This window comes from bacterium (Candidatus Blackallbacteria) CG13_big_fil_rev_8_21_14_2_50_49_14, from assembly GCA_002783405.1.
In the GTDB taxonomy this organism is placed as follows: Bacteria; Cyanobacteriota; Sericytochromatia; order UBA7694; family UBA7694.
On sequence record PFGG01000025.1, the window covers coordinates 1 to 56,736 of the forward strand.

The window sequence follows — 56,736 nt, forward strand, 5'->3', positions numbered from 1 at the left end:
CCTTCAAGTTTTGTGTGTGGACTGTGGTGGGATAACCCTTATGGCGTGCAAATTCATAGCCAGGCCAGGTCTCTTCCAATGCCAACATGATGCGATCACGGGTAACTTTTGCCAAAACAGAAGCGGCTGCAATTGAGAGTGAGAGACTGTCTCCTTTGACAAGGGCTGTTTGGGGGCCCTTCCAGAAGGGAATGGTGCGGTTTCCATCGATCAGACAGGCTTGGATCTGTTCGAGGCTGTTTAAGGCTTTCCACATGGCCAGATAGGTGGCCTGAAGAATATTGAGATGATCGATCAAGGGCGCATTGACAACCCCGATCCCATAATCGAGTGCCAGTTCCTGAATCAGTGGAAAGAGGGCTTCTCTCTTGGCTTCACTGAGTTTTTTCGAATCGTTTAAATCTTTCAGTTTGACGAGTAGCTTGGGCTCAGGGGGGAATATGACGGCTGCTGCCACAACCGGGCCAGCCAAGGGGCCACGCCCAGCTTCATCCACACCAGCTACCAACAGCTTTTGCTGCTGCCAATAGGCTTGCTCATGGGTGAAGTCGGGCATGGTTTGCTTGATCCTATTCAAAGACCCGATCAATGGTCAATTTTTTGATCACCACGGGTTCCATGGGTTTGTCCATGGCATTGGTTTTGACGCGGGCAATATTTTTCACCACATCCATGCCTTCAATCACTTCGCCAAATACACTGTGACGGTTGTCGAGATGCGGAGTGGGCGCTTCTGTAATGAAGAATTGGCTGCCATTGGTATTGGGGCCGGCGTTGGCCATGGAAAGAATGCCCGGTTTGCTGTGTTTCAATTCAGGGTGAAACTCATCTTCAAACTGGTAGCCTGGGCCGCCTGTACCTGTTCCCAGGGGATCGCCCCCTTGGATCATAAACTGAGGGATGACGCGGTGAAAAATCAGTCCATCGTAAAAATGGCTTTTGGTTTTATTGCCTGTTTTGGGATCCGTATATTCTTTCAGCCCTTCAGCCAAGCCTACAAAATTGGCGACGGTTTTAGGAGCCTGTTTGAAGAACAGTCGGATTTTAATCATGCCCATGCTGGTATCAAAATTGGCGGTCATTTCTTTGACCTGTTTTTCGCTGCCTCCATTGAGGACAGCCTGTACATCTGCTGACACGGTAGAGTCTCCTTTGTTTGTTGAATGCTGCTCAGAGGCAGCAGGATCGGATGGTTCGTTTCTGCGCTCTGAACAGCCATTGAGAAATAGAACTGTTCCCAAGGTCAGAGCCAGAGATAATAAACGAATGTGCATCATTGAATTGCCTTTCACAAGCGTCATCGTGATTAGGGGGTGGAACCTATTCAGGATACCACCATCCGTCCACGCAGGGTATTGGGGGTCACATCGAAGATTTTGACCGGAACAATCTGACCCACCAGTCGTTCCATGCCTTCAAAGTGAACAATTTTATTGCCGCGTGAACGACCCTTTAAATTTTTGCGTTCTGCATCGTAGGTTTCAACCATGACTTCTTGGATTTCACCCAGGTGACGTCGGTTTTGTTTCAGGGCAACCTCTCTTACCACCTGGTTGAGATGGTTCAAGCGACGGCTTTTTTCTTCTTCAGAAAGTTGATCCTCAAACCTCGCAGCGGGTGTCTTGGGGCGAGGTGAGTAAGCGGCGGTATTGGCTGTGTCAAAGGCGAAACGACGAACAGATTCGACTGTGTTCAGGAATTGTTCTTCAGTTTCGCCAGGAAAACCGACAATAAAATCTGAAGTTAAGACGATATTGGGGATTTTTGAGCGAATTTTATCGACCAACTCAGCATAAAATTCGACAGTATGGTTACGACGCATTCTTTTCAAGAGTTCATCGTCACCTGCTTGAAGGGGTAAATGTAAGAATTCACAGACCTTGGGCAGTTCTGCCATGGCATCGATCAAATCATCCCGCATATTGATGGGGTGAGAGGTTAAAAAGCGAATGCGTTGAATGCCCTCAATATCATGGATATAGTGCAGGAGTTGGCCCAATGAAGTTCCAGGCTCAAGATCCCAGCCATAGGTATTGATATTTTGACCGAGCAGGGTAATTTCAGTATAGCCTTCAGCAGCCACTTTTCTGATTTCATCGGCAATGGCTTCAGGGGTGCGGCTTTGCTGCTGGCCACGGGTATAGGGCACAATACAGAAAGTACAAAAAGCAGAGCATCCATGCTGAACCGTAATCCAGGCATGGTGCTTGCCTTCACGAATAACAGGAATTTCTTCAGGGTATTCATCTACCTGACGAACAATCGAAACGATTGGGCGTTGGTTCTGTTGGAACTCGTCGAGCAGTTCGGGCAGGCGGTGGTAAGTCTGGGTGCCAAAAACCAGATCGAGGTGTGGTACGCGTTTCAACAGTGCTTCTTTTTCATGTTGGGGAACGCAACCCCCAACGCCTAAAATCAGGTCGGGTTTAGAGCGTTTCAGGGTTTTAAAACGACCCAAGTGACCAATTAAACGGTTGACTGCATTTTCGCGAATGCTGCAGGAATTGATCAAAATCAGGTCTGCATCCTCTGGGCTGTCTGTCCAGGCATAGCCTTTCTGGGCCAAGAGGCCGAGCATTTTTTCAGAGTCAGATTTATTCATCTGACAGCCAAAGGTTTCAATATGTACTTGTTTTGGGGTAAGTGTCGTGGGCATGGGGCACGGATCTCCTTGATTCTACAACAGATTGAATTATAGCCTCCCAATGGGTTCAGAAGCCAGAACATTGAAAGTTCTTGGCGTAAGAGAATTAGATCTGCACTCAGGAGAAATGGATGGGGCAGTGTCTCGTTTTTTGAATTAAAGTTGTGACTTATCCTCACGAAGAATCTTGAGATTTGCAGGCCTGACCTGCCCATCAGGCTTACTCTTGACGCACAGGGGGGGCTACTGTACTCTTGTGAATAGAGTGGTATGATTCCGACCTCATAAATAACGATACTGGTTTTCGTGCTGTGCACAACACTTCCCAAAATTGCTTTTTCTCAGGTCGTGAAGAACCCGTTACGGAATCATGCGTCAAACAAGACAGGAAAAATTGAAGTGTTAAATCTATCCTACGAAGTAAATGTGGCCAATCACCCTTATCTGCTCCAGGAGACTCTGGCTTGCGCCCGTATCTTGAAAGATTCTGGTTGGGACGATTTTAACCAAGCAGCCCTTCAAGACCCGATTCTTCAGGCCTTGAGCCCCTCTACTGCTCAGAGCTATTTGCGTGCCATCCGGCACCGTTTGGAAGATGTTCCCCCCAAACTGATATCATTTCTGGCCAGCGAAGATGAAGGCACAGCCCAATTAACCTTGCTGTATATTCTTTTACATAAAAACCGTTTGCTCCGTGAATTGGTTGAAGAAGCCATTCGTGACTCAGTATTAGATGGCGAACCTGTCGTTTCGAAACAATTGATTGAGAATTTTTTCGAAAGCAAGCGTGAGGCCAGTGCTGTGCTCAAAGAATGGTCAGATACGACTTGGCGGAAATTTTGGGGCAATACGCTTAAAACTTTACAAATTTCAGGGCTTTTGCAAGGCCAAGATCCCGTGAATCTCGTCATGCAGGAGATTCCCACTGAGCTTCAGACTTGGCTCAAAGCGCAGGGCGAAGATGTCTACCTTCAGCTCTTGCTTGATAAAGAGGCCTATTCCTTCGCTTAAATTTTTAACGGGATAAAGCCTGCCCCCATCGCTTGAAAGGTGGGGGCAATTTTTTATTGCACGCTTAGATCTGCAATTCGATCTCATTCTGTGTTTAATTATAAGTGGAATATTAATTTAAACAGAGAATGGAGTGAGCTGCTTGGCGCGCTTAAAAAAGAAAGCAAAAACAACAACTCCTTTTACAGAACGGATCGTTGGCCTGCGTAAGCAAAAGGGATGGACCATGACCGAAATGAGTCGCCAGTTGGGGGTTAGCCCTTCGTATATTTCTTTGCTTGAATCGGGGGATCGCATTCCGTCTCGTCAAATCGTGAAAAATTTGGCAGAAACTCTTTTGGGATCAGAGGATACTTTGGGCATGGATGAAGTATTGATCCTTGCTGGTTTCAGTCCTGAGTTCAGTTCTCCTGCTTGCTTTACTTTGAGCTATCCCAGATTGCTTGAACGGGCCTTGGCGTCAAAGTCTGATCATTTTATTGCCTTTAGCTCTCTGATCAAATACTATCTTGAGCAGGAATTGCTTGATTTGGCACAGCATAGAATTCTCGAAGGTTTGCAGCGGTTCTCTGTGCCTTGGCAGTTGCAGGTCTTATTGGCTTTTCGTGAACTTCAAAAATCAGATTTTACTTCTGCTGAATTGGCGCAAAATCTTGCGATAGAATATTTTCAAATGAGAAAAAATGCAGAAGAAGAGACTCTCGGTTATTTATACCTTTACTTGGCTTATTTTCAGTTTAATGCGATTAAATTTCATATTTTAGAAAATAAAATGGATCTGGGCACCGTTTTAGGCTTGCAGACAGAGATGTATGCGAACTATCAAAAATCGCTTGCCTATTCACAAATGAATATTTTTATCCTGAATGAATATGCCCGTACCCGCTATGAATACGCACTCTTACTGGCACAATCTCAGGGAATTGAAAAATGGGAGCCTGTGATTCAGCTCTATCATCAGGTTATCTCTTCTCCTCAAACGAAACAATTGAACCCTGATTTGCTTGCTGAAGCCTGTTTGAATATGGCTATAGCGGCACAGAATGCTGAAAAATTTGAATTGTCTGAGTTGGTGCTTGGTTTGGGCAGAATATCTCTTCCGAATGCATCCGAATTGCTGATTGCTTTTGTGCGTAATTATGTCATTCAGGCAGAAAAACTAGACAATCCTGAAATCTTAGAAAAATCGCTGTTGTATATAAAGCAATTCATACAAGAAGTTCAAACACCTTCACTGCTTGAACGCAGGCTGAAACAAGAGCCTTGCTTTCACTATTTAATTCGCAATAAATACGAAATTTTAAAGGAAATGGGCTTGAAAATTTAAGGGCACAGAGTTAATCCGTATTTTTAAGCTGATGATCTAACCAATGAACCATCTCCCAGAGCATATGTTCCAGTGACTCTTTGGCTTGATAGCTGTGGCTTTCAAAGGGAAAAAGTACAAGACGCACAGGCTTTCCCAAGCCTTTGAGTGCCTGATACAGACTTTCACTTTGCATGGGATACGTCCCCGAATTATTATCGCTTTGACCATGAATCAAAAGCAGGGGGGCTTGAATTTTATCGGCATGCATCAGCGGTGACATTTGCAAATAGACCTCAGGGGCCTGCCAGAAATTACGTTCTTCTGATTGAAAACCAAAGGGAGTAAGGGTTCGATTATAGGCACCACTGCGGGCAATACCTGTTTTAAAAAGGGAGCTGTGGGCCAATAAGTTCACGGTCATGAACGCTCCATAGGAATGCCCGCCAATCGCCAACCGTTTGGGGTCAGCAATTCCCATGCTGACCACCTTATCTATAGCTGCCTGGGCAGAGGCTACCAATTGTTTTAAATAGGTATCATTGGGTTCTGATGTGCCTTCCCCAATAATGGGCATGGCCGGGTGATCCACCACAGCATAGCCTTGGGTTAAAAAAACCAAAGGCGAAGTGGGCAGAATGCGAATATACGAATAGGGGGAGCCTTTGACCTGGCCTGCGGCTTCAGCGTTTTTAAACTCACGGGGATAGGCCCAAAATACAGTGGGCAATGGCCCCTGTTCTTTGTGATAACCGGGTGGCAAATAGAGAATGGCGTTGAGTTTAACACCATCTGAACGGGTATAGCTGATCATTTCTTTCTGAATCAGGGCCAGCTCAGGCAAAGGGTGTTTCAGGTGGGTAAGAGCCAACTCTTGTTCCCTGTGATGAAGGATATAATTGGGAGGCGTTTGCTGCGTTTCTCTCCGTGTCAGAAACTGCATCTTCTTAGGATCGAGCACACCCACCATTTGTTCGTAGGTGGGAGCCTGTGATTGCCAGAGACGTTTTTTTTCTCCACTGAGTGGATTCCAACTGTCTAAAAAGGGGCGATCTCCTTCAGGGGAGGCCCCTTCGCCACTTAAAAAAACCGATTTTCCATCTGCTGTGGTTTGCAGCAGCATTCCGCCTTGAGGGCTTCTTTCAAGCAAGGGCCAGCCGGGATCAGCATAGCGGTCTTCACTTGAATAATGCGCTATTTTCCGGGCTGCAATGGTTTTACCTGTGCTCAGATGCCAGACTTCCTGTCTGCGCTGAAGATGCCATTTGCTATAGACCAAGGCCAGCGATTCATTTTTCCAAAACACACCGTCAAAACGATCGGGGAGATCCAAGAGGGGACGTGGTGGGCTCTGAAAAGGGGCTTTCCAATCAAATAGGCGATCCCGTATTTGACTGGGGTGACTGGGATCGCCTTGATCCTGAGCTTCAACCCAAAACAAGCTGGCAGGTTGGTCTTCTCGCCATTCAATGCGACGGCGGCCCGTGCGCACGGCATCCCTCGCGATTGGGATTCGATTGGCGAGCGGCAAATCAGCCACTGTCAGCAAGGGGGTTCCTTTGCTATCCCACAGCTCAGTTTTTAGCGGAAAACGCGAGGCAGGAAACAGATAGGAATAGGGACGGTGAATCTGTTTCACCAAAAGCCATTCCCCATTGGGTGATGGCTGAAAGTCAGTATAAAGTGCAGGGCTGCCAATTTTTTCTGCTTTTCCATCCAGTTGAACCCTCCAGAGTTGACCCTTCAGATAATAGTCAAAAAGGTCTTCATCTTGGGGGGACTTGAGCAGATCCTGAAAGGTACGTCCTGGTGCTGCTTTGCCTGTGTTTTCCATGACCAGGGGGCCCTTGGGAAGTTCCCCTTGGCTATTGGGTTGAGAAAGGTTTGAAACAGGGCTTTTACAGAGCAAAGCCTGGGAATTGGGCATCCAAACGCAGGGGGGACCAAAGGTCTTGTTCAGGCTGAGAGGGCTCAGACGCTGGGCCTGGGCTTTGTCAATATTCAAGATCCACAGTTCAACACGATCTTGAAGTGTATGTGTAAAACTTAGAAATTTACTATTTGGCGACCAAATCAGATTGGCGAAATGTCCTTGCTCAGGTAGGCCTTGAACGGGTATTTCTTTGCCATTTTCAAGCTGATGGAGATGGAGCTGGGTATAGACCCAATTGCGACTGGGAGCATAGTTTTCAGGGTTAAAGCGCAAGCCCGCCAGTTTGAGTTCAGGGCCTGCCAAATCTTCGATTTCAGGCCAGGTCTGAAAATCCATGAGGAGATAGCGCTTGCGATCGGGCGAAAGGGAAAACCCAGGTAAAAGGGGGGCATTCAGCAATTTATCCAGAGGAGGCGGAGCCTGTTGGTAAGGTAGTGGATCGGGTGTTGTGGCCATGGCTGGTATGGTAACAGAATTTTGGAGCCAAAGGGCCATTGAGAACAAACAAACTGCAAGGCCGGTTTTCCGTCGCGGATGCCATTTTTTCATATCTGGGTGCTGATGTCCTTCATTTTTTAGAGTATAACATTTCCATAGGATATGCTTTGCTTCCGCTCTGTTTCCTATCAGGTTCAGTCCATTTATTCTCCGGTGAGCCGCCCTGTAAAGGCCGCCCCGGCTTGGCAAGCTGATCAAGTCACTTTATCGGGGCTTACTTCAAGCCCCTGGACACCCGCTATGAAAATTGCGCTGATGTCTGCGCCTGTGGCCGTGGGGGCGGGAATCGGTCTGGCGCGTGGCACGGGAGCCATGGGCGGTGTGATTGGTGGCGCGATTGGGGCCGCTGTTTCTGTCTTTGGATTGTGGTGGGTTATGACGGTAGGCAATCCCTTTGATAGAAATCCAGGCAGCGAACTGCCTCCCCCTCAAGTTCCCAAACCCTGAATTTTTCAGTTTCATTTATCTCATGGAATGACTTTCTGAATGCCCCTTGCGTCGGTAATAATGAGTGTATCAAGACTCTTTGGGTATAATCTTATGAAAAAGTTTGATCGCAAGCTGTGGATGCAGATCCACGGCTATCTCAGTATTTTCTTTCTGCCTCTGGCCTGTCTGTTTGCACTTTCTGGCACACTTTATATGTGGATTGAACCGCAGGAAACTAGCAAACAGACCTTTGAACTCAGTGCTCTGACTCCGATTGCACCTGTGACCCCTGAATTGGTTAAAGATTTAGTGCTGAATGAATTGAAATCTCACAAAATTTCAGCTCCACAGGGAGAGCTGACTCAAAAAGGCAATCGATTTCTTTGGGGAAAAAAATCTGGGGTACAAGTTCAGTATCAGCCTTCTGAAAGCAATCCTCAATCCGCTACGATCAAACTCTCGCAACCTACTTTTTTTGGACGCCTCATGGCCATTCATAAGGGCAAAGGGGGAACGCTTTTGAACAGCTTGACGACCGGATTTGCGATTTTACTTTTGGGATCTTACCTTTCAGGTTTGCTTTTGGCTTTAAAAACAACCTGGATGCAAAAAGCAAGTTTGATCTCCCTGGTAGCGGGTGTGTTTGTTTCAGTGATCGCTTTCATTTGGGGTATTTAGCGAATAAAGTGAAAGATAGGGGGTGAAGAAATGAGATTCAGTCTGAAATTTTTTGTATTTTTAGTCGTTTTGTCTGGGGTTTTGCTTCAAAAACCGGTCAAGGCTGCTTTCTTGGATCCAGAACAGTCACAGACTATTTTTCAGCTCTTCTCCCCTGAGGAACTGCTTTTGCCAGATCTTGCCGAGTACCAGAAAGGCAGTATCACGCTGACGCACGATCTGCGTAAATCAGACAGTATTTTGAAATTTCAATTTTCTAAAGGTGTCAAGCTTGCTGGCTCCTCAAAAAAGCAGATTTTTCACTTTGAAATTGAGCATCATGCGCTTTCACAAGAACATGCTTTGAATGCGCTTTGCCCCAAAGGGCTCAAACGCAGTGATTATCGTCATTCAAGATTGGGGCCCCTGATGCTCTGTTTTACAAATCCTCATAAGCAGAATTCCCTGATTGGGGTGTGGGTTTATCCCTTGCCTGGGAACCTGAATCCCAAGTTCAGTTTGACCTATACGGGTACAAAACAGGATTTATTTCAGGTTTTGGATTCTCTGTGCCCCTATGGAGAACGTCCATGAAAAAACCATGGCTTGGATTGCTGATCGTTATTTTCTGCTTTTTTCCCACCCGCGTTGATTCAGTCGGTTTGCGTAAGCTCTATTCGACCTATTATCCACCCGATAAAATGGCAAGAATCTCTGCAGAGGGTTTTAAAATGACGGGTAGCCAACTGGTCTGGCTGCCTAAAAAACAGAAGCCCACGCTCACTTTTATTTATCATAAGGCGGTTCCGTTTTATGAGCAGGATATTACCCTGCATTTTTCTTCAACGGTTACCCATCATTCTGAAAGCCGTGTGGTCAAGAAGAATTTTCACTGCCAAAAAGATCAGAAAGAGGAAGCCTTTCTGCATCCCAAATTTGGAGCCTATGTCCTGTGTTCTCACGATCTTTATGCGAAAGCCTTTCCGACAGCTCGCAACCAAACCCCGATTAAATACAAGACCGCATCAGTCTTCCCCCGCGAGGGAAACCGCCTGCCCCATATAACGTTTCAATTGCACGGATTTGAGCAGGATATCCAGACTCTCATGCATTCAATTGAAACCTTGGATGAAAGGCCTTAAAGATCCAAAGGCACCAATTCAAAATGATCTTTGCCGTCACGCATTTGGAAACCCGCTGCCTGAATCAAATCGCGCAGACGATCTGATTCTGCCCAGTTTTTGTTTTGGCGTGCCTCCCAGCGTTGGTTGGCTAAAACCTGGATATTTTCGGGTATTTCGATGTTTAATTCAGGGAAATCGGTAAAATCAAGTAAGTCCAAGCTCAAAATGCTGTCAATTTCGCGGATCAAATCCAATTTATGAGCATCGCCCATTTCTTTATCTTGAACCAAATCCCAGAGCAAACCGATCACTTTCGGAGCATTCAAATCATCGCACAGGGCATTCAAGATCTGTTCCCGAAAATCTGCAAGGCGCTCTGGCGCACGCTGATCCTGGGCATGCAAATGGGATATCAGGCGTTTCAGTTTATAATAGGCAGTCTGGGCGGATTTCAGAATTTCCTGTGAAAAAGTCAGAAAATGGCGGTAATGACTGGTCAGGCAGAGATAGCGGTAGGCTCGGGGAGAAAAGCCAGCGTCTATTAGTGTTTTTAAGGTCACAAAATTACCTACGGATTTGCCCATGCGCTGGTTTTGATCCAAAACCAGAAATTCACCATGCAGCCAATAATTGACAAAGGGTTGATGGGTTGCGCCTTCAGCCTGGGCAATCTCGTTGGTATGGTGAACGGGAATATGATCGGTTCCGCCGGTATGAATATCAATCGTAGCACCCAGTTCAGCGAAGATCATGGCGGTGCATTCCAGGTGCCAACCTGGAAAACCTTTTCCCCAGGGGCTTTCCCACTCCATTTGTCGTTGTGCGTCCTTGGGGCTGAATTTCCAGAGCGCAAAATCTGTTTTGTTGCGCTTGCCTTCGGTATCGATACGGGCGCCTTCCTGTAGGCCTTCAACATCCAAGCGGGCCATTTTTCCGTAATCTGGAAAACGTGCAGTATCGTAATAGACCCCGTCTTCAAGAACATAGGTCAGCCCCCCGTTTTCAAGGTCTTTGACCAATTGAATCTGCTCTGGAATATAGTCGGTGGCATAGGTAAAACGGGTAGGGAAGGCGATGTTCAAGGCTGCGATGTCATGTTTAAAGGCCTCTGCATAATAGCGAGAGATGTCCCAGGCGCTTTTGCCCTCTGCCGCTGCTGCTTTTTCGATTTTATCGTCACCGGCATCAGCATCTGAGGTTAAATGACCAACATCTGTAAAATTCATGATTTGTGTGACTTCATAGCCTAAAAACCCGAGCAGCTTTTTGAGCAGATCTGGAAAAATATAGCTGCGCAGATTGCCAATATGCGCGTAATTATAGACGGTGGGTCCGCAGGTATACATTTTGACTTGCCCTGCTTGAAGGGGAGTAAAGATTTCTTTTTCGCGGTGAAGGGTATTGAAAAGTTTTACTTTAGGCAAGGTCATGAGGGTGTCCTGTTCAAATACATGAGATTCAGTCCATTATACCTGAGGCTGTGCTTTTCAGGGTTGATTCCCGCCTTTGAGCCGGTTATGATGAGGGCATGGCAAAAACTACATATAAAATCATATTCTCATTGGCTTGTGGCGGACTTCTGCTGGCTCTGAAAAATCTCCCTCAGAAAAGAATCAAACCTGAGGGGCGTTGGGTCATGATTACAGGGGCCTCAACGGGTATCGGCCGGATTTTGGCTGAAACTTTGGCACAAAAGGGTTTCCAAATCATTGCGACTGTCAGAAAAGAACAGGATGCCGAAAGTCTGCAGTCAGTTTCAGCGGCCATACACCCGATCCTCATGGACGTGGCTGAATCTGACAGTATTGCCATGGCTTTGCCAGAAGTAGCAGTGCTTTTAGCAGGGCAACCGCTTTATGCCTTGATCAACAATGCCGGCATCGGGGTTGTGGGCCCAGTCGAAATGATTGCTCGGGAAGCCCTGCGAAAACAATTCGAGGTCAATGTCTTTGGCTTGATTGAAACCACACAAACTTTTTTGCCCCTCATGGCAACGCAAGGCAAAGTGATTCAAATTTCTTCTGTCGCGGGGCAAACCACGATTCCCTTTGCCGGTGCCTATTCAGCTTCAAAGCATGCTGTGGAAGCACTTTCTGATGCTTTACGCAGGGAGTGGCAGGTGGTGGGCAAGAAGCTTGAACTGGTTGTGGTTCAGCCCGGTACGATTGAAACGCCCATCTGGGAAAAAACCCAGACCTCTTTTGATCCTGAAACCTATCAGGGCACAAGCTATGAAGCGCTTGGCAATTTTATGCTGAAACGTACCCAGAATGCTGAGGGGAAGCGCGCACGACCAGAATCCGTAGCCCAAGCAGTGCTTGAGATCCTGACCCGTCAGAACAACCCTCCCCGCGTGGTGGTCTCGGGTCAACCCCTGCAAGAGGTGGTGGTTCCACGTCTCTTGCCAGACCGGGTTTTTGACCGCGTGATCCACAAGCTTTTTCAGGGCAAATGAATCCACTCGTTCCGCGCGGCCGGGTGCCGGCTGTTGTGCTCAAAAACCTGCTCAACCTCTGGCCTCCTTATCTGGCTGCAGGAGTGCATGTGGATTATATTCAACGGGATTATTCCCGAGTCCATGTCTCCATGGCTTTGCATTGGTATAACCGCAATTATGTGGGCACCCATTTTGGCGGCTCGCTGTATGCCATGACCGATCCTTTTTATATGTTGATGTTGATTCAATTATTGGGTCCAGACACGATTGTTTGGGACAAGGCGGCGAATATCCGTTTTCGCCGTCCTGGCAAGGGTCGTGTCAGTGCCCTTTTTCAAATTTCACCACACGAAGTAGCAGCGCTTCAGACAGAATTGGCTCGCACAGGTCGAGTTGATTTTGAGAAAACCCTGCGCGTTCTGGATGCAGATTTAATGACTGTGGCAGAAGTGGATAAGGTGGTTTATCTGAAAAAGAAAACCCGCTGAATTGACGTACTTGGGGCTCAATGAGACAATGAACTGAATTTAATCAATATCGATGAGAGAGCATGGGTAAATTTTAAGCATATGATCATGACAAATATTGAAACCATTCCAGGCAAAAACATTCTTGAAATCTATGGCGTGGTCAATGGCAGTACCGTTCGGGCCAAACACGTGGGCCGAGACATAATGGCTTCCTTCAAGAATATGATTGGGGGCGAGTTAAAGGGCTATACCGAACTTTTGCAAGAAGCCCGGGATGAAGCAACCCAGCGCATGATTTCTGAAGCCCGTCGTTTGGGCGCCAATGCGATTGTCAATATCCGCTATTCAACTTCTTCTGTGGCCCAAGGGGCTGCAGAAATTTATGTCTATGGCACGGCAGTAAAGGTAGACTAAGCCATGGATACACTGATTGTACTGGCCATTCTGGTAACGATTGGCTATTTTGCCGGTACCCGGGCAGAAAAGAACCACTATGCTTCGATTGAAGCGCGTGAAAAAGAACTCTTTCAGTTGCCAGTGAGTTCTTTGAAGAAGCTTCCTGAAGATCCCCGTGAGGTGGAATCTGTCAATTTGGTCTATGGAAATGCCGTCATCGCTGTGGATTATTTCAAGGTTTTTGTTGCGAATCTGCGCAATCTCTTTGGCGGGCGCGTTACGGCCTATGAATCTCTGCTGGACAGAGCACGTCGTGAAGCCACCCTGCGCATGAAGACCATGGCCAAACAACAAGGGGCCGATGTGATTATCAATCTGCGTTTAGAAACGGCTCCAATTGGCAAAGGAACTGCGGGCCAGAAAAATGGCATGCCCAGCATTGAATCGCTGGCCTATGGCACGGCCATTCGTTACCGTCGCTAATGAGCTTTGTCATTCAAGAGCCGCCTGAGTCTTCTGAAAATATAAATATCAGTCCCTCTCACCCGCTTCACGAGCTTTTGATTCTTTTGGGAGGGATGTTTGCGATCATTTTGGCGGTTTGGTGGCTTTTGGGGCTGGCCGTTGATTGGGTGGTTCCCAAAATTGATGCGCGCAATGAAACACGCTTGGCGGGTCTTTATGCTTCGGTTTTAGCGCAGACTGAAGAAGGAGACGGCAGCCTGCGTTTGCAAAAATATCTTGCCGACTTGAATGCGCTTCAGTTCCCCGATCCCAAACTTCGGCCGGATTACCAGGCACATTTACTTGCCGATTCCACGATCAATGCTTTGGCCTTACCGGGGGGACATATTCTGATTTTGAGTGGTTTTTTGAAACAGGCTGAATCAGAGAACGAACTCATTTTTGTCTTGGGGCATGAATTGGGGCATTTGGTGCATCGCGATCATTTGCGTGCAATGGGCCGCAGTTTGGTGATGTATTCATTGGCGACCATGCTCTTAGGCCCCGACAATTTTATCAGCGGCTTTGCCGAAAATTCACTGAAAACACTCGAATTAAAATTTTCCCGAGAGCAAGAGTTGGAAGCGGATCGACTGGGGTTAGAACTCTTGGTCAAAACCTATGGCCATGCCGGGGGCTCTCAGGACTTCTTCAGACGTTTGGAATCTCAGCAGGAAAATTCAAAATTTCTAAGTTATCTCTCTACCCATCCGCATCCCAGAGAACGGATTGAGCGGCTCAAAGCCATGATTCGTGAGCGGCATTTTCTTCTCAAGCCAGTGAAACCTTTGCCCAAACAGTTTCAAGACCTCACAAAAAAAGAACTTAAAGCTACCAAGACAGAATAACGACTGCTTTATTTCTGACTTAAGTTGCTAGGTTTTGTTCTCAGGGTTGGGCATAAAATGAAAAAGGCTGACCGTGGCTTTGTGGCCCTCAGGCAAGGGGTCGCGCCAATGATAATAATCTGTCCCTTGATAAATGACAGCATCTCCAGACAGCAGGCGTGTTTCAAGTGTCTGTTCAGGAAATTCAATACACAGAGGCCAAGTTTGGGTGGGTTCTTCTTCGGGTTGGGGGTCTACCATCAAGGAGATATTCCAGGCACATTGCTCCCAGTCGATATGACGCCCCATGCCGGTTTTTTCATAATAGGAAACGAAGGTATAGGTGGGAATCACGGGTTCTGGTGTGATTTTGTTAATCCAGGCTGAGATTTGAAAATGCAAATAACAGGTCAGGGGATCATTGTGGGCAAATACGCGGTTTACGTCTGCTGAGTTTTCGGCATGCATATAGCCTTCATTTTGTATTTCACGGTAATATTTGCGCATCGCAGCCAGTTGGATCGGATTGAGCAGTTCGGGAAATTCAGCATAATGTTTTTCAGCTAAAAAAGCCTTGGTCTCTTCTGCGACTTGGGCCTGTTGTTCCAAGTTTTCTTGTAGAGAGCCGGGTAATAAGATTCGTGCCAAGATTAAGACTTGCAGGGTCTCTTCGCTCAGATTCTGGGGAATTTGCCCTTGCATCAAACTGTGAATGATCGGCAGCATGGCTGCTGTAGGCCAATAGGGCACCAGGGTTTCATAGCGGGTTTCTCTTACCCACAGGATCGGTCTTGCCGCTGAAAACACTTCGCGAAAGGGAACTCTTTCAGCATAGACGGGATCCAGCTCTGCTTCTGTCTGAAGCACCATGCGTGGATTGATCGTGAGCTGCTTGCTCTGTATTGGGAGGCGCTGAGCCGCTGCTTTGCTGTGGTGAGGCATTAGATCTGGGAAATGGAGATCCAGAGGGCAATGAAAAAAAACCTGTTCGGGGACTTGATCGGGCGGGAGCAAGAGCTGGCTTTCTTGCAGCCAGCTTTGATCTTCAAGACTGAGCGTTTGCAGACGAGCTGCCATTTCAGTATCAAAGCACTTTTTCTCTAAAAGCCGTGTAATGAAATCATAGAGTTGGGGGTGAGATTTTTGATGAACAAAGTGTTCCTGAATCGTTCCCTGTTTTTGTCGAACCACCAAATGGTGGATCGGAGCCAGTGAGGCATTATAGACCAGGGGGCTTAACAGCTTTGCCATAACGTATAGAATATCTTCGTTTTTGCTGGATTAATCATGCAGCTTTTTTAAAATTTCAGGAGAAACGCCCGCATTTGTGAGAATCTCTTTCATTTCAAAGGCGCGGTTGGTTTTGGCCTCTTCTCCGAGAGAGAGACCCAGCGTAACCAAACCCAAGAGGGTAGACGCTTCAGGGGAGCGATTGAGCAAAGAACCCATTTTGTGATAAAGAGGAACCAGTTTATCTTCTGAATTTAAGCGCTTGGCGAGTTCGGGCAAATTTCCATCGGCCTGGCTTTCTTTCAGAAGGCGAATGACCTGTTCTTTCTGGGGCAGACTGAGCGAGGGTTTTTTACTGGTTGCGAGTAAATGCTCAATTTTTTTGAGGCGCACTTCTAAGAGGGGGTCGCTGCCTTCACTCAGGGAAATATGACTTAAACCTTGGCCAATTGGCAAATCATGGGTTTTGATCTGATCTTTGGATTGAAGATTTGGAGCTGGACTTGCTGGTTTCTCAACAGGAGCCGTTTTCGCTCCCGAAGCGGGTTGAATGGAAGGGGTATGATTTTGGCCAAAAATCTTAAAACTCATGAGAAACACTCCAGTCCGTGTGGATAGTTCTATTATAGCCTTTGCTGGCTAAAAATGACGTAAAAATTAGAAATTCTAATCAATTGCTTGTGCTGACGGGGCCTGAAACCTTGAACATCAAACGAAAATAGTTGCTTCCGCCAAAAATCGGAAGGGTTACGACAGGTAAATTGTTCCAATAGTCCATGAATTGATTGGCTTCCAATTCAACATAGGGGCCAGAACGGGATTCGTGAAGAATCAAGGTATTGCGTTTGGCATTGTAACCAACTACCAAAACATAGTGTTCGCGGTCCAAGGCACCAAAATTCAGCAGGACCATCACAGGGGAGCCTTTTTGAATTTCGTTTAAGAGCACCTCCAGGCTGCCTTCCCGGAAGGCTTCTGCCTGCAGGCCTTTTTGGGCGAGATATTCCTGAATTTTGTCATAGGTCGTGCCCAAATTGAGCGGATTGTTTTCATTGACCACGGTCTGGTAATCAATCTCCTGGCCCCAATATTGTAAGAGCATGGTCATCACGGCTTGGGCACAGGTATTGTCATTGCCCTGGGTGACAAAGGGCACCGGTGAAAGATAGATATTGCCATTGGCAGAAACAAGTAGTTTTTTACCGTTTTTAAAGTTGACAGCGCTCTGTTGCAGATTAAAACGGCTCAAACGGTTACTGCTTGTGCTTAAATTGCCTGAACGGGTTACCTGTGTTTGTTGTACGGGAACCACAGGAGGGGAGCAGGAAAGCAGCCATTGGGTGGTAAAACTTAAAATCAGCAATTTTTGTATTTTCGTGTACATGATTCTTTCGTATGGCCTCAGTTTCTCTATAGGATTATCCGGTACAGTTCAAGAATTCTGAACTGTACCGGATAGATTATTAACAATTAGAGAGAGGTGGCGACATTAACTGTCGGGGGAGCACCAAAATTGACGCCTTGTCCAGGGCCTCCGTGTCCACCTGGGCCTCCGTGTCCGCCAGGGCCTTTGCCCATTTCACCACCTGGGCCCCCATGACCGCCAGGGCCTCTGCCCATTTCTCCACCCGATCCAACTGCCAGACCCGCAGTGACAAAGGCTTGTCTTTGTTCAGCTGTGAGAATATCGTGCAGCACAACCAAGTGATTGAGTTGGCCGAAGTCTTTTTCAGGTTTATTCGCTTTCAGCAGTTCTGCAATTTTTTCAATGCTGGGGCTGCTGGCATCCAATTCAGCTTGAATGGCCTGGCGATTGGCCTCTCTTGCTGTTTTTTCTGCTGTAAAATCGGGTCTATTGGCTTCCAGCGCAGTTTGCAGCGCTGTTTTTTGCTCATCGCTCAGTTGCAGGGCGTTGAGCTTATCCAAGCCTGGCAAGGGGCGCGCTTGAGCGCCTACTGGAGGCTCTGGGCGATTGGCTTCGATTTCAGCCATCTTGGCCACGCGTTCTGCTTCCTGGGTTTTGAACTGTGTTTTTTGTTCATCCGTCAGAATTTGCCAGCTTTTGACCATGAACTCAGCACGTTTTGTCAGTTCTGCGCTGCGATCAGGAGCATTGGCAACCCATTGTGTTTTGATGCTGTCAATATCAAAATTATCTGAAACGAAGGCGGTTTCGATCAGGGTTTTGATCGCCTCCCGCTGCGTGGTATCAGGAGGGCTCGGTTGAGCAGGTTTGTATTCTTCGCGCAGGCTGTCGAGCTGGGCTTTTTGTTCGCTGCTGAGGTTCAGGTTTGCAAAAGCGAATTCCTGATGGACTCCCTTTTCCCCACCTTTACCATGCGCTCCCATTTCAGGGCGACCCTGACGTGCCTGGCCTTGGGCAAAACCTTGTATTTGGAGATTGCTGCTGTCCAGCGCTGAGCTGAGGGTTCCTGAGATATTGCCGCACGCAGTCATCAAGCTGAGAGCCATCAAGCTGCCAAGGGTGGTTTTGAGAAGTGTATTGATTTTCATTTTCGTAACCTTTCTGATTGAGGCGCTTTGCCTTTGATGACTCTATCTTCGCAGGTTGATGTGAATGGGATTTCTTGGGATTGTAAACGGCTTGTAAATAATTGTAATAATTCACTTGTCTAATTGGCAAGTTTTTTGAGCCCTGATGATGACTGGTCATAAACGTTATTGTTTCGGGGCTTTCAAGATTTTGCCGGGTGTTTGCAGAGCCTTTTCAGTGAAGTCTTTTTGTGCTTCATTCAAGCGATTGGCATGAGGGGGGATACCTCTCTCTCTATGAATAGCCAAGGTTCCTTCTTGTCGTTTTGGGGAGACGTCTTTTGGGGGGATTCTCGCATGTTTAGGCTATTGGATTGACGTGACAAACACCTGTGTTCAGTCTTTAAACGAAGCCGAAGCGCTCTTGGAGAGTATTCAAGAGCGCTTCGCTTGGATGTTTTTAAGTCTTAGGCTTCAGAAAGTGGTGTTTCAAGCCGATCAGTGCGTGGATTGCGCTGGAGCGGCCATTCCAGACAGGCGATTAAACCACCCGCCTCATCACTGGGCAATTCAAAACGCACAAAGCCCTTGTGTAAACGCATGATTTTATCCACAATCGCCAAACCCAGTCCGTTGCCCCCTGTTTTTCGGGTGCGGGAACTGTCGGGGCGATAAAAGGGTTTTAAAATCTCCTCAAGTTCTTCCTGGGGCAGACCGGGGCCCCGATCCCGGAAGCGAATGCCCGCTTTTTCAGCATTGCAGTAGACCGAAATATCGACTCTTGAGCCAGGTGGGGCGTATTTAAGCAGATTTGAAAAGAGATTGTTCAAGGCCCGGTGAAGCAAATCCCTGCGACCATTGATCAAGATGGTTTCGGTGGTATAGTCGGTGATGACTTCAAGTTCTTTTTCAGCCAGAATATACTGATGCATCTCAAGGCTTTCTCTGAGCAAATGTCCCAGTTCAAGACGTTCCAGTGGATAATTTTCGGCATTCAGTTCCAAAGCTGAAATATCCAACAGATCGTTGATTAAGCGGTCAAGTTCTTCCAGCTCAAAAATCGAACGTTCAATATATTTGGGTTTGCCCTTGCCTTCTTTGGCGAGTAATTCAAGGCTGACGCGCATCCGGGCCAAAGGAGAGCGCAATTCATGTGAAACATCGGCGATCAGGCGTTGTTTTTCCTGAAGCATTTCCTGAATCCTGCTCATCATATGGTTAAATCCATTGGCAATTTCTTGAAACTCTTTTTGTTTGCCCACATTGATCGGGCGGGTAAAATCCCCTTCAGTGACTTTTGCGATCGAGGCGCTCAGTTCTTTAAAGGGACGGGTGATATATAAAACCAGAGGAATTAGCAGAACCCCTAAACTGAGTAAGATGATCAGTGTGTAGATCAGGCGCGGATCACCCATTGGCCGGTTAGGGGGGGGGCCTCTTCTTCCGGGGGGAGGCATCATGGCCCCTCTGGGAGGTGGGCCACCTTTGTGGGGAGCCTCTGGAAACAGTTTTTGCGGGGGGGGGCCTGGCGGGGGATTCTCAGTAAAAGCGGGGGTATATTGCAAATATCCCAGCTCTGGACGGTTGGGGTCGAGCAATGAGGCCACACGGATTGGCTTTTGCTGATCCAGAATCAGTAAATCACGTTTCTTTTCAAGTTCATTTAATTGTGAAACGCTAAGAGGAGGTTGGGGAATCCCTTTTGAAAACAACATTTGATTTTTTTTCCAATAGGAAATACGCCAATCCAGATAGCTTCCAATTTCTTCCACTTGAAGTTGCAGCAACTCAGGTTGGCTTTGAGAGGATTGCTGGAGCACAAACTGTACAAAATGCACTTGGTCTTCTAAAAAAACACGATGCATATGCCTTTCATTGTGCCTGAAGAGCAGGTTCATGACTGAAACCGTCAATACCATGGCAATAAAGACACTCAGAACGGCATAAAGATAGAGTTTGCGAAACAGGGGTTGAATCATTTTGTAAACAAATACCCCACGCCTCGGATGGTTTTAATAATTTCAGGCTTGCGTGGGTTATCGCCCAATTTTTGGCGCAAACGGGAAACAAAAACATCAATGGTGCGGTCGAAGGCATCAAATTCAAGCCCCCTGACTTTGCTCATCAAGGCATCCCGTGTAAGCACAATTCCGGCGTTTTCAAGCAAACAATGCAGCATATCAAACTCCGTGGTCGTCAATTCCATGGGTTGTCCCTGGTGCATTGCTTCTCGTGCATCCAGATTGAGGACCAATTCATGGTTCTCTGAGAAAAGTTTGTTTTCAGGGGGGGCCTGTTGTTGAAACTGTAGGCTGCGTTCAAAGCGGCGCATGATGGTTTTTATCCGTGCCAAAAGTTCACGGGGGTTGAAGGGCTTTGAAATATAATCGTCAGCCCCCAGTTCCAGTCCAATAATGCGGTTATAGTCGTCTTTTTTTGCCGTTAACATGATAATGGGCAGCAGTGGATTTTGAGTTCTGAGTAAACGACAGGTTTCAAACCCATCCATTTCGGGCATCATAAAGTCCAGAATGACGAGATCCACCGCATGGGATTTGACATATTCCAAACCCTTGGAAGGGGTAGAAGAGGCACTGAAGGCAATATTTTCATCGGCAAAATAATCACTGAGTAAATCGTGCATATCTTCATCGTCATCAATCATATGCACCTGAATCATAGTCTTCATTCCTTTACGCATTACTGAGTACAGTTTAAACAGGAAATGTGAAATCGGTATGCTTTTTTGTAAATGATTTGTAAAGACCGTCAGAAACCTTTGTTTCGAGGTATTCTGTTTAGATCCCTGAATGATTCTGGAGCCTCTGATGTCAGCCAAACAACGTGCACAAATTAACCCGGATGGCAGTTTTAATGTCGATCGGCGTGGGATTCATGCTTCCTTACGCCACGACCTCTACCATTTTCTGCAGGCAGCCAGCTGGGCCCGGTTGATTGCTCTTTTAAGCCTGCTCTATATTCTTGCGAATCTGGTCTTTGCATTGCTCTATCTGCCCGGCCTAGCGGGTTTGGCCAATGCCCGCTCAGGCTCCTTTGCCGATGCCTTTTTCTTCAGTGTGCAGACCATGTCGACAGTGGGCTATGGTTATCTTGCGCCCCAAAGTTTGTATATCAATCTGATTATGGTGATAGAATCGGTCTTTGGATTTTTGCTTACGGCCGTGGCTACCGGCCTGATTTTTGCCAAATTCTCACGGGTCAGGGCCCGTGTGCTTTTCAGCCAAGTGGCAGTGATACATACCCTGAATGGCAAGAAAGTATTGAGTTTTCGAGCAGCCAATCAACGCCATGCAGAAATTGTCGATGCATCGATCAAGGTCGCCTTGACCCGAGATGAGCAAACCGCTGAGGGCTATTTTTTACGGCGTTTTTATGATTTGAAATTGGAACGAGATACCTCACCGCTCTTTGCCTTGGTCTGGAATATTTACCATGTGATTGATGAGAGCAGCCCCCTTTTTGGCAAAAATGCTGAAGATATCCAAAACGAAGCCTCGGTGCTTTTGGTCAGCTTCAGTGGTATTGACGATCATCTTGTGCAAACCCTGCATACTCGGCATGCCTATAACAGTGGAGATATTCATTTTGGCAGACGGCTGACAGACATTATTGGCTGGTCTGAGGAGGGGCGTCGTTTTGTCGATTACCGTCGTTTTCATGAAACCGAAGCTGAATTTTGAGTGAAGCTTAACCTATTTCTAAACATGATTTTAAAGTAAAGGGGCTATAATCTTTTCAGGTAAACCCCATGACATTTTCGCTCTATCAATCTTCAAATCCATTGCCCGCCCCTGGCCAGCTCTTTCAGAAGCAAGCGGCTTCTTTGCCCCTGTCTTCCAACCTGGGCGCGGTTTCTGCCCAAATTCAACAGACCCCCGCTGCTCCGGCCCTCAAGCCAGATACCACCCGTTTCAGCTTGGTTTCTCGCCTGCTCAGTCCCTTTGAAAATATCAGCCTGGCCCCCCTGAAAGCCGTTCCTGGCCAGATCATGAATGGCCTTGAAAAAGGCTGGCAGGCCCTGAAAGATACCTTTACGTTTCAATTTGAAGAAGCAGGACGTTTTGGCACTGAGCGCGAAGCGGAGTCAAACTGTGGCCCTGCTTCGGCCAGCATGATTCTGAAACAGTTGGGTGTTTACCCCCCAACCATGCAGCAAATGCGCCTGATGGTAGGGGCTCCGATTGGCAGTGGCAGCCGTCCTTTTGCCCTGAGCACGGAGCAGGTGATCACAGCCGTGAAAAAATCAGCCTCTCAAAAAGGGCGTTATATCAGCACAGAAACGCGCATTTTAACTCGCAATGTCGATGTCGCAATCAGTGAAATGCGCAACCGGCTGGCGCGGGGGGAAAAGTTGATCCTGCTGACCTCAGGTTTTCGTTCTCTTTCTCAGGGGCACTATGTGGTGGTGAAAGAAGTCAGAGCGGATGGTTCTCTGCTGGTGGATGACCCCGGCCGTTCTGATGGCGAGAATATCGTCTATTCAAAATCCCGTTTGGCCAAGGTTTTGCAGGTCCGCCAAGAGACCTATGGCATGCAAAACTGCCTGTTGGCTTTTAAGACCTGAAACACGCCTCAAACTCTTCGTAGCGTGCAATCTCCTCAAAGCCCAATTTGGTATAGGTGCGAATAGCTGCCGCATTGTCAGATTTCACATTTAATCCGATTAAAGCTACTGTTTGCAGAAGATCCTGGCAAAGACTGCCTGTGGTGAGTGTGCCCAAGCCCTGTCCGCGAAAGACCGGATCCGTGGTGATATTGCCCAAGGCAGCGACTTTCCACTCTGGAGAATAGACATGGATGCCTGCAATACTGATCAGTTGAGCGCCTTGAAAAATACCTCGGTACTGCCCCGTTTCAAGCATACGCCGGTCAAACCAGTTTTGGGGGTAAGCCCGCTGGTAAAGCGCCTCAATTGCGGGCAGGTCTGTTGTACTCAGCGAAATCACTCTTTCAGACGCCCATGATGCCAGCGCTTCTGGCTGGGTCAGCACCATGCGGCTGTGAATGCCATGGCTGGTCAGGGTATAAGTTTGCTCTAAAACAGGCTGCAGCCCGGGACTGAGGTGGGTATAAAAACGTGGCGGCAAACAAGGCTGCAGACTTTCCAAGAGTTGGCACATGGGTTCGGGGCTTTCACTGAAGGCCAGAACCGCAGGCGTTTCCTGCCCCAGATAGACCAGAATCAGAGCTTCCAGCGCAGATTCGTTTTTCCAGCCATACCAGAGGGTCTGGGGCCAGAAAAAATCATCCAGATCGCCAAAACTGTAGAGGTGCAGCCCAGGATTGCGACTGAGAAAAGCCGCAATCTCGTGCTTATCGTGCAAAACAACGCGGCCCATCAGTTGTGGCTGTGCAATTCAGGATTGAGGGCAATGGTGCGGGGATTGGGCTTACAGACCACTTCTCCGCTGACGGAATCCTGATAAAAGAGCAGAAAGCCGCGGCCTGAAAGTTCACGGGCATGCACACGGTTTTGCCCGTGTTCTACCACTTCTCCCGCTAAGTTGAGGGGTTGGCCGGTTTGGTTGTAGAGGCTGACCTTGGTGCCTGCCGTTAAATACAAACCTGCTGCCAGTGTACAGCCGTCTCCCAGTGAGATACCGGTTCCCGCATTGGCGCCCAAAAGGCACTGGCTGCCGATTTCAATCACATGGGTATTGCCGCCGGAAAGTGTGCCCATGATCGAGGCGCCTCCGCCAATATCTGTTTTATCGCCCACAAAGACCCCTGCTGAAATTCGGCCTTCCACCATGGCCTGGCCTTCTGTGCCGGCATTGAAATTCACAAAACCAGCCTGCATAATGGTGGTGCCTTCTCCCAGATAGGCTCCCAAACGAACTTGTGCGCCTGAGGCGATCCGAACGCCAGAGGGCAGATGGTAATTGACGAGATAGGGAAATTTATCCACATGACTGACTTGCAGGGGCTGACCTGAAAGCAGGGCTTGAATTCTGACTTCTTCGAGATCTTCAGGCAAAATCGGGCCTTGGTTGGTCCAGGCCAGATTGCTGAGCACCCGAAAAGCGCCATCGAGCAAAACGCCGTGGGGTTTGACCTTGCGCTGTGAAATCAGTTGCAGTTTGAAATAGGCCTCTTCAGGGCTCTGTACAGGCTGATCCGGGGCAGAAAGCAGAAAGAAACCGCAGTCTAAATGGCTATAGCTCTGATGCTGCGGGGGTGTTTTCTGAACTTGGGCCACGACAGCTTGCAGAGCCTGCGCTTCAGGTGCCTCAGGATGATCGGCCAGCAAGGCGCTGAGCGCCTCCAGATCGGTCTGGGACAGAACGGTAAAGGCATCGTTCTGCAGCAAAAAACGCGTCACGAGTGCTTCCAGCAAGGGGCCAGAGTTAGAAAACATGTGGGGATAGAGAACATCAAGGGGGGTGGCGCTCCGGCTGCGGCGCAGGCCAAAGCCCCAGGCAAAACAGGTTGGCATAGCGGGCTCCTCAAGAATAAACTGCTGCGTTCACTATACCAAATGCCCTACGAAACTGCCGCTTAGAGCTGAATTCTGACCACCAGTTCTTCCTGACGCAGAAAGGCAAACGCTGAGGAGACCTGATCTGCACAGCTTTCGGGAATATCAGAAAGTACGGTCCCCAAGTTCAATCCCGCTTGCAGGCCCTGAACGATTTGCGCATGCACTGGGCTGAGTATTTTCGAGCGCAACCCCATTTGATTCTTATACAGCAAAAGAAATTCTTGCTCTCCCTCGGGCAAGGAGGATGGGGTTACCCCTTCTTTCCACAATGTGTAGAGTTGAAAATCGGAAACAAACAGCGCAAGCGCTGGAGTCAGCCAAAAATTGAGATTTTCGGGTTCAGCACAGACTTCCATGATCTCCCAGTCGGCAGGCGGTTCGTGGGCGCTGTGAAAGAGTTCCCGAAAAGCCCATTCTAAACGACACAGTTTGGGTAAGGCCGGAAAAGCGCTCGTGCAAGGATGGCCTGCTACAAAACGTGAAAAATCTGCCCCAAAGGCGCCCAGGTCAGGTTGCCGGGAAACGCCAATCTCCAAATAATCCAAGTAAAGCTGATGAAACAGATCTTTTCCCAGCCAAGCCTCAGTTTGCGCATAGGTATCCAGCAAAGCCTCTTTTAAACGGGCAAGGTAATCCCCTCGATAGGTTTCCAGGGCCTGTTCAGGACTTAAGGCCGGAATCGTGCGAAAACAGTTCAAGAGTTCAGGCTGTTCCCATGATCCCAAACCTATCGCTGAAACAAACAGGTGCTGAAACTTGATCCAGCTTTCAGGGGCCGGAAGCAGGGGCGACTTGCTTGTATTATGGCTGAGAGATGCACTACCCTGCCGCACTTCTGGCTTTGAAACTCGCTTTGTCATAGCGAGTTCAGCCCAAATCAGGCGCGCCTTTTCTACCTCCGCCTCTACCCGTTCTAACTCGGGAATCTGGTCATCCCATTCCAACAGGGTTGGGCGAATCCCATGAATCTTCAGGGCATAGCGGTAGAGTTCCCAAACTTCAGGGTAAACAGGCTGCGAATGGGTATCAAAGAGAAACCCCTGAGCTTCGCTATAGCCAGCCAGATGATATTGGGCGATGGCTTCCGACGGCAGGGCATCAATAAAAGTCAGCGGGTCAAAGCCCTGGTTTTGGCTGTTGACATAGACGTTATTGATATCCAACAATATCAAACAGCCCGTGCGACGACTCAATTCAGTCAAAAAATCTGCTTCGCTGAGGCTGGACTCCTTAAAATCCAGATAAGCCGAGAGATTTTCAAGCAGCAAAGGACAGCCCAGATAGTCCTGAACCTGTTCGATACGCGGACAGAGATAGTCCAATAGGGTCGGGGTATAGGGCAAGGGCAGGAGATTATGTAAATTTTGATGGGCCAAGCCTGTCCAGCACAGGTGATCCGAGATATGCAAGGGACGGTATTCCCAAATCAATTTACGTAAAGCCCAGAGATAGGTATAATCAAGGGCCTCACAAGAGGCAAGATTTAACGAAACCCCATGCAAAGAGATGGGGTAGTGCTGAGCGACAAGATCCAGGATTTGACGGGGCCTTCCCCGGCTGAAGATCACGTTTTCACTGATCACCTCAAACCAATCCAAGCGGGTCTTCAGATTCGTTTCCAGCCGGGGAAAAAAAGCCGATCTTAATCCTGCGCCAAAAAGCGCCTGAGGGGAGCTACTGTTGAGGGGCATCCTGTTCCGTCTGAACCGGTTTGCCGTCTTTATCGAGGAATTGACCGCCCTTTGCCTGGCATTCCTTGGCATTTGTTTTCAGCCAACCCTGTCCCTTGCAGGAATTATGTCCCCCACAGTTATGGCCTTTACCCGAGCAATCTCCTTGGCCTTTGCAGGCGTTTACCCCGTGGCATTGCCCTGTTTCAGCCTGTGCTCCCTGAGTTGCGCATCCTGTTCCTGCCAGGGTTACGCCCGCCAAGGCAGCTGTCAACAGCAAATGTTTTGCTTTCATCACGTATGCTCCTTTTCTATCATGAACAGAATCAATGCTCTGTAGCTTCACTTTTACTTTGACAGACAGGAGCTGGGAAAACTGTCAGGCAGACGACAAATCAATCAAGGCTTTTGGGCTAAGGTTTTGAGTCGTTCCAAGCGTTGCGGTTCAGACGCTTTCAGCCAGTCTTCCCGACTGAGTAGGGCATAGGCTTTGGCAAAATAGACTTTGGCTTCCTTTTCGCGCTTTAAAACCAGCAGGCATTCTGCAATTTCTTCAGAGACATAACCGTCTTCTGGTTTATTCTGTGCTTCGCGATCCTGGAGCAGAGCCATTTGCAGTGCAAGGGCTTCTTCTGCACGTTGCAGTGAACGCAGGCAGCGGGCGACTGTCCAGCGGGCAATCAAGAGTCCTTCTCCTGTTTGTTTTTGCTCATGCCATTTCAGTGCTTTTTCAAAATAGCCCAGGGCTTCTGTGTATTTTTGCTGATCATGGTAAGTCCAGCCGATATTGTTATAGAGAGAGCCTGCCCATTTCTGAGCGCGTGGGTCTGTGGTTTTTTCTACCTGTTCCAGGGCTTTGAGGTTCCAAGCCAGCTGGTTTTCTGGTTTCTCGGCAATCGCCAGCATATGGGCAGCATCTATGGCATAAAAATCCAATTGCGCAGCCAGCGCTTTTTCCCAGGCCTTTTGAAAATAAGGCAGCGCTTGGGGGGCTTGACCTGCTGAATTATACACGCGGCCGCGTTCCAAAAGATAACGAACTTCAAGTTGTGTGTTTTCTGTGTTTAATTCTTTTTCTACCTGGTCCAGGGTGGCGTGGGCTGCATCGAACTGACGCTGTAGGCCTTGGGTTCGGGCAATTTGGGTTAGCAATTCAAGGCTCCAGGCACGATTGGACTGGCCTTGAGCTAAAAGCTCGCGAAAGGTCTTTTCTGTTTGGGCAGGTTGGCTGTAATTCCAGAGTTTATCAAAATCAGGTAAATTTTCTGCGTGACTGTTCATGCTGTGACCTCCCCAGAGTGAAAGCGCAAGAGCGCAGATGCTGAGCAATTTGCTGAGTCTGTGCATGGATGGGCTCCGTAAATTTAGTTTTTTTAATTTTAGCGTATTTCTGTACTCTGTTTGAGAGAAAATATGGATTGTATTTGCGGTTCGCACTTTTTTTGAATGTTTTTTAATATTTCAAGATCTGTTACTATCCAACTTATTCCTTGCCTTTTTGTTTAAATCAATCTTTGCAGATTCTAGAAAGTTTGAGTTGAAATCATGAAACATGCTATTTTTGCCTTGGTTCTTGCTGGCAGTGTCTTGCTCTCTCCCCCTTCTGTCTGGGCGAACCCAGCGCAAGATCTGGTTTTAGAGGCTCTTCGCGGCAATTCTGCAGGGGTTGAAAAAGCGCTCTTGGTGGGGGCCGATCCCAATCAATTGATTCCCTATGGCACGACCCAGATCCGTATCCTCTCTTGGGCTTCCCGTTGGGGAAATCTGCACTTGATGCAGCTTTTAATCGACAAGGGGGCCGATCCCAATGCGCGGGATCTTGCCGGTTATACGCCGATCAAATGGGCTGTTGCCTTTTCAGACCAGATCGAGGTTTTAGAATTCTTAGTGAAAAATGGGGCAGATATCAATCTTGCAGATGCAGAAGGCTATACGCCTTTGATGTCTGCGGCCATGGGGGGCAATCTGGAAATTGTCAAATTCTTAATTGAAAAAGGGGCTAAGCTTCAGGCCCAGACGGATGAAGGATACAATGCCCTGCTCTCTGCCGCCCGTTATGGACATATGGAAGTGCTCGAGTATTTTATTCACCAAGGCAGTGATCTGGCCTATCAGGATCGTCTGGGCAGAAGTGTTTTAACCGAAGCTATCTGGGGAAACCATCTCGAAGTTGTGAGCTACTATCTGCGCTTTGCAAAGGATCCCCAGGCTCGCTCCAAAGCTCTGAAATATGCGCAAACCTATCAAAATACAGAAATCCTTCAATTCCTTAACTCACAATCTGAAGCTGCCAGCCCCCAAAGCGCAAACGAAAATTTGCTGCAAGCTGTGAAAACTGGGAATATTCCGGCTCTTCAGGCTGCTTTGGCGCAGGGGGCCTCTCCCCATGCTCAGGACGCGACAGGCAAGTCAGCTCTGAATATGAGTATTCAAAGTGGAAAGATCGAGAGTGTTCAAGTACTGCTTGAGGCCGGTGCTGAATTAAACCCCAGGGATTCACGCGCGGTTTCTCCGCTGATGCTGGCCACAGCCATGGGGCAGACAGAGATTGTGAAAATACTTTTGGCAAAGGGAGCCGATCCGCAGGCCGTGAATCCTGCCGGTGCCAGCCTGATTGAAACGGCGGCCCTCTTGGGGCATGGGGAGATCTTCAAACTTTTCCTTCAATCTGAACCTCAGCCTAACTCAATTAAAGAAAAAGTTTTGTTCTTGGCCTGTGGCTGTCAGGATGGAAATCCAGAAATAGAAGAACCCGATGTGCTGCGCAATCGCCTCGGTTTGACCACCTGGCTTTTGGAAACTTCAGCCTTTGAGTCTGCCAATTTGCAAGCGGCTTTGGTTTGCGCGGCCAGCCATGGCTATCTGCCACTGACACAGCTTTTGCTTGACAAGGGGGCCGTTGCAAAAGGCCGGACTCCCCAAGGTGAACCTTTGCTTTTGACACTTTTGGGCAATGCTTATCTTGAAAATTCACTTGAATTGATACAAGTTTTTCTAGAGCGGGGAGCGGATCCCAATGCCCAATCGGCCCAGGGAGAAACGGCTTTGATGCGGGCCGCTGAATGGGAAACACCTGCAGTACTTAAGTATTTGCTTGAAAAAGGAGCCCAGCCCGATTTGAAAGATACGCAGGGGAAGACCGCGCTGGACTATGCCAAAAAGGCAAATAAACTTGAAAATATCAGGTTTTTAGCGCATTTGTGTAAGTAGAAAGGGTTTAAAAGCTCAGGCGGGAGGTGATTTCAAGCCCTCCCAAGCGAAGTGTTTCTACAAAAATTCCAAACCGAACACCAAAACGCTCCCCAAAACCTATATTCGGGTGCCAAAATACGCCATAACCCACCCCAATATTCCAGTTCCAAAAAGAATGGGGAGATATAGGAGATATATTTGAGTTCTCCCTCCCAACAATGCTCCCAACTCCTAGATAGCCAGTAAAATAAAACTGCCAAAAACGGATGAAATCCAAACTAAAACGGTATCCCAAACTTGCAAAGCCCTGTTGTTCAGAATTAAATAGGTATTCCCAGCTTGAATATGGATAATAGTATTTTTGCTCAATCGAAAGGGTTGAACCGTCAACAAAAACACTTTGAGAGAAAGAAGCTGGGTCCTGATTGAGATCAGCAAATGGCATCAGCATTTTTGAAAACTGGTATTCCAAACGCACAAAGGGAAGGGCTGGAATTTTTGAATCTTTTAATGGAAAATACGCCCCCAACTCCACAGCCCAAGGCTGAATATCCAGCTTTTGCTGCCAGGTATTGAGCGCTTGAGAAGAGGCCTCCGAAACATTCTCTGCTGAAGCGAAGCTCTGTATCGTAGGAACTTCAGACTCTGAGGCAAATGGTTCGGCCTGGGCCGGAAGCCCCCCGCAAAAGGTCAGGCTTCCGGCAAAGAATGCACCGAGTAACTCTTTTCTCATGGTTTGAGGGGTTTGCCACCCAGCAGCTGCTGATAGAGAAACTCACCCCAACTTTTCAGCTTTTGAGGATTTTTACTGGTTTCCTGCAAAGAGGCAATGGTTTGAACCTGGGGGGGTGTAAAGAGATTCTCGGCCTTTTGTGAAAGGCTGACAAACTCTGTGACTTTTTCATCGCCACTTAGGCTTTCGCTGGCTGTGCGCGCCAGTGCACTGACATCTTTGAGTTGTCCGTCCTGGGCAAAAATACTGTGACGCAGAATTTCTGCAAATTCTGCCACAGACGTTGCCAGTTTAAAGGAGGCTGAGGCATCACTGAAGGCTTTCAATTCGCTTGTAGAAACAAGTCGGCTGGTTTCTTTGACCTGATCCTGGGCATCGACATCTTTATAACGGACGGTGACTTTCGCGATTTGGTTTTCACTCAGATTTTCCTGAAAACGCACTTCGTAGAGGGCGGTTACGCTGTGGCTGGAACCCACTTCACCGGCGTCAATTGCATCATTGCGAAAATCTTGATCGGCAATATCGCGGTTTTCATAGCCCAGCAAGCGGTATTGAGCGACCACATTGGGGTTGAAATCCACTTGAATTTTGACATCTTTGGCAATGGTCTGCAAAGTACCTGTCAGGTTTTGCACGAAAATGCGTTGGGCTTCTTTTAAATTGTCAACATAGGCATAGATGCCATCGCCCTGGTTGGCGAGTTGTTCCATCAGGGTATCGTTAAAATTGCCCATGCCGAAGCCAATCGTAGAAAGTGCAATGCCTTTGTCTTTTTCGGTTTGAATCCGGGCCAGAATCGCCTCAGGTCCATTTGCGCCAACATTGGCGACCCCGTCAGAGCAGAGAATCACACGGTTGGAAGCCCCACTGATAAACGCTTTACTGGCCTCTTCAAAACCTTTGACCAAACCGGCTTCAGCATTGGTGGAACCTTCGGGTCGCAGGGTATTGATGGCATTTAAAATCGTGTCTTTTTGCGAGCCGGGCGTGGCCGTTAAAACGGTTCGCGCTTCGCTTCCATAGGCGACGATGGCGACACGGTCGTTGGGATTGAGTTGATTGACCAGCAGCGAAAGACTTTGGCGTACCAGATCAAGACGGTTTTGCAGATTCATCGAGCCCGATACGTCAATCACGAAGGTCAGGACAGCCTGTTTGCGGTTGCGGGCTAAAATCTCCTGGCCCTGAATGCCAATTTGCAGGAGTTTGCTATCCACTGCGCCAAAATATGCCGGGGCGATTTCGGTTTGGATCGCAAATTTGCCACTGGCGGGTTGGGCATAATGGTAGTTGAAAAAATTCAGGTATTCTTCGGTGCGGACGGAAGCGGGGTCGGGCAGCTGATTTTGCTCTAAAAATTTACGCATCAGGGTATACGAGGCGGTATCTACATCTGCAGCAAAGGTGGAAAGGTGATCGGTGGCTGTTTCTACAAAGGGATTGACACCGTAATTTTGAAAGAAATTATCCCGATAATTGTAGATATCCGCACTGGGCGTGGGGCTGGGGCTGGGGGTTCCACTGGGAAGAGCTGAAGGAGCTGAGCTAGGGGCCGCCGAGGGGGCTGCAGTCGGAGTTACCGTGGGTTCAGCGCTGGGGGCTGCCGTGGGTGCAGCGCTGGCGGTGGGGGCTGCAGAAGGAGCCGCACTGGCGGTGGGGGCTGCAGAAGGAGCCGCACTGGCGCTGGGCGTGGAGCTGGCACTGGGGCTGGGTGAGGGGGTGGCTGTGGGCGCTGGGCCACAGGCGACGGGCAAGAGACAACTGAGAAGAATAAGTGCTTTCTTATGCATGGCGGGAGTCCTTTTCGTTCGGTATTCTAGCTTTCCAAGCTTAAGTATAGAACGAAGGCCTGTCCATGTAAAGATAAATATTTACAATTTAGTAAAAATATGAGGCTTCGCCAGTCCCTAAGCCAGGAGCAGGTGCATGGCTGGGCTAATGGGCCCCGGCAGGGGCTGATTGGTGAGAAATTCAATCGCTGGGGAGATGATTTGTTCTGCCCGCAGAATGCGGTTATGGCCCAAGCCTTTGCTGCTGATCAGTTCGGCATTCGGCCAGGCTTGAGAGAGTCGTTCGCCACTGCCCCAATTGACTTCGCGGTCGTCGAGATCATGAAAGATCAGGGCTTTTTCGGTGCGTCTTGATGCCATTTCAGGCAGAGAGAATTCCTCAAGGCGAATGCCCAAGCGGTTTTCAATTTTTGAGATCAAAGCGCTTTGAACCTGAGGCTTGAGACCCATCCGGTTTCCAAACAGGCGAATCATGCGGGGAGTATCGGCAGGTGGTGCCAGTAAAATCGCTTTTTCGGCTTGTAGCCCCTGATCCAAGCCTGCCAGGACAGCTGCTGCGCCTAAGGAGTGGCCCACTACAGCAGCCCAGGGGCCGGTCTGTTTCTGCACCTCGCGCAAAGCCCAGGTGAGTTCTGGCAGAGAGGAGCGTTCGCCTGGGCTTTCGCCGTGGCTGGGTGCGTCATAGGTGATCACTGAAAAACCTGCTTTCAGCAAGGGGGCTATCCAGGCGTGGTATTGTCCTCCACGACCCGCCCAACCATGTACCAATCCAATCAGCTTTTCAGTCTGGCCCCATCGCCAGGCCTGAATCGGTCCCTGCGGTGTGTGTACTGTAAAAGCCTGGCCCGTTTGCAAAACTTTGTTTTCAGGATAGGGTCTCGGGTAACGCGGGGGGCTTGAAAATAGCTTCTCGGCATGGCTGGCGGCCAGTTCAGGAGAGATCAGGGCTTGAAGGCTGAGACGGGATTTTTCGGCAAGAACCCGCGCTATAAAAGCGAACGTTCGTGCTTTTTTGGTGAATGTTTTCATCGCTCAAATACTCCTCTTTGTTTAAATCTGAATTCGCTCTAAAAAGGCATAAAACAAATGACGGGCACGTTTCAGGGCTTCTGGCTGGCCCATCAGGCGAACATAAAAATGGGCAGAAAGCAAAATTCCATAAAGCTCTTGTACCGCTTCTGCAGGATTGAGAGCGGCTTGAAACTGACCTGAAATTTGCCCCAGTTCCAGGGTGCGTTCCAGGGTTTCGATCCAACGGGCTTGAATTTTGACCAGCTCATCTCGCACGGGGCCAGGTTGATCATCCAATTCAATCGCAGCAGCCACAAACAGACAACCACTGCGGGTTTGGGGTTCAGACAGGCCCCATTCCAGCCAATTTTCAAACAGAGCCTGTAAACGGGGTTTGCCCCGCTCGCGCTTTAAAGCCGGCTTGACCACAGAATCTGTAAAGCGTTCAGATGCGGCTTGCAAGACTTGAATCTGAAGTTCTTCTTTGGAACCAAAATGGGCAAATAAACCGCTTTTTGACATTTGCAATTCACCTGCTAGCTGGCCAATGCTGAGACCGTCCAGGCCAACACGGGTAGCCAGGGAGCTGGCTTTTTCAAGAATATTGTTTCGTGTAAGATTTCCTTTTCGCATAGATTTATTATAGAACGACCGTTCGTTTTTCTGCAAGCTTTGAAGTTTAGTTTTTGTCTTAATGCGAAATTTTCGCCTTTGAGATTGCGTTTTTAATCTTGCTGGGAGCGTGTTTTAACCAGGATGGAGCGTATGACAAAGTGAAGCTTTTCAGGGACTTTCCCTGTTTCAGTGGTGAGTGGGAATCTCAGGGTGCTATGATAGTCAAAAAAACGCAGCTATTTGAAAATGGATTTAATCATCAGCGATACCCTGACGATTCCTGATTCTGAAATCGAGTTCAGTTTTGCCCGCAGTGGCGGGCCAGGAGGTCAAAATGTGAATAAAGTCGCGAGCAAGGTCATTTTACGTTTTGACCTGATAAACTCCCGTGTTCTGAATGATGAGGAGCGTTGGTTGATTCGGCAGAAATTAGCCAGTCGCATTACCCATGAGGGGGTTTTGCATCTCAGCGCACAAAGTTTACGCTCGCAATTGGCCAATCGCAAAGCCGTGATTCAGCAATTGATTCAGCTTTTGCAGGAAGCCCTTGAAATTCCACCTGAACGGATACCTACCCGACCCACACGGGCCTCGCAAAGAAGGCGGGTTGTGGGTAAAAAACTGAGGGGTGGGCTCAAAAAACAGCGAACTGAACAGGACTGGGAAAGCGAGTCTGGCTATTAGTCCTGTTCAGAATGCCTATGGGCAATTAGAGCCCCGGTACCAGGGCTTTGTTCTGCACTTTGTCTGAACTCAGATTAAAGTGCAATTCAAGATAATCAGGTGCTTTGGCAATGATTCCACCTGGGCCTACTTCGGGGGGCTGAATGCCAAATGCCGTAAACTTGGTCAAAATACGGCCATAGGCTTCAATCTTGGCGCCCCGTTTCAAAAGTGTGAACTGCGAAGAAACGGGAAAGGGTTTGTTTCCAATCGTCAGTTTCCCGCGAATCGAGCCATTTCCTCGTTGAAGCATCGATTTCCAGTCTTCAGCGCTCAGCGCCTGGCTGCGAAAGACCATGACAGGTTGTTGAGCTGCTTTCAGAAGTTTGGCGACCTCTTTGTCGCGATCCCGCTCTTTGCTGTCAAAAGCCGAAATGGGGATCAGTACTTCAGCTGCCAGTTTCTCTCCTTCTTTCACCGCTTTTACGCTTATGCCACAGTTAATTCCCACGACATTCTGGTTTGAGACCATTGCGAGGGTTTTGTGGGTGCGGTAGGCGACACAATTTGAGCCGGGCTGAAGAATAGGTTGTTGCGCCTGAACCTGCGTCAAAGCGGGACTAAAACCACCAAACATCAGGGCACAGGCCAAAATGAGAGGGTTTATTTTCATTGCAGACTGGCTCCTGCTGCAATCCACTGTCCAAGCAGATCGCGCTCATCCTGGGTCATGCCCGTGGAATTGCCTTCGGGCATTGAGCGAGAACTGACGGTGGTACGGCGAATTTGATTGGCATAGGCTTTGATGCTCTCTGGTGAAGACAAGTTTATCCCTGCTTCGGTGCGTCCGCCTCCATGGCAGGTAACGCAGCGGTTTTCAACGATGCTCTGAATTTTTGCAAAGGCGACGGTTGTGCCTGTGGTGGTTCCACTGCCACTTCCTGTCTCTGTACTGGGTGTACTGGGGGTGCCTATTTGGGAACTTGAGCAGGCAAACAGCATAGAACTGGTAAGTATTGCAGCGAAACTAAGTAAAATGGATTTTTTCATGTACAGAACTCCTTAAAATTTGCGGGAAAGGATCAGGGGATTGAGATAGGTTTTTCCTGACCCTATTAACTTAACATGTCATAAAATCAGAAAAGCATAAAAATTTGAACTGGGTCTGCGTTCTTGAATTTAGCTTGCCCTGGGTTATAATTACTGAAATTTCAAATTGCGGAGAACTACGTCATGCAACGTCTTGTACTTTTTTCTGTTTTAATGGGTCTTATTCTGAATCTATCTGCACCTGTGCAGGCAGAAACTGCTCAATCTGCTGAGCAAACTTCACTGAAACCTGTCAGTGAGGCGGCCGCCCAGGTGGATCTTGAGGGCGATAATGGTGCCGATTTAGAGAATGAGGATGACGAAGATGAGGATGACGAAGATGAGGATGACGACGACGAAGATTCTCATGAAGAGCATCATCATGGGCATTCCAAACCCACCAAACGTGGCTTTTATGAGGGCACACCGAATCTTTTTTCTCCAGTGGCCGTCAATGCTGATTCACTGCATTTGATTTATTCCCATAATTTTTTCAGTGCAAGTTTTCCGCGCAGCAGCAATCCAGCTTTTTGGCTGAAATACAGCCCGCTCGATCGGCTTCAGATCGATGGTTTGGTGGCACTGCGTGAAACGCCAGCCGAAGGGGAACTGGGTCTGGCGTATCAGATCTTCAGCGAGAAAAGTGGAGATTGGCTGAACCTGATGCCCCGCGTGGCCTACAATACCCGCGGCAATCTCTTTGGGGTTGAACTGGCCGCCAATAAGTTTTTGGTGGATGATATCTGGCAGGTGGGGCTCGATGCCCGCTATTTAAGCACTGCAAAATCTGACAGCTTTGATCGGTCGCTTGCTGCCGTCGGTTTTAATACCATGGTGCGGGTTTGGAAAGACTGGCACCTGTTTGGAGATGTGGTGGTTCCGATTGATTCCGAAATTCTTCAGAAACGCAGTGTGCTCTGGTCAACGGGGATTAAAAAAGTCTTGGGCGGTACACCGCATGTCTTGACACTTTATGCAGGCAATACCCAAGAGCAATCTCTCAGTGGACGCACGATTTCATCGAGCAATCTGCTCAGTGATGTGTTCCGTGTGGGGTTTGTTTTCAGCATCGATATCGAGCATTTAAGCGAATTGCCTGCGCGTCTGTTCTAAGGATGCAAAAAGCAATATTGACCTGTGCCTTAACGGGGGTTTTGACCGATCCCCATCGCCATGCCGTACCCGTGACCCCTGCTGAAATGGCAGAAGCGGCTTATCAGGCCTGGAATGCAGGGGCCAGTATTGTGCATTGCCATTTTCGCGATCAAAGGCCTGGCAAAGGCGCACTCCCCACTTGGAACCCAGAAGTGGTCGCCGAAATTTGCCAGGCCATCCGTGAGCGTGTCCCTGATTTGATCTTGAATCTGTCTACTGGCATAGCCGGCCCGGATATTTCAGGGCCTTTGGCCTGTCTGGAACGGGTCAAGCCAGAGATGGCAGCCTTAAATTCGGGCTCACTGAATTATTTGAAAACCCGTGCCGATGGGCAGTGGGCCTGGCCTCCTCTGCTTTTTGATAACCCGGTTGAGAAGGTCAAAGCTTTTCTCGATACCATGCGCTCTCTGGGAACTTTGCCAGAGTGTGAGTGCTTTGATACCGGGATTTTGCGCAGTTTGAGCATGTTTCTTGAAAATGGCATGCTCACTCCCCCTTTCAGTGTTTCCTTGGTGATGGGGGTGGCCAGTGGCATGCCCGCAGATCCCCGTTGGTTGCCACTTTTGCGCGAACTTGTGCCTGCGGATGCGCCTTGGCAGGTGATCGCGATTGGGCGTGAAGAGGTTTGGCCGATGCATCGCGCAGCTGCTGAACAGGGGGGCAATTTACGTACGGGGCTTGAAGATACCTTTTATTTGCCAGAGGGCCAAAAAACGGATTCCAATGGCGCTTTGATTGCTGCCTTGGCCCGCGTGGCCGAAATGGCCGGTCGCTCGGTTGCCTCTCCAGCAGAAGCCCGTCAGATCTTGGGCCTATATTAGCCAATCCGACGTTCGAGGGTTTCATAGCAGCGAATGGCAGCCAGCAGGTTGTGATACCGCTCAAACTCCATATTGTTTAAAAGTACAAGGTAAATGCCCTCTTGCCAGCAGAGCATGATCGTGCCGTGACGTCCAACTTTGTTTTTCAAGCTCATTTGCGCAACCTTTCTAGCTTGGGATACGCTATAGAGGGATCCTTGTGGATGCCTCGCGAAGATATTTACAAAGACGTAAAGTTATTGAAAAAGTTCTTGTCTTTTTGGCAAGTTTTATAAAATAAAGGAAGTCACTGAAGCAATGCCTATTTTGTATGAAGACAAAACCGTGGTGTGTGATGATCAGGCCTTGACCATCAAGCAGTATTTTTTTCCTGTGGGCAGTCGGCGTATCCTCTACAGCAGCATTAAAGGGATTCAGGACAAAGAGATGAACCTGATCAATGGCGCCTGGCGTATCTGGGGCATGGGTTTGAGCCCCCATTGGTTCCATTTGGATACGGAACGTCCGCAGAAGAAGCGTCAGATCGTGCTGGATCTGGGGGAGTTGATCAAAGTCGTTTTGACCCCTGAAGAACATGAAACCGTCTTGGGGATTCTCGAGCGAAAAACGGGTTTGAATCCCGATTAATCACGCTTCCAGTACGCTCAAATGCCGCCTGAAAAAACGATAAAGTTCTTGCTTGAGTTGAAGATTTTCTCTGGATTTCAGTTCAGGGTCTGCCTGGAGAAGGGTTTGTGCACTGCTGCGGGCCAAGTCCAGCAGTTCACCATCTTCGGCCAGATTGGTGAGAATCAAATCAGGCAGCCCACTTTGGCGTGTACCCAAAAATTCCCCCGGCCCGCGCAGTCGCAAATCGTGTTCGGCAATGATAAAACCGTCATTGGTTGAAACAAAGACTTCGAGCCGCTCACGGGCAATTTGAGAAAGTTTATCTGTGACCAGCAGGCAATAGGCTTTGTCTGAGCCTCTGCCGACGCGTCCTCGCAATTGGTGCAATTGGGCCAGCCCAAAGCGCTCGGCGTGTTCAATCACCATCACACTTGCATTGGGAACATCAACCCCGACTTCAATCACGGTGGTGGCAATCAGAATATCCAGCTCGTGTGCTGAAAAAGCACGCATGACCAGATCTTTTTCCTGGCCTTTCATTTGCCCATGCAGCAGGCCAATTCTTAAACTTGGAAAATAAGCCTGGTAAGCTTCAAATTCACTTGTTGCTGCTTTCAGTTCGGATTTCTCTGATTCTTCGACCAAGGGCAAAACCACATAGGCCTGACGACCGGCTTCAATTTCGTAAAGAATCAAATCCCAAACCCGTTGGCGCTGACTTTCTTTGACCAATTGGGTTTGAACAGGTTTGCGCCCAGGGGGAAGCTCATCGAGAATTGAAACATCGAGATCGCCATACAGAGTCAAAGCCAGCGTGCGCGGGATGGGCGTGGCTGTCATGGTCAGAATTTCAGGATTGAGACCTTTTTCTCGCAAGAGGGCGCGTTGTTTGACCCCAAAACGGTGTTGTTCATCGATAATGGCAAGCCCCAAGCGTTTAAACTCGACTCCTTCCTGAATCAAGGCATGGGTGCCAATCGCAATCTGGGCTTCTCCGCTGGCCAGACGGGCAAGCGCTTCACGGCGGGAACGGGCCCCCTGACTGCCTGTTAGCAACTCAGCCTGAACGCCTAAGGGCAGCAGCCATTCAAAGATCTTGTGGAAATGTTGTTCTGCCAGGATTTCTGTGGGGGCCATCAGGGCGGCTTGGTAATGATTCTCAACGCCCTGCAACATGGCCAGCACCGCCACAACCGTTTTGCCTGATCCGACATCTCCCTGTACCAGACGTGACATGGGTTCGCTGCGTTGTAAATCTGCGAGAATTTCCTGGTGTACGCGTTTTTGTGCCCCCGTCAGTTCAAAGGGCAGGCTTTTCAGAAAGGCTTGAGAGAGTTCGCCAGGAGGGGCAAAAACCAGCCCTGATTCATAGCGTTCCCGCTGCTTGCGTCTGAATTGCAAGCCGAGTTGGGTCAAAAGCAATTCTTGAAAGACCAGGCGTTCCCGCGCTGCCTGTAAGGATTCTTGAGAGCTTGGAAAATGAAACTCACTCAGGGCCTGGGCATAGCCTGGCAGGGGCAGGGTTTTTAAGAGTTCTGGGGGCAGGGGCTCTGGAATTTTGGGAGCAAAGGCTTCTAAGCCCGCTTTGATGGCGCGCCGTACCCATTTCATATTCAGGCCTTCACTGAGTGGATAGACGGGCACAATCCGTGCCAGATGAATCAGGTTTTGTTCTTCAAGGCTCTCCAATTCCTCGCTATTTTCAAGAATCTGAAGTTCGGGCTTGTCAAGGGTCAGAGAACGGTTGTAACTGTCCCACTGCACAGTGCCACTCAGAATGATCTGCGCCCCCTCAGGAAAACGTTGTGCGGCTTGGGCCCGGATCCACTGTTGTTTGCCCTGGTGAAAAAAACTGAGAATCAGACGGCCTGTTCCATCTCTGACCACCACTTTGACAATCGTCATTTGTTTTTTTGCGGGCGGGCTGAACAGAGAGACGGAATGAATCATGCCCCAAACCGTTACCAATTCACCTTTGCGTAAATCACGAATTCGGGTACATTTTGAAAAATCAAGATGCTGCCGGGGATAATAGTGCAGAAGTTCGCCGACGGTTCCGATACCCACTTTGGCGAAAATTTCACCCAGTTTGGGGCCTACACCTTTTACAAACTGTACAGGCACATCCCGCCAATCTGAGGCAGCTTCTGCCTGGGCCTGGCGCTGAACCTGGGCGGCAACCACTTTGCGAATTTCACGTGGATCGCGCAGTCCCTCAAGTAGCCGTTTGCTTTCTTCAAGCATTTCACGTCTTTCGGCGACAGAGCAGAGGGGATAAAGGGTATAGATATTCTGCAATCGGGCTAAAATTTTGGCATGCTGAGGTTGGGCTGAAAAAACAGTCAGGTGGTGCAGAATAAAATCTGCGAAGAAATACTCCCGTCCTTTGATATTTCTGTAATTCTGTTTTTCTTCAGCGCGCAGCGAACGCTCAAAAAGTTCAAACCAAACCGTCACTAGAATCCCAGGGTCATATGAAGATAGGGCCCCGTCAGTCCCACATTGGGCCCACCCGGCACGGCGATAGTGTTATTGCTCTGATCATTTCTGAACAAATCTGTGGCTTGCCAGAAATTGCCAGGAACGGGGGTCCAAAGCCATCCGCCCCGCAGGCCCACTCTGAACCCCCAGTCGTCGAAAACGCGCAGCCGATAATCCAGCCCCAGGCCTGCATTGAGCACCAAAGCAATCGCTGAAATCTGGCCCTGTCGTCCTGGGTTTTTTAGAAAACTGTCAAAATCCTGTATCTGGTTACGCTGGGTGAAATGCAAATCGAGCGTGCCCATGCCCACACCCAAGACGGGATAAATGCGCAAATCGCGGGTGGGATGGAAAATATAGCCCAGATTAAACAGACCCGCGCCCGCATATTGCCAGGTAATATAGTCTGAATTCAAAGCCGGAAGCGAAATATTGACCCAGCCTTGAAATTCAGTTAAGAGATTTGCGAAACTGAGTTGCAGTCCGCCCCCCACTGAAAACTGGTCTTGCGCAAAGGCCTGAAAGCCCTGATCGTTTAATTTTTGATTGATTGCATTCAGATCAGGGCGTTGCCAACCTCCAAGCATATAAATTGACATATCCAAAGGAAAATCAAAATCTTCACTCAGAAGCAGATCCGTATGGCTGGGGGGTGTTTCAGGTGCTGGGGGAGGATCTTCTGCTGATGGGCAGTCTGAGCCCTCACAATTCTCAGTCTCTGTTTGCATACTGGGTGAGGCATTGGGACAGGGGGCATCTTCACAGGCCTGGCTCTGAAAGCTGGGGCTCATGATCAGCAGGGCGACGCATATTGAAAGAGAAATTTTAGGCATAATGTTCCTCATGAACTGAATAGTTCTATTGTACCCGTCTGACTGGACAGCTTGCAGCCCCCCAGATATACTTTCAGGCATGAGTTTACCGGCCAAGAGCCTCTGGCACACGATTTCCGAGCATTTATCTCAGCAGAAGCCTGAATCAGCTTTTGTGGAATTGGAAAACTACCTGTTGCTTCACCCTGATGACGCCGAAGCTTGGATTCTCAAAGGGGTGCTCTGCTACCAGCGGGGAGATTTTGAACAGGCGATTGTTTGGCATGAAAGGGCGCTTGCATGTGCTCCTGAACATGCTGAAGCCTGGTTCAATCTCGGCATGCTCTATTTTTTTAAGCAGGATTGGCACAAGGCCATTGCCTTGCTGAGAAAATGTCTGGTGTTTGAAGTTGAGCACCTGAATGCTCATTTTTATCTTTCCGCCGCCTATACGCAGCTTTGCCATTATTTTTTTGCCTCAGCACATCTTGAACGGATCTTAAAAAATGAACCTCAACATACGCAAAGCTTGATTCAATTGCCTTTTGCTCTGCATATGAGTGGTCAGATTCATAAACAGTCAGCTTTTTTGGCCCACTTGCTGGTCAAGCTCAAAACCCAGAACGTGGATTCTGTACTTCTGGAGGCTTTGCCCCTGTTTCTCGGGCAGTATTTATTGGCGCTATACGCCGACTCCCGCGTTGATGATTTGCTGCTTTTGCGCCAGATGCGTGAACTGGTTGGGGAGTGGGGGTTTGACAAGCCCCCCAAGCAAAGGCAAAACCCTCAGTTGCGAAAGTTTCAACGCGTGCGTTTGGGGTATCTTTCACGGGAATTGGGCTCTTTTTCTTCTGCTGAAACGGTTCTGCCGCTCTTCAAATACCATGACCGCACACGTTTTGAACTCTTTGCCTATTCAGATTTGGCAGAGCAGGGTGAAAAAGTAGAGCGCTTTAAAGCCTTATTTGAAAACTGGCGTTCTGTCGCCAGTTTGACGAACGCTGAATTGGACGCTTTGATTCGTGAAGATCAACTCGATATTCTGATTGACTTATCGGGTTTGATACACAGCACGCGACAGGCCGTGTTTGCGCTGCGTCCTGCTCCAATTCAACTGACGGGTTTGGGGTTTGGCTGGCCCACTGCCCTGCCCCATTTTGACGGGTTTTTTTGCGATCCTGTGCTGTGGCCTCCTTATACGCAAATGATTTGCCCAGAACCCTTTCTCTACCTGAGTTCTATTCTGCATTGGCAGCCTCCTGAGTCCACGCGGAGTTTGGGGCTGCCCCCCTGTGAAGCGGGCCAGCCTTTGACCCTGGGGTCTGCAAATTATTTGGCGAAACTGGGGCCAGAAGTAATTGAAACCTGGGCAAGGATTCTTCAGGAATTGCCGGAAGCACGGCTTTGTCTGAAAACTTTGGCGCTGAATGATTCCTACAGTCAGGAAATGCTCTGGCAACAGTTTGAAGTATTGGGTATTCAACGCGAAAGGATCATTTTGTATGGGGCCCTCCAAGAGCAGGATCATCTCACCTGGTTTTATTCACAAATTGATCTGGCCCTGGATCCCTTTCCCTTTACGGGGGGCGTTACAAGCTTAGATGCCCTGTGGATGGGGGTTCCTGTACTCACGCTTTCAGACCCGCGTTTCCGTCACCGCGCTGTGGGTGCGAGTCTTATGCATCAATTGAATCTTCCCCAATTCATCGCTTTTTCGCGTCAGGAATACGTACAGAGGGCAATTGCACTCGCCAAGGATCGTGAGGGATTGAGAACATACAGGCAGACCCTCAGAGCATTGCTTGAAGCTTCCACGATCTGTGATGGGCCCCGTTTTGCACGTGAAGTTGAAGCCCATCTTTTAAACCTTTTTCAAGCCCAGACGACCTCAACAGACCTAACAGCTATTTAATAAGCTTTTAAAAAGGGCTTGCTGGAAAGAGATGTTTTCTTTGCTTATGATAGAAACATCAGCATAAATCATAGTTTAAGAGAAAGGAATCACGGGTATGCAAGTTTCTGTGCCGCAGGAGATCGGCCCTCAGTTTACCCGTCATGCGACTGCCCGCTTGGTTCAACGCGGGATAAAACTGGCAGATGTTGAATTTACCATGCGCCACGGCAAAAAGATCTATAAACAGGGGCTCGTTTTTTACGTCATGATTGATAAAATTGCCCGCTTACGGGGCGAGTCGGTTCGCCATCTCGTGGTTTTGGCCTCACATGAGGGCAATGTGGTCACTGTTTATAAAGAGAAAAATGCGCTGAAAAAAATCAAGCGCGCCAGCAAAATTGATCAAAGCCTGCAATTGCAAGAGCAGGTTTCTTAATCCGGGTTTTTGAGCCGCTTCAATCGTTCCGGTTGAATTCTGTAGATCAGGGTGTTTTGCTTTGAAATCAAAACTTCACCTGCTTTGCTTGCTTTGATTCTGCGAAGATATTTCAGTTCTGTCCAGCTGATTTCAGCAGGGGATTCTTCTGGCTGTGAAGAATAAAAGAGCGCAAGTGCTGCTCCATCCAATAAATCTTCGCTGTCTAAACTTTGATCCTTCGGTTTAGAAATTAAGACATGGGCTCCAGGCCAATTTCGGGTGTGCAGCCAGATATCGTTGCCTTTTCCCTGTTTCAGTAAGGCTTCATTGCCTTTGTCTGTTTTTCCCACCCGAATCAGAGTTTGTTTGCTTGAAAAGAAGCTGCGCCAGAGGGAGCGGCCCTGTGCCGATTTAGCCTTCGCGAGCGGGGGGGGAAGCTTGAAAAACCAAGTCTGATGTTTTTCTTTAAACCCTTGATAGGCTTGAAGCTGTTCTGAAGGTGTCAGGCTTTCTGAGACGAGAAGACAATTTTGCCAATCCTTGAGAAGAGCTTGCAGGGTGGCTTCTTTTTCCCAATGCTTGAGGAGCTCGTTTTCGAGAAATGCTTGCCTGCGTTTTAAGCGACGGGCCTGCTTAAAGCACCGGCTCAGATTGGCTTGCAAATCCAGAGCGGGGTCTAGCTCAATTTCGATTTCTTTCAGTTCAGGGTCAAAATAATCGGGGAGCTTGACTTGGCTTGCACCGGGTTTGACTTTTCCCCAAGCCCCTTGCAGAAGTTCTGCTCTTTTTTTCCATTCTGGCCAGGATTGGCTCTCTTCTAAACCCAATTCAGCGGTTCTTATTTTTCTGTGAACTGCATTTTTTTGCTGCTCCAAGCCGCTGGCAATCTCATTTTTGAGTGTATTCAGTGCCTTTTCGGTTTTTGTCTTTTCCCAGTGGGCTTGAATCCAAGCCGAGGTTTCTCCCTGCAATTCAAGCCTTTGGAATGCTTGCGACAGAGGGGTTCTTTTTCCCTGGTAGGGAGAGGGCGGGCCATAGGGTTGACCTGTGCGCAAGGGACTTTGTCTTGAAGAATCCTGGCGCAGGCTGCCCAGTACCCGTTGCTGGGCATTCAGTAAAATCAGGTTGCGGTAGCGACCACTCATTTCTGCGATCAGAAAATACGTCTGAGAGCCTTGTTCGATTTTGAATTCTAAAATCCGATCCTGGTTGAGGATTTGAATGCTGATGATTCGAGCCCCGTTGAGATATTTTCGCAAAAGCATGACAAAGGCTGTGGGGGGAATAGCTGCAGGTTTTTCCGAACTTAGAAAGCAGGCCACCTGGTTCTCCCATTGTTCCCAGATCCAGAAACGCGGATCTGGGGTTTCAAGGCTGATTCCAGCGACATGGGCACGAATTTTGCGGATTTTTTTAGCGCAGAGGAGATTTTGAAACTCGTTGCAAAGCTGTTCCAATTCGGCGAGTGTTGCCGTCATGCCAATTTGGCCTGAAACTGCGCTGCTTGCAGGGCCCGTTCGCCCCCCAAGGCCTGTAAACGGCTGAGTACCTCGGTATAGCTGATGGGTTTTGCGAAGGACTGAATATCTCTCAGAAACAAGTTTTTTTCAAGTTCGTTTACAAAATGGGGATCTTCAATGAAAAGATTGAGTTCCTGGTTATAAAAGATGGGATTTTGATCTCCGCCGCTGAGGGCTTCGAGAAAGGGAGAATGTAAGGATCGGGGGGTTAAATTGGCCGAACCAAGCAGAGCGTAACGGCCATCGACACTGAGGGCTTTGGTATGCGCCATGCCTGAAAATTTTCCCGGTCGTCCCTGGTAGAGCCAGGCCTCTATCTTTCCTGTGCCCAGTTCTGCTTGGGTTTCCATGAGGATTCTCAGGTTTTCGGTATTGGTAAGGTTGAAGATTTCTATATTGCTGTTTTCAGGAAAAATCAGTTTGAGTTGGACATCGCGGGCCAGGGCTTTCTTCAAGGCCTCAAGGGTGGGAAGATGATAAAAATAGGCATGTTCTAACCAGATCGTGCTTTGCGCTTTGTGAATCAGGCCAATCAAGGCTTCATAGATGCGCGTACTGTGCACATCGGTCAGTAAAACTTCGGCGTTTGAAAGCGGCTTTTTTAAAATATGTGCGCCTTTGCGGGCCTCTTTTTCCAATCTGCGCAGGCTTCTCAGGCCTGTACCGAGGGCCGGTGAGGTGTGATTGACTCGCCACCAATTGTCAAAAAAAGCTTCCTGGGCCTGTCTGACTGCGGGCCCCTGGAAGGCGACCATCAGATCGTGAAAACTGTCCTCAGCCAGGAATTTATCGCCCAGATTGATTCCACCTGTCCAGGCTTTCAGACCGTCAATCACCAAGAGTTTGCGGTGATCTGCCCGGGCAACCCCCTCCACATAGGAGTGAAAATGAAAGTTTCGTTTCAGCGCCCGAAGATGGCGCTGTCGCTGGTATTCATTCCAACCACTTTGGTTGTGAATCAGGTTTTCGAGCACTTGAATGGTTTCCTGAAACATATCCAGGATGGGTTGGGAAGAGGCTGGTAAAAGTTCTAAATTGCTGAACAGAACCCGCACGGGAATGCCCCTGGCGGTCAAAGGATTGATCTTCAAGCCGTTTGCATCATGGAGCAGTCCTGCTGCTTTAAGCGCCAGTTCATGGGTTAAATGACGGGTGGTTTTACCTGGGAAATAGAGAAATGTTTCGAGTTCAATATTGCGGCGTGCCCAGCGAATTTGTTTGAGCAGCTCTTGAAAATAAGTGGGGCCATCAATCAGCAGTTCCAGAGCGTTTGAGCTGGTCTCGGGCTGAAATTCAGCGGGATGGAGGTTTTGGGGGCCAATCGTTATTTCAAGGCCTTTGCCTGGATCAAACGAGATCGAAAGATCGGTGGGTTCTACTTTGTAGTTTTTTCCCAAAATGGAGATATCTCTGAATTGCCAGGAATTGCGGGATTGTATTTCCAACTGGCGTTCAGCGGTCAGTCTGACCCGTGTATCAATATCAACTCCCAAGTTGACCTTTTGTATCATTTCAGAAAGATGGTGGCCCTGCAGGACAATTCTTTGTGTTTCTTCCTCATTCAAACTCAATTCAATTCGGCCTTGGGCCTGAAAATCCATCTGCCCATCGGCCCAGCCCTGTACTTCGGCCTCTAAATGCAATTGGTCTGAGGTTTCCCAATGGATTCCCCTTTTGCCATGGGGATCTGAGCTGCCTAAAAATGAAACCTGATCAAAGACCAATTGCAGGTTGCGGTGCGCATCCCGGCGAAAGACACAGTGAATATCTTCAAGACCATGAATGCTGATTGCATTGCCTTCGCGAATCGGAATGGAAATGCTGTGTAAACAGGGCAAGATCAGCAGTTCTTGGCCTCGATGCTGAAATAAAAGTCCCAGATTGAAATAGGGAATCCGTCGATTGATGCGGGTTTCAAGCAAATGGCTGAGGAGCATTTCCAGCGCTTTTCGCAAAAGCGGGGCAGGTAAAAAATGGCGGCTTAAGCTGAGTACCAGGGCGCCGCTTTCGTCGATGCCCAGGTTCAGTTCGAAGTGGCTGCTGATCAACCCCAAGGCATGGGCTTGCCCATGAAATTTGAAAAAACCATCCTGGTTGAATTGCACATCCAGAAGGCGAAAATCATAAAAGGGCGAACTTGCCAATTGGCGCCCCTGTTGGGAAATAAACCAATTGGAGAGAAAGTGGCGATCCATTTGCAGGACCCCATTCAATTGACCTTGAATATCCTGATAGCCGGGTTGGGTAAACCCATTGGAATCATTCAAATCCAGGCTCAGGCTGGCTTCCAGCAGGGGAGGCTTCAGCGCATCTCTCACCGGATCAGCTCAAATAGCCTTCGATCAGCAAATCTTGACCGAGTTGGCGGGTTTGCATCTTTTGAACGGGCCATGCGTCATGAACGAAACCTACCCCTTCACCACCCACTGCTGAAAGAGCGTCGCTGCCGCCAATCAGTTTGGGGGCTACCAAAAAGCTGACCTTATCTACGATTCCGGCTTCAAGTGCGGCGGCTCTCAAGGTGGAACCCCCTTCGATCAAAACAGAGGTAATGCCTCTTTTGTTCAGCATTTGCATCAGTCTTCCCAAATCCACACGGGGTTCATCACTGTTTTCATCGGGGCAATGCAAAATTTCTGCCCCCGCCAGACGCAGCGAACGCAGACGATCCTCATGGGCGCCGTAACTGATCGCAATCAGAACCGGGGCACGTGTTTCGTCTGGATCTGAACGTAAAAACAATTTTGAATTGACAGGGGTTTTGGCCTCTGTGTCAATCACAATGCGCCAGGGATCGCAACCCCGTAAAATTTTGCAATTCAACATGGGATTGTCCTGCAAAATGGTGTTGACCCCAATCATGACCGCATCATAGCGTGCCCGCAGGTTTTGCACAAATTCACGGGCTTCTGGCCCGGTAATGCCATCCGTATCCTGCAGACGGGTGGCAATTTTGCCATCCAGTGACATGGCGGTTAGCAAATTGACAAAGGGACGGCGGGTGCTTGCCTCTTTCAGGTAGATTTCATTCAGGGAGCGCGCTTCGTCAGCGAGAATTCCCTCAATAATTTCAATCCCAGCGGCAGCCAGTGCATCCAAGGTTTTCCCACTCACGACAGGATTGGAGTCTCTGACGGCCACCACCACACGGGCGATTCCTGCTTGAATGATTGCATCTACCAGATTAATGCCTTTGCTGGTACCAAAGGCGGGTTCAAGATTGACATAGAGCGTGGCTCCTTTGGCTCTTTCACCGGCCGCTTTCAGGGCGTGCATCTCCCCATCGAGGGCATCCCGATTGGCGAGATAGCCTTTTCCGACGACGGTATCTCCTTGGGCAATCAGGGCTCCCCGAAAGGGGGAGGGCGCAATTTTTATAAAGCCATTGCGCGCCAACTTAAGTGCGCGCGCCATAAACTGTTCGTGCAGAAGCAGCATTTCTTGATCATCAGCATTTTCAGGCATAGGTATAAAAGCCCCGTCCGGTTTTTTTGCCGAGATGGCCCGCCTGAACCAGTCGTTTGAGCAGGGGGCAGGGGGCGTATTTGGGGTTTCCAAAACCTTCCTGTAAGGTATTCATGGCATTGAGGCAAACATCCAAGCCAACGGCATCGGCCAGTGCCAATGGGCCCATGGGATGATTAAAGCCCAGTTTCATGCCTGCATCGATGTCTTCAGGGCTGCCCACGCCTTCCATCAGGGCATACATGGCTTCATTGAGCAGAACCATGCCCAGGCGGGTGGTAATAAAGCCGGGGAAGTCATTGGCGACAATGACCTGTTTGCCAAGTTTTTCACCAAAGGCTTTGAGGGTTTGGAATGTTTCCTCAGAGGTTTCTAAACCGCGAATCAACTCAAGCAGTTTCATGAGATGAACCGGTGAGAAAAAATGCATGCCGATAAAGCGATCTCCACGCTGTGTGGCACTGGCCAAGCTCGTGATCGGCAAAGAGGAGGTATTGCTTGCAAAAAGCGTTTCAGCAGGGCAAATGCTTTCAAGTTGCGCGAACAGGGCTTTTTTCAGTTCCAGTTTTTCGGGGATGGCTTCAATTACCAATTGGGCTTCTGAAGCGGCTTGTAAAGAGGTGGTATAACTCACGCGTTCCAGGATATTTGCAATCTGATCCGCTTCGAGTTTGCCTTTTTCGGCCATTTTTTGCAACAGTTTTTCATGGCTGGCCCGGCTTTTTGCCAGAACCTCATCAGAAATATCGTAAACGGTGACAGGCAGACCAGCTACTGCACTGACGGCATGGGCAATTCCGCCCCCCATCAAACCGCTGCCGGCCACAAAGACTTTTGAAATTTGCATGGCTTTCATGTCCTTGAGATTTCGGGGTGGTCCCCGTGCAGTCAGAATACCACAGAAGCCTTAAACCGGGCGAGGCTTTGAGCAGGCTCTTGAGTAGGAGAATTTGTGTTATTCTGAAAACGTGATTTGAGGTCAAACCAGCCCATGAAACCCTATTCAGAAGATCTACGTATCCGTGTTTTGCAGGCCTATCTCAGCAAACAGGGCTCGATGCGAAATATCGCAGAGCGTTTTGATGTGAGCCTGAGCTTTGTGCTGGCTTTGGTCAAGCAATACCGTGAAAGTGGCAATATCCAGCCCCGTCCTCGCGGAGGGGGGCAAAAATTGCGGGTGGATGAAGGAGGCATGGATCAGCTCTCCCAGATCATTCAGGATCATCCCAAAGCAACTTTGCAGGAACTCTGCGAATACTTTGCCCAGGTAACAGGGATTCAACTCAGTGTGCCCACCATGAGCCGCTGCTTCAAGCGGCTTCAAAATAAGCACGCACGTAAGCTCACTCCGCGTAAGCGCGGAAGACCTCCCAAAGCCAAAGATTCAGAGACAAAGGAAACAGATTAATCTTGAAATCTGCACTTGCCCAAGCGCATAGCAATATTGCCCTGATCAAATATTGGGGAAAACGACAGGAAAGCTTAAAACTACCTCAAAATGGAAGTATTTCTTTGACCCTGGATGCGCTTTGGACGCGGACCCGTGTCAGCTTCGATGAAAACTTAGAAACCGATCAACTCTGGTTGAACGGAGAACGGGCTTCTGCCTTGCAGACGCTAAAAGTTCATAAGTTTCTCAATCTCATACGCCAGACCTATGGTTTGAGCCTGGCTGCTCAAATTCAAACTGAGAACAATTTCCCAACCGGTGCAGGTTTGGCCAGCTCAGCGTCAGGTTTTGCTGCCCTTGCTTTGGCTGCCACTTCCGCTGCGGGTTTGCACCTCTCTCAGGAAGAACTCTCCCGTTTGGCCCGTCAAGGCTCAGGTTCTGCCTGCCGTTCAATTTATGGTGGCTTTGTAGAGTGGCAGCGGGGAGAAAGTGAGTTGGGGCAGGATTCATTTGCTGTTCCTTTGGATGAAAAACCAGATTGGCCTCTGCTGATGGCGGTCTTGGTACTGAACGACAGCCCCAAGGCCCTTTCTTCAGGAGATGGCATGGCCCAGACCGTTGCCACTTCACCCCTCTATCCGGCCTGGTTGGCTTCGATTGAAAGCGATTTGGCGCAGATGCGTGCAGCGATTCAAGCGAAAGATTTTACGGCCTTGGGCAGTCTGATGGAACACAATGCTCTGAAAATGCATGCCACTGCTCTTGCTGCACGCCCGAGTGTGATTTACTGGCAGCCTGTGACCTTGGCGCTGATTGCGAGAGTCGAGAAAATCCGGGCCTCTGGTTTGGAATGCTATTTGACCATTGATGCGGGCCCCAATCTCAAAGTTTTGATGCAGGAAAAAGACTGGCCTCAATTTCAGGCGCAGCTCAGAGATTTGCCCGAAATAAAACAAGTGATTCCGGCCCGTCCTGGCCCTGCAGCTTTTCTCTGTGAGCCCTTTTGATGACGATTCAAAATTCATTCCGAATTCGGGTGCCCGGTAAACTCTTTCTGCTGGGCGAGTATGCGATTCTTGAACCTGGCAGTCAGGCTTTGCTTCTGGCAGTAGATCGCTATCTCTCTGCGGATTTTCTTGCGGCTGCTGAGTGGCAGCTTCAATCGAATCTGGAACCAGATCATATTTTTACGTATCTGCCAGAATCTGCGCAGTGGCAAGGCCCTGAAGCAAAAAAACTGCCCTTTGCCCAAGCCGCACTCGAAATTGCAGTGCAGTATCTTCAGGCTTTGGAACTGCCGCTTTTGCCCCAAAAGATTGTTTTACGTTCAGAGCTTCAAGAAGGCTCTTTAAAACTGGGCTTGGGCAGCAGTGCCGCTGTGACAGTTGCCATTGTGGCTGGTATTTTGGTGGCCCATGGTTTTTCGCTTGAAGATCACGCCACCCGTGTCAAACTGTTTAAATTGGGAATCCTGGCCCATGGCGCAGTTCAAGGGGGGGGCAGTGGCGCGGATCTCGCTGCGGCCATTTTTGGCTCAGTTACCTGCTACCGACGTTTTGATCCCCGCTGGCTTCAGGCCATGCAAATTCCGCTCTTGCGTCTGATCGATACGGATTGGGCCCTGTTGGGGTTGGAAAAATTGAATTGGCCTCAAGACTGGGCCTTTGCTGTTGGTTGGACGGGGGTTCCTGCGGCAACGGTTGATTATCTGGCTGAGTTTACCTATGTTAAAAATCATGCTGAAGAACTGTTTCAGCGATTTTTGTTCAGTGCCAATGCCGCCACGGCGACCGCCCGTGAAGCATTGATTCATCAGAACCGTGAAGCCCTGATTCAGAGCTTGTCTCAGTATCGCCGCCTGATACAGGAGTTAGAGGCTGAATTTATCGAACCGATTGAAACTCCGGCTTTAAAAGCTTTGTGTCAGGCGGCAGAGTCGCTTGGCTTGGGAGCCAAATCTTCTGGGGCCGGTGGCGGCGATTGTGGCGTTGCGGTGGGGGATCCCGCTGCGATTTCTGAACTTGAGAATTGCTGGAAAGCCTCAGCTATTCAACCGCTTCGCCTCTCACTTGATTTTCAAGGGGTCAAACAGGTTCCGCTGGCTTAAAAGGACCATGCCTTGAACAGTACTTTTGCGATCACTCCCAAAGAGCGTTTACGGGGGAGGAGGAGCTCGGTTTTGCATCGTCGGGCCCTTTGTGCTCTGGCATGAATTTAGCTCTCAGCTTACATGAAGATTGTGAAATTTCAAATTTGAGCTTTGCTCTTCTCCTGAAAAGAGCTGATTTTTCAGGGGGGGCTCTGTTTTCAAATGATTCAGCTTCAGATATTCTGAATAGAAGTTCTAACTGGAGTAAAGAGGGAATATGCTGAAACGCTTAGGGGCATCATTGGTTTTGATGGGGGTATTTGCAGGTGCTTTGCAGGCCAAAGATTTGCCCCGCAATGCTGAATATTGGGCTATACATTACCAATCCTTGCAGCTCATGACACCGAAACCGCATCAGGTCGATGCGCATATCAGCATGCTATGCCGAGGCATTGTTCAAAAAGATTTGGAGCGTGCCAAGGCCCAGAATGGCCCGCATGCGCAAACCTCAGTCATGATCTATGCCAATCCGCTTGCAGAAAAAGCTTTGAAAGCTCAAGCCAGAATCTATCCACCAGGCAGCGTCATCATCAAAGAAAAACACCCACATTTCTATCAAAGTCTGCCCTCAAAAGAGCAAATTCCTTCCAGCATTGGGGGAATGATCAAACGTGAAGCGGGATACGACCCCGAAAATGGGGATTGGGAATATTTTTACCGTACCAACCAGGGGGCTTTGGAATCAGGCAAAATGCAAAATTGCAGTGCCTGTCACAGCCGCGTGAAATCCCAGGACTATGTATTTAAAAATTGGATGCATACGCCCGCTCCTTCATCAAAGTGAAAGCCAGGCTTTTCAGGCGATTGTCCCTCCGGGTTCGCTTGAGCCCTTAGCACTTTAACAGGCCGGCGCTACTTCCAAGGTTTTGTTTAATTGGGCACTTTGCTCTGCCAATTCGAGCAGATAAATGACATTCAGGGCTTCCTGGGCTGTGACAGGGAGTTCTCCCTGATTTTCAAGGGCCTGGGCCAGAGCCTGGTAGTAGTTTTGGTAACCTCCTGTCCATGTGGGGAGGGTTTCGTGACTGTTTTCAAACCAGAGTGTACCGTGGGCAGTTTCAGCTTCTGCCGCCCAAGTGTCCCCAAGCGGTTGAATACCCTGCTTTAAACGCTCTTCCTGGGGGTCCATTCCGAATTTTCGGTAGGTTCCCAGCTCTCCTTGAAGTTCAAATCTCAGCTTGGGGCCGGCGACAAAGGCACTGCCTGTTAAAAGAACTTCTAAACCAGGATAATGCAATTGCACATGAAAATAATCAGCGACTTTGGCGTTTTTTCGGGTGGGCAAAATTCGGGCATTGACTGCTTCTGGCCAACCAAACAAAAGCAGTGCCTGGTCTAATAAATGAGAGCCCAAATCGAACCAACTGCCTGTTCCGGGGCCAGGATTTTCTCTCCAGCGGTCCTGCACATGGGGGCGAAAACGGTCGAAATGGGAGTGGAAAAAATGAATCTCGCCCAGACGCTTTTGCTGCAGTAAATTTTGCAAGGTTAGAAAATCACCATCCCATCTGCGGTTATGATAAACACTGAGTGAGCGCCCTTTTTCTTCTGCCAGCCGGATGAGGGCCTTCCCTTCTGCGAGTGTATTCACAAAGGGTTTTTCAAGCACGACATGCATGCCATTTTGCAGTGCTTTTTCAGCCAAAGCAAAATGAGAGGCATTGGGAGTGGCGATGATCGCCAAATCAGCTTCCGTTTGGGCCAGCAACTCCTCTGGTTGAGCAAAAATCTGAATACCCGGACCCAGTTTTTGAGCTTCGAAGGTTTGCCGTGTGCTGAGAGCGATGAGTTCAAAGGCCGGTAGGGTCTGAAGAAAGGGCAAGTGAAAAACCTTTGCTGAGAGTCCAAAGCCGATTAAAACGGTACGAATCATAGTTCCTCTTTAATAATAATCTTCGATTATTCTGTATTACACTGTACAGAAGTGTCTTTTGGGGGCCTTGCTTTGCGTGGGTCTAAGCATTTTATCCAGTTTTTGAAGGGCAGGTAATTGATCTTGACGCTGCAACTGTTTTTTCCACCCTTGATCCCTTTGTCTTTCGGCGCAATCGTCTGGCGTCTGTTCCTTGAACAAAAACTCAGTCAATCGAGCCCGCACTGGATCATGGGGGGCTTCCAAAAGATACCTTCTGGCTATCAAATCTAAGCAAGCTCAAATCCTTCCGCCCCCCCCATTCAGCCGGGCTGGAGTTTAACAGCAATATTCGTGAGGGCTGGCATTATGGGGTGTATTTGAATGACTCGCGCTCTACCCATCGATTGAAAAAGAACTGAAACATCAGAAATGGCAGTCCCATGAAAAAAAAACAAAATGACTTTTTAATTCAAGCTCCCCGTTTAGCTGAAAAACTTGAGTCTTTGAGTCTCAGCCTTGAGATCCTTTCGGGCTTGACCTTGCTGGAGGGCGGGGAAATTCAGCATCAGATCTTTGATGGCTTAAGCGCAGAGTCGTTGAGTTTGATTGAAATGCGTTTGTTGGGGCTTGCCTTGCGAGAGGCCCAGCTTGTCAAACTTGAAATATTGGATTCTGAAATCAAGCATTCTGATTTTTCAAATGCGAATATGGAACGCAGCAGTTTTACACGCGTGGTGTGCGACCATTCAAAATTTGTCGGTTTGAATGCTCGGCAGATTCATTTGCGCGATGTGCGATTTGAGGATTGTAATTTTCAACTTGCAGATTTTAGTCGCGCGCGTTTTCAACAGGTTTGGTTTGAGAACTGTCGCTTGAATGAGGTTCAGTTAAACAGTTGCCAATGGAAGCAGGTTCGGTTTAAAAACTGTGAATTGAAGGGGTTTGATTTGGCCGGAGTCAAACACCAGGGTTTGGATTTAAGGGGGTCTAAAATTTCTGGTTTTCAAGCACAGCCAACAGAATTGAAAGGCCTGATCCTGGATCCTGAGCAGGCCCTCAGTCTGATCAGCATCCTGGGCATTAAGGTGCGTGAGTCTGACGAGGCTTGAACAGAGTTTAAGCCTGTCACGATTTATCCCAAAGCTTTAACCTTAGGGGAGACCTTTCGGATTACAAGGAGGGCGAATGGATGTTTTTTGTATAAGAGCCCTGAATCACCAAGGCTACCGGCCGATTGGCATTGAGCAGCAATTGTGCCAGCACTTGAAGATCGGGGTCTTGAAAAAGGAAGCAGCCCAGGGTGCGAATTTCTTCATCGTTTAAATCCTGATGCCAGGGAATTTCCTGGTTGAGTTTATGATCCCGAGAGTGAAAGAGGATTTCACGTTGGGTCAAAACCCCGCCTTCCAAAACAATTCGGAAAGAACCAAAATTGAAACTTGCACGTGGATTGTCTTGAATCAGGGTGCCAAAAGCGTAGACCCCATTGGGGGCCGGTGCATTGGAGTTCATCACCATGGAATTTTGCATGAGCCAATCGGGCGGGTGGTTCCAGCTCTGTCGCGTATTATTGCGCGCTTCAACGGCGTATATGACTTGGGCTTGAGCGTCCATTACGGCCAAAATATTGTGGTCTCTGTCAAAAATCATGGCCGCGGCTTGTGCCATTTGATGGGCTTTGAAGATTTGTTTGCCTTTGAGTTGGTAGTCAACACCCAGGTGCGGACGCAAAGAATGCACCCGCATGAAGATTGCGTCTTGCTCAGGCTGAATCGGAAAAGTTTGCCCTTTGACCTGTTCAATCAGGTTTGGATAGAGAGGCTCAGTGTATTCAGGCAATTGAATGCCTTGAGATTGATGCAGGCCGATCTGACTGGCGACCTGTTGCCAATTCAAAATCTTCTCTGGACGGGGGGTAAAAGGGGGCAAGGATTGCTCAAGAATTTCACCTCTGAGATCAGGGCTGCAATCCAATTCCTGTGCTTTACCTGGCAACATGCGCCCAAAGCCCACGCCTTGTAAGCGGATGGAACTGGCAGATTCAAATTCTAGAATTTCTGCGTTGCAACTGCTGCTGACAAGTTTGGTTTGCTTGGCTCCACTGCCCTGAATACTGAGATTTTTAACATGATGCATCACCAAGGTGGGGCTTTGCGCTGATTTCCATTTGACATAGGGAGTGGTTTTTAAGCGCGGATCCACATGGTAGATGCCGGGTTTCATTTTAATAATGCGGTTAGAACCTACGGCTTTGACCAATTGTTCCATACTTGAAACTTCATGTTTACTGAGTGCAGCCTGTGCTGAGACAGGCGTTATCGTCCAAAGCAAAAGGCCACTCAGGATTATTTTTTGAAAAGTTTTTGAAGTCTTCATTTTCTTATTATAGCGAATTCATCGCTGCAACAAGTGGGAAGAGGCCTCCTTGTTGGGGGGGTATTTTAAATTCAAGCGTGCAAATTTTGTTTTGAAGGTTGATTCGACCAGGAATCGGATTTCTATGGGCAGCTGTGATTTCTGCCAGTCAAATTCTGCCTGAATGCTTGCCTGATCAAGGTTTAGTACCTGAAGGGCCTTGAGAGCGTAATAGGCTGCTCCAGGTGCATGATCGGCCATATGTGCTGTAGCAACCGCATGTCCAGCGGCTCGTGCAATCCACTTGTCTTTTGCTTCAAGGGCTTCTCTTGCTGCAGCATGTGCTGCAACAGACGCTTTTCTTGCTTCGCTCACCCCTTGGGTTCCCTGAACCCAGGCCTGAAGTGTTAGTAGGGCTGTTTCAATTCGAGCATCACAGGGCTGACTGCCATAGGGGAGCAGATGTTCTACCAAACCATCGCATAGTGCTCCTGCCATAGCCGACAGGCTTGGTGGGGGGTGAATTGCGATAGCGGCATTCCGCCGCTCATTCCAGCTTTTGTTGCTCAATATACTGTTTAATCA

At 48.7% G+C, this 56,736-nt stretch carries 56 protein-coding genes and 1 pseudogene; 25 read left to right on the top strand and 32 right to left on the bottom strand.

The window, feature by feature from the left end:
* The 3 genes from COW20_05510 to COW20_05520 all read right to left on the bottom strand — a co-directional run.
* Positions 1-556: ribonuclease HII (locus tag COW20_05510; GenBank protein ID PIW49485.1), on the bottom strand; the 556-nt coding region annotated here is incomplete at its 3' end.
* Between the two features lie 13 nt (positions 557-569).
* On the bottom strand, positions 570-1,082 hold the full coding sequence (locus COW20_05515; GenBank protein ID PIW49539.1) for a peptidylprolyl isomerase: 513 nt from the start codon (positions 1,080-1,082) through the stop codon (positions 570-572).
* Positions 1,083-1,324: 242 nt separating this feature from the next.
* Positions 1,325-2,656: a tRNA (N6-isopentenyl adenosine(37)-C2)-methylthiotransferase MiaB gene (locus COW20_05520; GenBank protein ID PIW49486.1), complete on the bottom strand. Its 1,332-nt coding sequence runs from the start codon at positions 2,654-2,656 to the stop codon at positions 1,325-1,327.
* A 276-nt stretch (positions 2,657-2,932) separates the two neighbouring features.
* On the opposite strand from COW20_05520, the gene COW20_05525 reads away from it, so the two are divergent.
* Both COW20_05525 and COW20_05530 read left to right on the top strand, forming a co-directional pair.
* Positions 2,933-3,655: a hypothetical protein gene (locus COW20_05525; protein ID PIW49487.1), complete on the top strand. Its 723-nt coding sequence runs from the start codon at positions 2,933-2,935 to the stop codon at positions 3,653-3,655.
* A gap of 226 nt (positions 3,656-3,881) precedes the next feature.
* Complete coding sequence (locus COW20_05530; GenBank protein ID PIW49488.1) at positions 3,882-4,982, top strand: hypothetical protein; 1,101 nt, start codon at positions 3,882-3,884, stop codon at positions 4,980-4,982.
* Positions 4,983-4,992: 10 nt separating this feature from the next.
* On the opposite strand, the gene COW20_05535 is transcribed toward COW20_05530, so the two are convergent.
* A complete protein-coding gene (locus tag COW20_05535) occupies positions 4,993-7,443 on the bottom strand; it encodes a S9 family peptidase (GenBank protein PIW49489.1) in 2,451 nt (816 codons plus the stop codon).
* A gap of 51 nt (positions 7,444-7,494) precedes the next feature.
* On the opposite strand from COW20_05535, the gene COW20_05540 reads away from it, so the two are divergent.
* Genes COW20_05540 through COW20_05555 form a run of 4 tightly spaced genes read left to right on the top strand, consistent with a single transcriptional unit; the run spans position 7,495 to position 9,620 of the window.
* Positions 7,495-7,839: a hypothetical protein gene (locus tag COW20_05540; GenBank protein ID PIW49490.1), complete on the top strand. Its 345-nt coding sequence runs from the start codon at positions 7,495-7,497 to the stop codon at positions 7,837-7,839.
* A 39-nt stretch (positions 7,840-7,878) separates the two neighbouring features.
* Complete coding sequence (locus COW20_05545; GenBank protein ID PIW49491.1) at positions 7,879-8,499, top strand: hypothetical protein; 621 nt, start codon at positions 7,879-7,881, stop codon at positions 8,497-8,499.
* A gap of 30 nt (positions 8,500-8,529) precedes the next feature.
* Positions 8,530-9,072: a hypothetical protein gene (locus COW20_05550; protein ID PIW49492.1), complete on the top strand. Its 543-nt coding sequence runs from the start codon at positions 8,530-8,532 to the stop codon at positions 9,070-9,072.
* Positions 9,069-9,620: a hypothetical protein gene (locus tag COW20_05555; protein ID PIW49493.1), complete on the top strand. Its 552-nt coding sequence runs from the start codon at positions 9,069-9,071 to the stop codon at positions 9,618-9,620. The genes COW20_05550 and COW20_05555 overlap by 4 nt, the downstream gene beginning before the upstream one ends.
* Here the strand turns inward: COW20_05555 and COW20_05560 are convergent.
* A complete protein-coding gene (locus COW20_05560) occupies positions 9,617-11,032 on the bottom strand; it encodes a cysteine--tRNA ligase (GenBank protein ID PIW49494.1) in 1,416 nt (471 codons plus the stop codon). The genes COW20_05555 and COW20_05560 overlap by 4 nt on opposite strands.
* Positions 11,033-11,130: 98 nt before the next feature.
* On the opposite strand from COW20_05560, the gene COW20_05565 reads away from it, so the two are divergent.
* The 5 genes from COW20_05565 (at position 11,131) to COW20_05585 (ending at position 14,257) form a co-directional block, all read left to right on the top strand.
* Positions 11,131-12,057, top strand: a complete 927-nt coding sequence (locus COW20_05565; GenBank protein PIW49495.1) for a hypothetical protein — start codon at positions 11,131-11,133, stop codon at positions 12,055-12,057.
* Complete coding sequence (locus tag COW20_05570; protein PIW49496.1) at positions 12,054-12,527, top strand: tetrameric acyl-CoA thioesterase; 474 nt, start codon at positions 12,054-12,056, stop codon at positions 12,525-12,527. The genes COW20_05565 and COW20_05570 overlap by 4 nt, the downstream gene beginning before the upstream one ends.
* Before the next feature lie 81 nt (positions 12,528-12,608).
* Positions 12,609-12,923, top strand: coding sequence for a hypothetical protein (locus COW20_05575; GenBank protein PIW49497.1), 315 nt, complete (start codon positions 12,609-12,611; stop codon positions 12,921-12,923).
* Between the two features lie 3 nt (positions 12,924-12,926).
* On the top strand, positions 12,927-13,388 hold the full coding sequence (locus COW20_05580; protein PIW49498.1) for a hypothetical protein: 462 nt from the start codon (positions 12,927-12,929) through the stop codon (positions 13,386-13,388).
* On the top strand, positions 13,388-14,257 hold the full coding sequence (locus COW20_05585; protein PIW49499.1) for a peptidase M48: 870 nt from the start codon (positions 13,388-13,390) through the stop codon (positions 14,255-14,257). The genes COW20_05580 and COW20_05585 overlap by 1 nt, the downstream gene beginning before the upstream one ends.
* Before the next feature lie 27 nt (positions 14,258-14,284).
* On the opposite strand, the gene COW20_05590 is transcribed toward COW20_05585, so the two are convergent.
* The 6 genes from COW20_05590 to COW20_05615 all read right to left on the bottom strand — a co-directional run bounded on the left by COW20_05590 (position 14,285) and on the right by COW20_05615 (position 20,648).
* A complete protein-coding gene (locus COW20_05590; GenBank protein ID PIW49500.1) occupies positions 14,285-15,487 on the bottom strand; it encodes a hypothetical protein in 1,203 nt (400 codons plus the stop codon).
* Between the two features lie 30 nt (positions 15,488-15,517).
* Complete coding sequence (locus tag COW20_05595) at positions 15,518-16,057, bottom strand: hypothetical protein (GenBank protein ID PIW49501.1); 540 nt, start codon at positions 16,055-16,057, stop codon at positions 15,518-15,520.
* A gap of 79 nt (positions 16,058-16,136) precedes the next feature.
* The gene (locus COW20_05600; protein ID PIW49502.1) at positions 16,137-16,850 is read right to left on the bottom strand and encodes a hypothetical protein; all 714 of its coding nucleotides are present in this window, start codon (positions 16,848-16,850) and stop codon (positions 16,137-16,139) included.
* 86 nt (positions 16,851-16,936) lie between these two features.
* Positions 16,937-17,980, bottom strand: a complete 1,044-nt coding sequence (locus tag COW20_05605) for a hypothetical protein (GenBank protein PIW49503.1) — start codon at positions 17,978-17,980, stop codon at positions 16,937-16,939.
* 446 nt (positions 17,981-18,426) lie between these two features.
* A complete protein-coding gene (locus COW20_05610; protein ID PIW49504.1) occupies positions 18,427-19,938 on the bottom strand; it encodes a hypothetical protein in 1,512 nt (503 codons plus the stop codon).
* On the bottom strand, positions 19,935-20,648 hold the full coding sequence (locus tag COW20_05615) for a DNA-binding response regulator (protein ID PIW49505.1): 714 nt from the start codon (positions 20,646-20,648) through the stop codon (positions 19,935-19,937). The genes COW20_05610 and COW20_05615 overlap by 4 nt, the downstream gene beginning before the upstream one ends.
* 121 nt (positions 20,649-20,769) lie before the next feature.
* Here COW20_05615 and COW20_05620 point away from each other — a divergent pair, with 121 nt between their 5' ends.
* On the top strand, positions 20,770-21,660 hold the full coding sequence (locus COW20_05620) for an ATP-sensitive inward rectifier potassium channel 10 (GenBank protein PIW49506.1): 891 nt from the start codon (positions 20,770-20,772) through the stop codon (positions 21,658-21,660).
* Positions 21,661-21,728: 68 nt separating this feature from the next.
* Positions 21,729-22,544: a hypothetical protein gene (locus COW20_05625; protein ID PIW49507.1), complete on the top strand. Its 816-nt coding sequence runs from the start codon at positions 21,729-21,731 to the stop codon at positions 22,542-22,544.
* On the opposite strand, the gene COW20_05630 is transcribed toward COW20_05625, so the two are convergent.
* The 5 genes from COW20_05630 to COW20_05650 form a co-directional block, all read right to left on the bottom strand.
* Entirely contained in the window at positions 22,534-23,319 is a 786-nt protein-coding gene (locus COW20_05630; GenBank protein ID PIW49508.1) for a GNAT family N-acetyltransferase, read from the bottom strand. The genes COW20_05625 and COW20_05630 overlap by 11 nt on opposite strands.
* Entirely contained in the window at positions 23,319-24,338 is a 1,020-nt protein-coding gene (locus tag COW20_05635; protein PIW49540.1) for a 2,3,4,5-tetrahydropyridine-2,6-dicarboxylate N-succinyltransferase, read from the bottom strand. The genes COW20_05630 and COW20_05635 overlap by 1 nt, the downstream gene beginning before the upstream one ends.
* A 140-nt stretch (positions 24,339-24,478) precedes the next feature.
* Positions 24,479-26,224: a hypothetical protein gene (locus COW20_05640; protein ID PIW49509.1), complete on the bottom strand. Its 1,746-nt coding sequence runs from the start codon at positions 26,222-26,224 to the stop codon at positions 24,479-24,481.
* Positions 26,136-26,426, bottom strand: a complete 291-nt coding sequence (locus COW20_05645) for a hypothetical protein (GenBank protein ID PIW49510.1) — start codon at positions 26,424-26,426, stop codon at positions 26,136-26,138. The genes COW20_05640 and COW20_05645 overlap by 89 nt, the downstream gene beginning before the upstream one ends.
* 104 nt (positions 26,427-26,530) lie before the next feature.
* Positions 26,531-27,478 carry a hypothetical protein gene (locus COW20_05650; GenBank protein PIW49511.1) on the bottom strand — a complete coding sequence of 316 codons (948 nt, stop codon included), beginning with the start codon at positions 27,476-27,478 and terminating at the stop codon, positions 26,531-26,533.
* A gap of 198 nt (positions 27,479-27,676) precedes the next feature.
* On the opposite strand from COW20_05650, the gene COW20_05655 reads away from it, so the two are divergent.
* On the top strand, positions 27,677-29,341 hold the full coding sequence (locus COW20_05655) for a hypothetical protein (protein ID PIW49512.1): 1,665 nt from the start codon (positions 27,677-27,679) through the stop codon (positions 29,339-29,341).
* A gap of 7 nt (positions 29,342-29,348) precedes the next feature.
* On the opposite strand, the gene COW20_05660 is transcribed toward COW20_05655, so the two are convergent.
* The 4 genes from COW20_05660 to COW20_05675 all read right to left on the bottom strand — a co-directional run bounded on the left by COW20_05660 (position 29,349) and on the right by COW20_05675 (position 33,493).
* Entirely contained in the window at positions 29,349-30,056 is a 708-nt protein-coding gene (locus COW20_05660) for a hypothetical protein (protein PIW49513.1), read from the bottom strand.
* Positions 30,053-31,849, bottom strand: coding sequence for a VWA domain-containing protein (locus COW20_05665; GenBank protein PIW49514.1), 1,797 nt, complete (start codon positions 31,847-31,849; stop codon positions 30,053-30,055). Before COW20_05665 ends, COW20_05660 begins: the two co-directional genes overlap by 4 nt.
* Before the next feature lie 117 nt (positions 31,850-31,966).
* The gene (locus COW20_05670; GenBank protein PIW49515.1) at positions 31,967-32,878 is read right to left on the bottom strand and encodes an alpha/beta hydrolase; all 912 of its coding nucleotides are present in this window, start codon (positions 32,876-32,878) and stop codon (positions 31,967-31,969) included.
* A gap of 21 nt (positions 32,879-32,899) precedes the next feature.
* Positions 32,900-33,493, bottom strand: a complete 594-nt coding sequence (locus COW20_05675) for a TetR family transcriptional regulator (GenBank protein PIW49516.1) — start codon at positions 33,491-33,493, stop codon at positions 32,900-32,902.
* 228 nt (positions 33,494-33,721) lie between these two features.
* On the opposite strand from COW20_05675, the gene COW20_05680 reads away from it, so the two are divergent.
* Positions 33,722-34,159, top strand: a complete 438-nt coding sequence (locus tag COW20_05680) for an aminoacyl-tRNA hydrolase (protein ID PIW49517.1) — start codon at positions 33,722-33,724, stop codon at positions 34,157-34,159.
* A 25-nt stretch (positions 34,160-34,184) separates the two neighbouring features.
* Here COW20_05680 and COW20_05685 read toward each other — a convergent pair whose 3' ends face one another.
* Complete coding sequence (locus COW20_05685; GenBank protein ID PIW49518.1) at positions 34,185-34,811, bottom strand: hypothetical protein; 627 nt, start codon at positions 34,809-34,811, stop codon at positions 34,185-34,187.
* Positions 34,808-35,188, bottom strand: coding sequence for a hypothetical protein (locus COW20_05690; protein ID PIW49519.1), 381 nt, complete (start codon positions 35,186-35,188; stop codon positions 34,808-34,810). The genes COW20_05685 and COW20_05690 overlap by 4 nt, the downstream gene beginning before the upstream one ends.
* A 315-nt stretch (positions 35,189-35,503) precedes the next feature.
* Between COW20_05690 and COW20_05695 the strand changes: the two are divergent.
* The 3 genes and pseudogenes from COW20_05695 (at position 35,504) to COW20_05705 (ending at position 37,830) form a co-directional block, all read left to right on the top strand.
* A pseudogene (locus tag COW20_05695) lies at positions 35,504-35,602 on the top strand (DNA primase).
* A 740-nt stretch (positions 35,603-36,342) separates the two neighbouring features.
* Positions 36,343-37,203, top strand: coding sequence for a 3-keto-5-aminohexanoate cleavage protein (locus COW20_05700; protein ID PIW49520.1), 861 nt, complete (start codon positions 36,343-36,345; stop codon positions 37,201-37,203).
* Between the two features lie 297 nt (positions 37,204-37,500).
* Positions 37,501-37,830 (top strand): hypothetical protein, encoded by a 330-nt coding sequence (locus COW20_05705; protein ID PIW49521.1) that lies wholly within the window; start codon positions 37,501-37,503, stop codon positions 37,828-37,830.
* Here the strand turns inward: COW20_05705 and COW20_05710 are convergent, their stop codons facing one another.
* Both COW20_05710 and COW20_05715 read right to left on the bottom strand, forming a co-directional pair.
* Positions 37,831-40,275: a DNA helicase RecG gene (locus COW20_05710; GenBank protein ID PIW49522.1), complete on the bottom strand. Its 2,445-nt coding sequence runs from the start codon at positions 40,273-40,275 to the stop codon at positions 37,831-37,833. It lies immediately after the preceding gene.
* On the bottom strand, positions 40,269-41,126 hold the full coding sequence (locus tag COW20_05715; GenBank protein ID PIW49523.1) for a hypothetical protein: 858 nt from the start codon (positions 41,124-41,126) through the stop codon (positions 40,269-40,271). Before COW20_05715 ends, COW20_05710 begins: the two co-directional genes overlap by 7 nt.
* A gap of 79 nt (positions 41,127-41,205) precedes the next feature.
* Between COW20_05715 and COW20_05720 the strand changes: the two genes are divergently transcribed.
* Together COW20_05720 and COW20_05725 are read left to right on the top strand one after the other, a co-directional pair.
* A complete protein-coding gene (locus COW20_05720) occupies positions 41,206-43,017 on the top strand; it encodes a hypothetical protein (protein PIW49524.1) in 1,812 nt (603 codons plus the stop codon).
* Positions 43,018-43,114: 97 nt separating this feature from the next.
* Complete coding sequence (locus tag COW20_05725) at positions 43,115-43,435, top strand: hypothetical protein (protein ID PIW49525.1); 321 nt, start codon at positions 43,115-43,117, stop codon at positions 43,433-43,435.
* Here the strand turns inward: COW20_05725 and COW20_05730 are convergent.
* The 4 genes from COW20_05730 to COW20_05745 are packed head-to-tail and all read right to left on the bottom strand — an operon-like array spanning position 43,432 to position 49,249.
* Positions 43,432-44,895 carry a hypothetical protein gene (locus COW20_05730; protein ID PIW49526.1) on the bottom strand — a complete coding sequence of 488 codons (1,464 nt, stop codon included), beginning with the start codon at positions 44,893-44,895 and terminating at the stop codon, positions 43,432-43,434. The two genes, COW20_05725 and COW20_05730, sit on opposite strands and share 4 nt — an antisense overlap.
* Entirely contained in the window at positions 44,892-47,255 is a 2,364-nt protein-coding gene (locus COW20_05735) for a hypothetical protein (GenBank protein PIW49527.1), read from the bottom strand. Before COW20_05735 ends, COW20_05730 begins: the two co-directional genes overlap by 4 nt.
* A gap of 4 nt (positions 47,256-47,259) precedes the next feature.
* Positions 47,260-48,402, bottom strand: a complete 1,143-nt coding sequence (ribD, locus tag COW20_05740; GenBank protein PIW49528.1) for a riboflavin biosynthesis protein RibD — start codon at positions 48,400-48,402, stop codon at positions 47,260-47,262.
* Positions 48,395-49,249: a 3-hydroxybutyryl-CoA dehydrogenase gene (locus COW20_05745; GenBank protein ID PIW49529.1), complete on the bottom strand. Its 855-nt coding sequence runs from the start codon at positions 49,247-49,249 to the stop codon at positions 48,395-48,397. Before COW20_05745 ends, ribD begins: the two co-directional genes overlap by 8 nt.
* 144 nt (positions 49,250-49,393) lie before the next feature.
* On the opposite strand from COW20_05745, the gene COW20_05750 reads away from it, so the two are divergent.
* The 4 genes from COW20_05750 to COW20_05765 all read left to right on the top strand — a co-directional run bounded on the left by COW20_05750 (position 49,394) and on the right by COW20_05765 (position 52,725).
* A complete protein-coding gene (locus COW20_05750) occupies positions 49,394-49,810 on the top strand; it encodes a transposase (protein PIW49530.1) in 417 nt (138 codons plus the stop codon).
* Entirely contained in the window at positions 49,810-50,799 is a 990-nt protein-coding gene (gene mvaD, locus COW20_05755; GenBank protein PIW49531.1) for a diphosphomevalonate decarboxylase, read from the top strand. The genes COW20_05750 and mvaD overlap by 1 nt, the downstream gene beginning before the upstream one ends.
* Positions 50,799-51,899, top strand: a complete 1,101-nt coding sequence (locus COW20_05760) for a phosphomevalonate kinase (protein ID PIW49532.1) — start codon at positions 50,799-50,801, stop codon at positions 51,897-51,899. The genes mvaD and COW20_05760 overlap by 1 nt, the downstream gene beginning before the upstream one ends.
* A 259-nt stretch (positions 51,900-52,158) precedes the next feature.
* Positions 52,159-52,725 (top strand): hypothetical protein, encoded by a 567-nt coding sequence (locus tag COW20_05765; protein ID PIW49533.1) that lies wholly within the window; start codon positions 52,159-52,161, stop codon positions 52,723-52,725.
* Between the two features lie 54 nt (positions 52,726-52,779).
* Here COW20_05765 and COW20_05770 read toward each other — a convergent pair whose 3' ends face one another.
* Complete coding sequence (locus COW20_05770; GenBank protein ID PIW49534.1) at positions 52,780-53,814, bottom strand: oxidoreductase; 1,035 nt, start codon at positions 53,812-53,814, stop codon at positions 52,780-52,782.
* Positions 53,815-53,850: 36 nt separating this feature from the next.
* The gene (locus tag COW20_05775) at positions 53,851-54,060 is read right to left on the bottom strand and encodes a hypothetical protein (GenBank protein PIW49535.1); all 210 of its coding nucleotides are present in this window, start codon (positions 54,058-54,060) and stop codon (positions 53,851-53,853) included.
* Between the two features lie 176 nt (positions 54,061-54,236).
* Here COW20_05775 and COW20_05780 point away from each other — a divergent pair, with 176 nt between their 5' ends.
* Positions 54,237-54,905, top strand: coding sequence for a hypothetical protein (locus COW20_05780; protein PIW49536.1), 669 nt, complete (start codon positions 54,237-54,239; stop codon positions 54,903-54,905).
* Between the two features lie 61 nt (positions 54,906-54,966).
* On the opposite strand, the gene COW20_05785 is transcribed toward COW20_05780, so the two are convergent.
* The gene (locus COW20_05785) at positions 54,967-56,172 is read right to left on the bottom strand and encodes a hypothetical protein (protein PIW49537.1); all 1,206 of its coding nucleotides are present in this window, start codon (positions 56,170-56,172) and stop codon (positions 54,967-54,969) included.
* An 18-nt stretch (positions 56,173-56,190) separates the two neighbouring features.
* Positions 56,191-56,625 (bottom strand): hypothetical protein, encoded by a 435-nt coding sequence (locus COW20_05790; protein PIW49538.1) that lies wholly within the window; start codon positions 56,623-56,625, stop codon positions 56,191-56,193.
* Positions 56,626-56,736 lie beyond the last annotated feature (111 nt).

What these genes read in the sequence shown, in the direction of transcription:
- COW20_05605 (PIW49503.1), bottom strand. Translation starts at nt 17,980, where the DNA reads ATGAAAATCAATACACTTCTCAAAACCACCCTTGGCAGCTTGATGGCT.
- COW20_05690 (PIW49519.1), bottom strand. Translation starts at nt 35,188, where the DNA reads ATGAAAAAATCCATTTTACTTAGTTTCGCTGCAATACTTACCAGTTCT.
- COW20_05780 (PIW49536.1), top strand. Translation starts at nt 54,237, where the DNA reads ATGAAAAAAAAACAAAATGACTTTTTAATTCAAGCTCCCCGTTTAGCT.
- COW20_05685 (PIW49518.1), bottom strand. Translation starts at nt 34,811, where the DNA reads ATGAAAATAAACCCTCTCATTTTGGCCTGTGCCCTGATGTTTGGTGGT.
- COW20_05555 (PIW49493.1), top strand. Translation starts at nt 9,069, where the DNA reads ATGAAAAAACCATGGCTTGGATTGCTGATCGTTATTTTCTGCTTTTTT.
- COW20_05675 (PIW49516.1), bottom strand. Translation starts at nt 33,493, where the DNA reads ATGCGAAAAGGAAATCTTACACGAAACAATATTCTTGAAAAAGCCAGC.
- COW20_05540 (PIW49490.1), top strand. Translation starts at nt 7,495, where the DNA reads ATGCTTTGCTTCCGCTCTGTTTCCTATCAGGTTCAGTCCATTTATTCT.
- COW20_05650 (PIW49511.1), bottom strand. Translation starts at nt 27,478, where the DNA reads ATGCACAGACTCAGCAAATTGCTCAGCATCTGCGCTCTTGCGCTTTCA.
- COW20_05600 (PIW49502.1), bottom strand. Translation starts at nt 16,850, where the DNA reads ATGTACACGAAAATACAAAAATTGCTGATTTTAAGTTTTACCACCCAA.
- COW20_05730 (PIW49526.1), bottom strand. Translation starts at nt 44,895, where the DNA reads ATGACGGCAACACTCGCCGAATTGGAACAGCTTTGCAACGAGTTTCAA.
- COW20_05785 (PIW49537.1), bottom strand. Translation starts at nt 56,172, where the DNA reads ATGAAGACTTCAAAAACTTTTCAAAAAATAATCCTGAGTGGCCTTTTG.
- COW20_05725 (PIW49525.1), top strand. Translation starts at nt 43,115, where the DNA reads ATGCAAGTTTCTGTGCCGCAGGAGATCGGCCCTCAGTTTACCCGTCAT.
- COW20_05590 (PIW49500.1), bottom strand. Translation starts at nt 15,487, where the DNA reads ATGGCAAAGCTGTTAAGCCCCCTGGTCTATAATGCCTCACTGGCTCCG.
- COW20_05585 (PIW49499.1), top strand. Translation starts at nt 13,388, where the DNA reads ATGAGCTTTGTCATTCAAGAGCCGCCTGAGTCTTCTGAAAATATAAAT.
- COW20_05575 (PIW49497.1), top strand. Translation starts at nt 12,609, where the DNA reads ATGATCATGACAAATATTGAAACCATTCCAGGCAAAAACATTCTTGAA.
- COW20_05715 (PIW49523.1), bottom strand. Translation starts at nt 41,126, where the DNA reads ATGCCTAAAATTTCTCTTTCAATATGCGTCGCCCTGCTGATCATGAGC.
- COW20_05765 (PIW49533.1), top strand. Translation starts at nt 52,159, where the DNA reads ATGCTGAAACGCTTAGGGGCATCATTGGTTTTGATGGGGGTATTTGCA.
- COW20_05630 (PIW49508.1), bottom strand. Translation starts at nt 23,319, where the DNA reads ATGGGCCGCGTTGTTTTGCACGATAAGCACGAGATTGCGGCTTTTCTC.
- COW20_05560 (PIW49494.1), bottom strand. Translation starts at nt 11,032, where the DNA reads ATGACCTTGCCTAAAGTAAAACTTTTCAATACCCTTCACCGCGAAAAA.
- ribD (PIW49528.1), bottom strand. Translation starts at nt 48,402, where the DNA reads ATGCCTGAAAATGCTGATGATCAAGAAATGCTGCTTCTGCACGAACAG.
- COW20_05770 (PIW49534.1), bottom strand. Translation starts at nt 53,814, where the DNA reads ATGATTCGTACCGTTTTAATCGGCTTTGGACTCTCAGCAAAGGTTTTT.
- COW20_05705 (PIW49521.1), top strand. Translation starts at nt 37,501, where the DNA reads ATGCCTATTTTGTATGAAGACAAAACCGTGGTGTGTGATGATCAGGCC.
- COW20_05750 (PIW49530.1), top strand. Translation starts at nt 49,394, where the DNA reads ATGAAACCCTATTCAGAAGATCTACGTATCCGTGTTTTGCAGGCCTAT.
- COW20_05520 (PIW49486.1), bottom strand. Translation starts at nt 2,656, where the DNA reads ATGCCCACGACACTTACCCCAAAACAAGTACATATTGAAACCTTTGGC.
- COW20_05565 (PIW49495.1), top strand. Translation starts at nt 11,131, where the DNA reads ATGGCAAAAACTACATATAAAATCATATTCTCATTGGCTTGTGGCGGA.
- COW20_05550 (PIW49492.1), top strand. Translation starts at nt 8,530, where the DNA reads ATGAGATTCAGTCTGAAATTTTTTGTATTTTTAGTCGTTTTGTCTGGG.
- COW20_05610 (PIW49504.1), bottom strand. Translation starts at nt 19,938, where the DNA reads ATGATTCAACCCCTGTTTCGCAAACTCTATCTTTATGCCGTTCTGAGT.
- COW20_05620 (PIW49506.1), top strand. Translation starts at nt 20,770, where the DNA reads ATGATTCTGGAGCCTCTGATGTCAGCCAAACAACGTGCACAAATTAAC.
- COW20_05640 (PIW49509.1), bottom strand. Translation starts at nt 26,224, where the DNA reads ATGCCAAGGAATGCCAGGCAAAGGGCGGTCAATTCCTCGATAAAGACG.
- COW20_05595 (PIW49501.1), bottom strand. Translation starts at nt 16,057, where the DNA reads ATGAGTTTTAAGATTTTTGGCCAAAATCATACCCCTTCCATTCAACCC.
- COW20_05660 (PIW49513.1), bottom strand. Translation starts at nt 30,056, where the DNA reads ATGAGAAAAGAGTTACTCGGTGCATTCTTTGCCGGAAGCCTGACCTTT.
- COW20_05615 (PIW49505.1), bottom strand. Translation starts at nt 20,648, where the DNA reads ATGAAGACTATGATTCAGGTGCATATGATTGATGACGATGAAGATATG.
- COW20_05680 (PIW49517.1), top strand. Translation starts at nt 33,722, where the DNA reads ATGGATTTAATCATCAGCGATACCCTGACGATTCCTGATTCTGAAATC.
- COW20_05720 (PIW49524.1), top strand. Translation starts at nt 41,206, where the DNA reads ATGAGTTTACCGGCCAAGAGCCTCTGGCACACGATTTCCGAGCATTTA.
- COW20_05545 (PIW49491.1), top strand. Translation starts at nt 7,879, where the DNA reads ATGCCCCTTGCGTCGGTAATAATGAGTGTATCAAGACTCTTTGGGTAT.
- COW20_05665 (PIW49514.1), bottom strand. Translation starts at nt 31,849, where the DNA reads ATGCATAAGAAAGCACTTATTCTTCTCAGTTGTCTCTTGCCCGTCGCC.
- COW20_05745 (PIW49529.1), bottom strand. Translation starts at nt 49,249, where the DNA reads ATGCAAATTTCAAAAGTCTTTGTGGCCGGCAGCGGTTTGATGGGGGGC.
- COW20_05570 (PIW49496.1), top strand. Translation starts at nt 12,054, where the DNA reads ATGAATCCACTCGTTCCGCGCGGCCGGGTGCCGGCTGTTGTGCTCAAA.
- COW20_05670 (PIW49515.1), bottom strand. Translation starts at nt 32,878, where the DNA reads ATGAAAACATTCACCAAAAAAGCACGAACGTTCGCTTTTATAGCGCGG.
- COW20_05655 (PIW49512.1), top strand. Translation starts at nt 27,677, where the DNA reads ATGAAACATGCTATTTTTGCCTTGGTTCTTGCTGGCAGTGTCTTGCTC.
- COW20_05635 (PIW49540.1), bottom strand. Translation starts at nt 24,338, where the DNA reads ATGTTTTCTAACTCTGGCCCCTTGCTGGAAGCACTCGTGACGCGTTTT.
- COW20_05625 (PIW49507.1), top strand. Translation starts at nt 21,729, where the DNA reads ATGACATTTTCGCTCTATCAATCTTCAAATCCATTGCCCGCCCCTGGC.
- COW20_05515 (PIW49539.1), bottom strand. Translation starts at nt 1,082, where the DNA reads ATGACCGCCAATTTTGATACCAGCATGGGCATGATTAAAATCCGACTG.
- COW20_05580 (PIW49498.1), top strand. Translation starts at nt 12,927, where the DNA reads ATGGATACACTGATTGTACTGGCCATTCTGGTAACGATTGGCTATTTT.
- COW20_05760 (PIW49532.1), top strand. Translation starts at nt 50,799, where the DNA reads ATGACGATTCAAAATTCATTCCGAATTCGGGTGCCCGGTAAACTCTTT.
- COW20_05700 (PIW49520.1), top strand. Translation starts at nt 36,343, where the DNA reads ATGCAAAAAGCAATATTGACCTGTGCCTTAACGGGGGTTTTGACCGAT.
- COW20_05530 (PIW49488.1), top strand. Translation starts at nt 3,882, where the DNA reads ATGACCGAAATGAGTCGCCAGTTGGGGGTTAGCCCTTCGTATATTTCT.
- COW20_05535 (PIW49489.1), bottom strand. Translation starts at nt 7,443, where the DNA reads ATGAAAAAATGGCATCCGCGACGGAAAACCGGCCTTGCAGTTTGTTTG.
- COW20_05645 (PIW49510.1), bottom strand. Translation starts at nt 26,426, where the DNA reads ATGAAAGCAAAACATTTGCTGTTGACAGCTGCCTTGGCGGGCGTAACC.